The organism is Pontibacter sp. SGAir0037 (assembly GCF_005491705.1).
In the GTDB taxonomy this organism is placed as follows: domain Bacteria; phylum Bacteroidota; class Bacteroidia; order Cytophagales; family Hymenobacteraceae; genus Pontibacter.
In genome coordinates this window covers 2,594,971-2,652,641 of sequence record NZ_CP028092.1, presented here as the reverse complement: position 1 = coordinate 2,652,641, position 57,671 = coordinate 2,594,971, and the positions used below count along the sequence as shown (strand labels likewise).

Sequence of the window (57,671 nt, the reverse complement as noted above, 5' to 3'; positions counted from 1 at the left end):
ATTGCCCTTCGTGATGGCGTGCAAAGGCAATTACATTTTCCTTGTATTTACCTGTAAAGGTGAGCGGAATATAATCGCCATGATCAAACAGCGCTTTCAGCTGCAGGCGCAGGTTCAATACCTTGTAAATAAGGTATTGCTTTACCCGGGCATCCGAAGGGTCCTGTAACAACTGCTGCTGTAAGGCTTTTTCATCCTTCTCTTCCTGCGCTTTCATTTCCTGCAGGTACTGCTGGCGTAGCTCATAATCAACCGGACGTCTGTTATCCGGATCTACCAGGCTGAAGTCCCAGAGCTCACAACCCTGGTAAATATCCGGTACACCCGGACAGGCTACTTTCAGCATTGTCTGGCAGAGAGAGTAAATCCAGCCGAAATGAGCCGTTCTTTTAAAGAAAGGCATAAAGGTTTCTAAAAAGGCTTTGTCTTCCTGCAGCAGCTTTTGCACCAGGTTCGAAACAGCACTTTCGTAAGCTTCGTTAGGCTCTGTCCAGTTAGAATTTACTTTGGCTTCGCGGAAAGCTTTTGTTAGATACTCCTGCACACGTTCTACCAGGGTATCATCTACAGTGCCATCGATAGGCATAACGCCTACTAAAGTCTGGAAGATGAAATACAGATCATTGGGTGTAGGGCCTACTTCAGTTACATACTTCTGCGCGATTTCCTGCCATTGTTGTACAGCCTTCTCCCATTCTTCGGGTAGTTCGCTCAGTACTTCCAGGCGCATACGTGAGCCTTCGCCCCGTTTGGTATCGTGCGTGGCGGTGGCGTTAATGGAGTGCGGGTAAGTTTCCAGCTTATACTGCATCAGCTCATGAAAATCCCTGCGCTTGATGTGAAATACATCCGGACTGTTGCCCACCTCGTTCAGAGAAATGAGCCTGTTGTAGTTATAGAAGGTGGTGTCTTCCACACCCTTTGCTGCTAAAGGACCTGTAAACTGCTGGCTGCGCATCACAAAGTACAGCTTTGCCTGTTCCCGCTCTTCAGAGTCCTGCGCATCGTGGTCGAACAGCGTGCGCAGGTGGTTTAGTTGCGCTTTGGCTTCGGGTGTTCGTTTGGCTGCTTCGTCAAAAGCTTTGTCTATAATCTCTATTGCTTCTTCTGATAAAGGAAATTTGTTGCCATAGATTCGGTATACCGGGAAAGACGAAAGCAGGGTAGCCAGCGCTGTGCTCCACTCTTCATCGGTATAAGCATCTGTTAGTAGGTCGCTGTTTTTTAAGATGCGCAGCAGGTTCTGAAGCTCGCCTTGCATGTGGTGCTCCAGCATGTATATCTTCTTCTCGAAAACAAGCTTTTCATAATCGGTACGGGCTCCGGGCACCAGACGGCGGTATAGCTGTGTAAGCTTGCGTTCTCCGGTAGCATCGGTATACAGGTTGCTTACCCAGGCCAGAAAATCATAGCCGCTGTTGCCCTGAATGTCCCAGTACTCGGGCAGGTTTTCCTCGCCTTCCAGAATTTTTTCCACGACAAGGTATTTATCCTCACCTGCCATAGCCCGAAGCTTTTCCAGGTAACCATCAGGATCAAACAGTCCATCCACATGGTCTACACGTAGCCCCTGGAAAATCCCCTGGTCAGTGAGTTGTTTTATAAAATCATGGTACCTGTCGAAAACATCCTGGTTTTCCATGCGCAGGCAGATGAGGTCGTTTACAGTAAAGAAACGGCGGAAATTGATCTTCTCTTCTGTGATCTGCCAGTTGCATAACAGGTAGAACTGCTGGTCCAGTATATTTTGCAGTGCCGTTTCATCGTTGTTCAGCTGCTCCAGCACCTGGTCAACAGCTTGCTGAATTGCCGCATTTTTCTGGGCATCGCCATACAGTGCCATTTTCTGCTGCGACCATTCCGCTACATTAATTTTATCGCTTTGTATCATTCTGAAAATAGAACCGATATGCCCCTGAAAAGAAGCTTGCGCTTTATCATCAGAAATATGCTCTGCAATCTGCTTCAGCAAGGTATCATAAGCAGAAATACTAAGCGGGTACATGTTGTCGAAGTAGGCTACCTGAAACCCGTTCTCGCCAAACATTATTTTAATTTGCTTTTGCTTCAGAATGTCTTCCAAAGGTTCACCCAGGAAAGGCACCATCAGTTTTCCTTCGAAGTCAGGATGTGTGAAGTCTATATCGAAGAAGTTGTAAAGCTCTGATTTCTGACCTTTTTCCAGCACATCCATCAGCCACCTGTTTTTAGGATGGTAGGCCATGTGATTAGGTACGATATCCTGTAGCCAGCCCATGCCGTGCTTCTTCAGTTCCTGGGAGATCTCCTGCAGTTCTGCCAGGGTGCCCACTTCAGGATTTATTTCATGCGGATCTGCCACGTCGTAACCATGCTCGCTCCCTGGTTTTGTAGTAAAAAAAGGAGCAGCATAAATGGTGCTGATTCCCAGGTCGTGCAGGTATGGAATCAGCTTACGTACCTCCTCCAGTTTAAATTTCGGAGATAGTTGTAGCCTGTAAGTGGCTGACGGAATATATACCATATAGCGTTCTAAGCTTTAAAATTAAGTTTATCAAATAATTCATCGAATTTCTCACACCAGTATACCGCTACTTCATCGTTCTTTTTGCTCAGGTTTCTGAAGTGCTGATAAACGGTGTTTTTCAGGCGGAACACAGTATTCTGTGCGTGCCAGTAATCTGGCTTTAACGGAGAATCTTTTAGTGTGTTAAGCAGGTTCACGAGCAGGTGCATTTTATAGATGTTATCTATTTTCTCTTCCAGTTGTGTGGCAAGCCGTGCAACCAGCTGCGCTGCCTCGTATTCCATCACTTCCAAGTTCAGCACAATGTTCATCCTGGCAGCTTCACGAAACAGTTTCTTTATTTCGTTTATATCCACTTCCTGTGCTGTCAGCTCCCGCTTAAGTTTAGTGTTTACGACATATTCCAGCGTGAGGTACAAGGGCCGTGGTAGTGGCAGGTTAAGCGACGACATGGCCAGCATGAGCGGGTAGTTGTTGTCGTACACATGCTGCAAGTCGTTTTCGATGCCGTTTAAGGTATGTCTTAAAACCTTGCTTAGAATCTTTTTCTGGTCGTCTTTAAACAAGTGCCAGAAAGAGTAATTGTGCGACTCGAAGTACTTATCAAGCAGCATGATAACTTCATTTATACTGCCCCTGTTAAAAGAGGTGGCCAGTTCCAGGTGCAGCTTCTCAAAAGCTTCCTTGCTGATGAATTCGCGTACGCCACCGAACAGCTGGTGGTCGCCGAGGTGCAGGATACCGAAAGTGATTTCTACCTGTTCCCAGGTAATGATGGAGCGAATCTTTGCGCGCCCGATTGCCAGTTTTTGCCGGCCTGCCTCCAGTAGCTCGTATTTATCTGAAGCTGCCTTAAAGCTGTAGAGGTTCAGGTGTTCCGGATCTTTGGCAAACAGCGAGGCAACGGCATAATGTGCGCCCACCCGTAGCATGTCTATGACAGTAGGCTTGATCACCTTTACATACGTATCAGCGGCAGTGCCTTGTTCCGGTCTGTTGCTCCTGGCTTTTTCCAGTAAGGCCAGGAATTTTGTCTCATAGTCTTTGCCACCACTGATATCATGTGCCAGTTGTAGCGCTCTGGCTGCATAAAAGATATCCTGTACCGTTTCTATGCCTGTCACTTCATCAAAAAACCAACCGCAGCTGGTATACATCAGCAGGGTATGGTACTGCATTTCCAGCAGTCTCAGAAAAGTAGATTTTTCTTCAGCCGTAAGTGCCCTGTTTGTCTGTGATTTTATAAAGGATTCTACATTTGCTTTCGAACGATCCATAATCACCTGGATGTACGTATTCCGGGCTTCCCAGGGCTTAGCACCCAGCTTCGTCATTTCTTCTTCATACAACCCTTCCAGTTCATCGCGTACCCAATCGAAGGATGCGCGCAAAGGACCACGCCAGGCCTGGTTCCATCCGCTGTTTCCGCCGGTATTACAGCCACAATCGCTGCGCCAGCGCTCCACGCCATGTGCACAGCTCCACGAGGTGTTTTCGGTAATGTACGCTTCGTACGTTGGCGGAAACTTCTCAATATACTCGCCATACACGGTAAGTTTTGCCTGCTCTTCTTTTTCGATGCGATCAAGCGCAAACGAGAGTGCCATTTCGCCAAAGCGGTGATGGTGCCCATAGGTTTCGCCATCGGTGGCAATGTGCATCAGCTGTGGCGCGTCGTTATTATCGAAGGTGCTGAGCAGGCGGCTCTTCAGGCGTTCGCCGTTATTCAGCAAGCCTTCAAAAGCGATTCCCTGCGACACCGGGCCATCATAAAAAAACAGCACTATTGTTTTGCCGGAAGGCAGGTTACACAGGTATGGCCTGCGGGGGTCAATATTTGCCCCAACAGCGTCGTGCCATTCCTTTTCACCAATTTTCCGGTAACGGTTAGCCTGATAAGGTGATAAAATTGTAAACTTGATCCCATGCTCAGCCAATACTTCCAGCGTTTCTGTGTCGGCGGCTGTTTCGCCCAGCCACATGCCTTCCGGATCGCGGCCAAACCTTTTTTTAAAGTCGTAAATTCCCCAGATCACCTGCGTATGCTTGTCGCGGAGGTTGGCCAGCGGCATAATCAGGTGGTTGTATACCTGTGCTATAGCTGAACCGTGACCTGAGAAAAGCTTCTGACTTTCCTTGTCCGCTTCAAGTATCGCCTGGTAAGTTTCAGGGGCTTTCTTCTCCATCCACTCCAGCAGGGTGGGGCCAAAGTTAAAGCTGATACGGGAGTAATTATTTACAATGTCCACAATGGCGTCTTCGGCATCCAGAATGCGGGATGCGGAGTTACGGGCATAGCACTCGTCTGTAATTCGTTCGTTCCAATCGTGAAAGGGTGCGGCAGATTCCTGAATTTCTACTTCGTTTAGCCAAGGGTTCTCTCTTGGTGGCTGGTAAAAGTGGCCGTGGACACAGATGTATTTGTTCATTAGTTACTTTGTAGTATAAGGAGTGATTCGGGTTGTAGTTTTATGGTTTTGCCCTGACTCAGATCGGTTTCAGCACCTGTACCGCCCCATTCCTGTGCGGCAGAGTGCAGCACAACCTCCCAGTTTTTTCCCTGCGACTGATCCAGGTCTATTTCCTGTACCTGATCGCTGAAGTTGAACAAGCTGTAGATGGCAGGTGAACCACCAAAATGAATTAGGTGTAATACAGTTTCGTCTTCGTTAAAATAGGCTTCCAGGTTTTGCTTGCTTAGCTTTTGCAGAGCTGGTGAGGTTTTTCTCAGTTGTATAAGCTTTTTATAGAACTCCCGTAACTGGTTCTGCTTTTCGTTATGCTTGTAGCTGTGCTGCAGCTTCGACTTCCGAAAAGTATCTTCCGATTGGGGATCTGGTACTTCGCCTTCCCAGGCAAATGCCGAGAACTCTTCTTTACGCCCTTTCTGTACTGCTTCTACCAGGTCTTTGTCTGTATGGCTTACAAAGAACAGGAACGGATTTTCCTCGCCATACTCTTCGCCCATAAACAACATGGGCGTAAACGGGGCAAGCAGGATTAAACCGGCAGCCAGTTTAAGTTTATCAAAAGAAACTAACTGAGTGATGCGTTCTCCCAGCATGCGGTTACCAACCTGGTCGTGGTTCTGTGCACAGATCACGAATTGTTTGGCAGGCAGGTCTGTTGCATCGTTTCCCAGGGTTCTTTTGCGGAACTCCGAGTAAGTGCCGTTATAAATAAAGGCATGTTTCAGCGACTTAACCAGCAGTTCCGGCTTTCCATAATCCATGTAGTAGCCTTCTACTTCGCCTGTCAGCAGCGTATGCACGGCATGGTGATAATCGTCCATCCATTGTGCGGCTAATCCGAAACCACCTTTTTCAGCCGGGGTCAGCAGGCGCACGTCATTCATGTCGCTTTCAGCAATCAGGGCGCGTGCTTTTCCTGTCTGTTCTTCTATGTCAGTCACATGCTCCTGTAGTTCTTTCAGAAAGTGTTTTGCCCCGGTATCCAGTATAGCATGCACCGCATCTAAACGCAAAGCATCAATGTGGTAGTCGCGCAGCCACATGATCGCGTTCTGTAAAAAGAAGTTTCGAACGTGGTCGGAATGTGCATCGTCAAAATTGAGAGCAGCTCCCCAGGGTGTATTATATTTTTCGGTAAAGTATGGCCCAAAATCGCGCAGGTAGTTGCCTTCCGGCCCCATATGGTTGTACACAACATCAAGTACAACCGCAATGCCTGCCTGGTGGCAGGCATCTACCAGGCGTTTTAAACCATCTGGTCCGCCATAAGAATTCTGCACGGCTGAAGGATACACGCCATCGTAGCCCCAGTTTCGGCTGCCCGGAAACTGGGCAATCGGCATAATTTCGATGGCTGTAATGCCGAGATCCTTCAGTTCAGGAAGTTTATTGATAATACCTTCAAAAGTTCCTTCTTCTGAAAAGGTGCCTACATGCAGCTCATAGATAATCATCTGCTCCAGCGGTAGTCCTTTCCAGTTCTGGTCGGTCCAGGAAAATGCTTCATGGTCTACCACTTCCGAAGCGGTATGTACGGTATCAGGCTGATAGCAGGAAGCAGGATCAGGCCGCTCTGTGTCTTCGTTAAGTTTATATAAATAACGAGTTCCTGGTCTGGCATCTTCTACAAGCCCTGTCCAGTAACCAAATGCTTCACGCTGTAACGGAATATCATTGCCTTTTCCTTCTATGACAATGCTTACTTTCTCTGCTTCCGGAGCCCAGACAGTAAAAGTAGTGCCTTTTTCTTTCGTATATTTTGCACCTATTTCTCTAGTTATTCCCATTTTTTCAACGTTTATAAACACAGCAGATTTAAACTGACTTCTAGAGGTTTAGGTTTTAAGATTTTAGTTAACACGCAAAGAACAAGTATTAACCTGTACTTTATTAATTTAATTAGAGTATTTTATACATAACTTATAGTAATATTGAAGACGCAATAATGAAGTTAATTTATTAAAAATTTAATATATAGTTCGAAACATATTTAAGCTTCATGCAGTAGGTAGTATATTTACGAGAGCAATTTCTTAATCATACATGGAAGCACTGGAAGGAACCAAACGAGTTATCATCGAAAATGTAAAGCCCGAGCTAAACTGTGGGCAGTATCCAGTAAAGCGCGTAGTAGGGGAGGAGTTAACAGTATCCGCCGATATTTTTACGGACGGGCACGATGAGGTAAAAGCTGTTTTACTGTACCGTCATTCTAAAAAGAAGAAATGGGAAGAGGTGCCGATGGAGTTCCTGGGGAACGACCGCTGGCAGGGAACCTTTATTCCGGATGCCATGGGCCTTTATGAGTATACCTTGCAAGGTTGGATCGATCATTTCTATACCTGGCAAAAAGGCTTGAAAAAGAAATTTGAGGCCAACCAGGATATCACTGTAGAGCTGCAGATCGGCGCGCAGTTTTTAGAAGCGGCCGCTGCTGAAGCAAAACCAGGCCAGCAGAAGCGACTGCGTAAGTGGGCCGAAGAACTCAAACATGCCACTTCTTTTGCCGATGCCGTAGAGCTGGCTACCGGCTCCGATGTAACCGACCAATACAATGCCAGTGCCGAACGTAAAAATGTAACAACCTATTCTAAAATACTTGGAGTAGATGTTGAGCGCCAGAAAGCCTTGTTTAGTGCCTGGTATGAATTTTTCCCACGTTCTGCCGCACAGGAAGCCGGCCGCCACGGCACGTTTCAGGACTGTGAACGATTGCTGCCGCGCATTGCCGAAATGGGCTTTGATACGATTTACCTGCCGCCTATTCACCCAATCGGGCGTGAATTCAGAAAAGGAAAAAATAATGCTGTTACGGCACAACCAGGCGAGCCAGGCTCTCCCTGGGCCATTGGAGCTGCCGAAGGCGGACATAAAAGTATTTTGCCGGAGCTGGGCACTGTGGAAGACTTCCGCAATTTTGTTCAGTCTGCCCGCGATCACGGCATTGAAATCGCCCTTGATTTTGCTATTCAGTGCGCACCGGACCATCCGTATGTAAAAGAGCATCCGCAGTGGTTTAAATGGAGGCCGGATGGCACTGTGCAATATGCCGAGAACCCTCCGAAAAAATACCAGGATGTATTGCCTGTTAATTTTGAAACAGAAGACTGGCAGAATCTCTGGAAAGAATTAAGAAGCATTCTGCTCTACTGGATAGACCAGGGCGTGCATATTTTCCGGGTAGATAACCCGCACACCAAATCCTTTCATTTCTGGGAATGGGTAATTAAAGATGTGCGCCGCCAGCACCCACAGATCATTTTTCTGGCCGAAGCCTTTACCCGCCCACGTGTGATGGAGCGCTTAGGTAAAATTGGTTTCACGCAATCTTATACCTACTTTACATGGCGCACCACACCTGAAGAAATGCGGGAATATGTGACAGAGCTTACCAAAACCGATATGCGGGAATATTACCGCCCGAACTTCTGGCCTAATACTCCTGATATTCTGCCGCCGCACCTTACGCATGGCGGTGAACCAGCGCACATTGCCCGTGTGGTGATGGCTGCTACTTTATCTTCTAACTATGGCCTGTACGGCCCCGTGTATGAGTTTGGCTTAACAGAACCCATGCCTGGTAAAGAAGAGTACATTAATTCTGAGAAGTATGAAATCCATCATTGGGATTGGGGCAGGCTGACGAAGATACGGGAAGTAATTACCAAGATAAACAGAATACGTAAAGTAAACCCAGCCTTGCAAACAACCTGGAATGTGGCGTTCGGTGATGCCGATAACCCAAACATTCTCTGCTACGGCAAGTGGGACAGCAATTTTGAAAACCGGATGCTGGTGGTTATCAACATGGATCCGCATAATACGCAGTCGGGCTGGGTACGTGTGCCATTAGATGAACTGAAGCTGAACAAAGGCCAGCAGTATCTGATGCACGACCTGTTATCCGAACATAAGTATACCTGGACCGATGAATGGAATTACGTGGAACTGCGCCCTTGGGAGATGCCGGTGCATGTATTCAGAATTGAAACAGTTACAGCAGGACTGGGATAATTTAGTTGAAAATTTAGAGAGTTAGAGTGTTAGAAAGTTAGAGAGGTAAAAATTAAAAAGGTAGAAAGGTTGGGGAGGGATGGCTGCTAATCATTTTTAACTCTCAACTCAGAACTCCAAAAAGCACCCTTAGGATTAAAGAATAAACTTCAAAAACAATATGGCAGAGGACAACATCCTGTTAGACGACAACATTCATTGGTACAAAGATGCCATTATCTATGAGTTGCACATAAAGGCTTTTATGGATGGCAACGGCGATGGTATTGGTGATTTTAAAGGCTTAATGCAAAAGCTCGATTACCTCGAAGACCTGGGGGTAACAGCTATCTGGCTTCTGCCTTTTTACCCGTCTCCGTTAAAAGACGATGGTTATGATATTGCTGATTATTACAGCATTAACCCGTCTTACGGGAACATGCAGGATTTTAAGCTCTTTATTAAAGAAGCGCATAAGCGCGGACTTAAAGTAATTACAGAGCTTGTTATTAACCACACCTCTGACCAGCACCCTTGGTTCCAGCGTGCGCGTAAAGCAAAAAAAGGCTCTCGTTACAGAGACTTTTATGTGTGGTCTGATGATCCTAACAAGTACAAGGATGTCCGCATTATTTTCACCGACTCTGAACCTTCGAACTGGACGTGGGACCCTGTAGCAGGGCAGTACTATTGGCATCGCTTCTTTTACCACCAGCCAGACCTGAACTACGACAATCCGGAAGTTCAGAAAGAGGTGTTTAAAATACTGGATTATTGGTTTGAAATGGGTGTAGACGGTTTCCGCCTGGATGCTGTTCCTTACCTGTTTGAACGTGATGGCACCAACGGCGAGAACCTGCCAGAGACGCACGAATTCCTTAAAAAACTGCGCAGCCACGTTGATAGCAAATTCCAGGGTAGGTTACTTTTGGCGGAAGCTAACATGTGGCCTGAAGATTCGGCAGCTTATTTTGGTAATGGCGATGAGTGCCACATGAACTACCATTTTCCGATCATGCCACGCTTGTTTATGTCGGTGAAAATGGAAGACCGCTACCCAATCATCGATATTTTTGATCAGACTCCTGATATTCCTGAGAACTGCCAGTGGGCTATGTTCCTGCGCAACCACGACGAACTGACGCTGGAGATGGTAACCGACGAAGAACGCGACTACATGTACAAAGTGTATACCCGCGATCCGATGGCTAAAATCAACCTGGGTATCCGCCACCGCCTGGCTCCGCTGTTGGGCAACGACAGGGGTAAAATAGAACTCATGAACGTGCTGCTGTTCTCGATGCGTGGAACGCCGGTGGTGTACTATGGCGACGAAATAGGCATGGGTGATAACTACTATCTCGGCGACCGGGACGGGGTGCGTACGCCAATGCAATGGAACGATAACCGCAACGCAGGTTTCTCTACGGCCAATCCGCAGAAACTATATCTGCCGGCTATTATTGATCCGGAATACAGGTACGAATCTGTGAACGTTGAAACACAACAGCACAACAGTACTTCTTTGCTATGGTGGATGCGACGTGTGATTAACATGCGTAAACGCTATCAGGCGTTCGGGCGTGGCACCATTAAATTCCTGAACCCGGCTAACTCTAAAGTACTGGCCTTTATTCGCTCCTACAAGGAAGAAAATATACTGGTTATTGCTAACCTGTCCCGCTTCCCGGAAGCAGTTGAACTGGACATACCGGAATTCAAAGGTTATGTTCCTGTTGAAGTTTTCAGTAAGAACAAATTTCCGGTAGTTAAAGATGACAGCTACCTGTTCACTATTGGAGCACATGGCTACTACTGGTTTGAGATGCAGCCACAGGAAGCTTCGGCGAATGCTGGCATTGACCTGCAGAAATCCATTGCACAATTAACGTCTTTAAGCAACCCGCTTCCGGCTAAATCATTAAAGACATTAGAGAGCAAAGTGCTGCCTCCTTACATTGTGAACAGACGCTGGTTTGGAGGCAAAGCCCGCACTATTCAGCGCATGCAGATTATCAACAGTACTCCTTTGCAGGTGGGTGAAAAAGGTGCTGCACTTCTTTTTGTGGAGGTAAACTACAACGAAGGCTTGCCTGAACTGTACCAGCTAACAGTTGCTTTTGCAAAAGGTGAGCAGGAGCAGGAACTGATCAGTACTTATCCTGCCAGTGTAATTGCCCGCGTGACATTAGACGGCCAGGATGGTATTTTATATGACGCGCTTTATTCAGAAGACTATCGCCAGCTACTGTTGCAGATGATGGCCAAGCGCCGCAGCCTGAAATCAGACGATGCAGAGCTGGTAGGCATCAGCGATAAGTCTGTTAACGCTAAGCTGAAAGAAGTAGGGCAACTGAACTCGCGTATACTTGGTGCCGAACAGAGCAATACCTCTGTCATTTACGAAAATCAGTTCTTCCTGAAAGTATACCGTAAGCTGGACCGGGCCATGAACCCGGATGTGGAAATTGTGCGCATGCTTACCGAAGGTGTAGGCTTTAAGCATGTGCCACGTTACTTAGGTTCTATCGAGCACCAGGAGCAGGGCAAAGCACCCATGGTACTGGTTATGCTGCAAGAGCAGGTTCCGAACCAGGGCGATGCCTGGGTATATGTAGAAGATTCCCTGAAGCGCTTTTTCGAGCGCCTGCAAACACATACAGATCATGTAGAGGTGGCGGAGACGCTGGGAACCTTATCGAAGCCGGTTGCATTCAGCGAGGCACCTGAAACGGTACAGATGCAGTTAGGTGGAGCTTCTGTTGAGCGGATAGAGCTACTTGGCCTGCGCACAGCTGAGATGCACCTGGCCTTGGGATCTATACAGGATGAAAAAGATTTTGAGCCGGAAGATTTCTCGCTGCACTACCAGCGTTCGCTGTACTCTTCTCTTACCTCACTGGTTAGAAGCAACTTCGATAGCCTGAAAAAGCACCTGCCTAAGTTGCCGGAAAACGTGAAGGCCGAAGCAGAGGAAATCCTTAAAATGCGCCAGGAGATTCTGGAGCGCCTGAAAAGGGTATTCTCCAGAAAAATAGATACACAAAAGATCCGTACACATGGCGATTATCACCTGGGGCAGGTCTTATTCACAGGTAAGGACTTTGTTATTATCGACTTCGAAGGAGAACCGGCACGTGCTTTCAGTGAGCGTCGTCTAAAAAGGTCTCCGCTACGCGATGTGGCCGGTATGATCCGTTCTTTCCACTATGCAGCTTACAATGCGTTGTTCCAGCAGGATAATTTCCGTAAAGAAGATGGAAGCTACCTGGAGCAGTGGGCAGAGCAATGGTACCATTATGCCAGCGGGTTCTTTATGCATACTTATCTGAACAAGACAAGAGGAACAGGTGTGATACCAGCTTCGGAGGAAGATTTTGAAATACTGATAGATACTTTCCTGTTAGAGAAAGCGATCTATGAGTTAGGATATGAGTTAAACAACCGTCCAGATTGGGTACTTATCCCAATTAGAGGCATTAAATACATCATGAGGAAGTATCAGAATGGCTAAGAAAACGGAACAGAAGGAAAATCTGGGACAGGAAACAATTGATTTAACAGGCAAAACAAAAGCTTCTAAACCCAGGGCAAGCACTAAAGGCACTTCGCTGCCGGGCGAGCTCGGAACGGAGGTGCCTAAACGAAAAACCACTGCCAAAGCCGACAGTACAGCTGTTGCAACAGAAGCGGCTCCAAAAGCTGCTTCGCCGCGGGCGAAAGGTAAAAAAGGCGCAGCTACCCTGGCAGACGATCAGCAGGCGGCCTTACCTGTACCTGCCAAAAAAGGCAGAGGCAAAAAGGCTGCGGGCACTTCCGAAGTAACGGATTATCCTGTAAGCGATGCCGTTTCTGCGGAAAGCTTCGCCCCTGAAACAGCCCAGGCTCCTGAACGGGGCGGTGGTAAAAAAGGGCAGGAGGATATAAAGCCTTTAGGCGAAAGCGCGGTGGGTGCTCCTGAAGGACAGGCCGAACAAGCAAAGGGGGCTCCTTTGGCTGAGGAGGGAGCAGAAGCCACGGCCCCGCTCGCCCAGCAGCAGGAACAAGCCGTTTACTATAATATCAGCCGTTTTACCGACTTTGATATTTACCTGTACCGCGAAGGCCGCCACTTTACCTTGTATGAGAAATTCGGTTCTCACCTGATGGAGCATGAAGGCAGGAACGGGGTTTACTTTGCTGTATGGGCTCCAAATGCCGAGCATGTTTCTGTGATGGGTGACTTTAACGGATGGAACCGCGAAAGTCACATGCTGCGTGCCCGTTCCGATGATTCGGGTATCTGGGAAGGTTTTGTGCCGAATGTGATGGCAGGGGCTTTGTACAAGTACCACATTAAATCGCGTTACCATCTGTACCATGTGGAGAAGAGTGATCCTTTTGCTTTCCGACGTGAAGTGCCGCCTCAAACTGCTTCTATTGTAGCCGATACCAACTATCAGTGGAACGACCAGGAATGGTTGCAGGCAAGAGATCACAAAAAAGAGGAAGTGCAGCCATACTCGGTTTATGAGATGCATGCAGGCTCCTGGCGCAGGAAACCGGAGGATAATAACCGTCCGCTTACTTACCGCGAGTTAGCCGAAGAACTGCCTGCTTATGTTAAGGAGATGGGCTTTACGCATGTAGAGTTCATGCCGCTGATGTTCCATCCGTTTAACGGCTCCTGGGGATACCAGATAACGGGTTATTATGCTGCTGCCAGTTCCTATGGTTCACCGCAGGACCTGATGTGCCTCGTTGATGCGCTGCACCGTGAAGGCATTGGTGTTATACTCGACTGGGTACCTTCTCACTTTCCTTCCGATGAACATGGGCTGGCTTATTTCGATGGTACGCACTTATACGAGCATGCCGATCCACGCAAAGGATATCACCCAGACTGGAACAGCTACATCTTTAACTATGGCCGGAACGAAGTACGTTCTTTCCTGATCAGTAATGCGCTGTTCTGGCTGGACAAGTATCACATAGATGGACTTCGTGTAGATGCCGTAGCCTCTATGCTATACCTGGACTATAGCCGTAAACATGACGAGTGGATTCCGAACGAGTATGGTGGCCGCGAAAACCTGGAAGCCATTTCTTTCCTGAAAGACTTTAATAATGCTGTTCACGACCGCTTCCCGGATGTGCAGACCATTGCAGAAGAGTCTACTGCGTGGCCGGCTGTAACGGGTGAGGTAGAGCATGGCGGGTTGGGCTTTAACATGAAATGGATGATGGGCTGGATGCACGACTCCCTCACTTATTTTGCAAAAGACCCGATTTACCGCCGCTACCACCAGGGCGACATCACATTCAGTATCATCTATGCTTTTAGCGAGCGTTTCATGCTTCCGCTTTCACACGATGAGGTAGTGCATGGCAAAGGTTCTCTCATTAATAAGATGCCTGGAGATGAATGGCAGAAGTTTGCCAACCTGCGTGCTCTTTATGCCTACATGTATGCGCACCCTGGTGCAAAACTGTTGTTTATGGGTGGTGAGCTGGCGCAATACAGAGAGTGGAACCACGATAGCAGCCTCGATTGGCACTTGCTGGAGTACGGGTACCACATCGGTATACAGCAATTGATCGGTGAACTGAACAACGTATACAAGCAGGAGCGGAGCCTGTTCGAATATGCCTTCGATAACCGTGGTTTTGAGTGGGTAGATCTGAACGATGCGCACAACAGTGTGATGAGCTTCCTGCGCAAAGGTAGCAGGGAGGAGGATCAGGTATTGGTGGTGTGTAACTTTACACCTGCCGTGCACGAGAACTACCGCCTGGGAATTCCGTTGGCTGGTAACTGGCAGCAGATTTTCAACAGCGACGAAAGCAGGTTCGGAGGAAGTGACTTCAATAACCAGACAAGCATTCAGGCGGCAGCTGAGCCTTTCCATGGCCGCGAGTATTCAATTTTACTGAAACTGCCGCCTATGGCAGTGGTGTACTATAAATACCAGCCTGCCTAAAGAGTACCAGAAAAATGTTTAAAAAGCAGCGGCCTCGTTTAGTTGAACGAGGCCGCTGCTTTTTGCTATTGATCCCGGTTTCCTAGACCAGATTTCTGCAATGGGCTTTCCGGTGCAGGCGTTTGGTAGTTTAATCGTCTTATAGCTTTTTCAAACTTTTCATTTCTGCCGTGGTGCCTTCTTTTATACTAATGGCAACACCGCCGCTTGAAGCTAACTGCTGTTTCAGTTTACTTTTTGAATTTACAATTACTTTGCGAATTGTATAACTCTGCGGGTTCTTATCATAGCTGGCATCCTTACCATCAGCATAAATAGTTGCGATATAGCTTTTCCCTTTTGGCAGGTAATCAAAAGTTATTGATGCAGTACGAGGTTGTTCGTCGGTAATGCCTCCTACAAACCATTCGCTTTTTCCTTTTGCTTTTCTTGCGATTGTTACGTAATCGCCGGGCTCCGCTTCCTGAACGTAAGTATCGTCCCAATCAACGGCAACGTCTTTTATAAACTGAAAGGCATCCAGAAAGCGTGCATAATTTTCCGGCATGTCTGCTGCCATTTGCAATGGACTATACATGGTTACATAATAAGCCAGTTGTTTAACTAGGGTAGTGTTTACACGCTGGTTGCTGCCTGTTCCGTAATAAGACAGGTCGGTTTGAAAAATACCTGGCGTAAAATCCATCGGTCCACCCATTAACCTGGTGAAGGGAAGGATAGTACCATGTTCAGGAGCCAGGCCACCCATTGCTTCAAACTCAGTGCCACGCGCCGATTCCTGGGCAATCCAATTTGGGAAAGTACGGTGAAGTCCTGTAGGTCTAACGGCTTCATGGCTATTTACCATTATTTTATAATCAGCAGCCGTACGGGCTACATGTATATAATGGTTTACCATCCATTGGCCATCGTGGTGCTCGCCACGCGGGATAATCTGGCCGACATAACCTGTTTTAACAGCATTATAACCATTATCGGCCATAAACTGAAAGGCTTTGTCCAAGCGTCGCTCATAGTTGGTAGCAGAAGCAGAGGTTTCATGGTGCATCATAATTTTTACGCCCTTTTCAGCTGCATACTGCTGAAGCTCCTTTACATTAAAATCTGCATAAGGAGTTACAAAGTCAAATACTTCTTCTTTCCAGTTGCCTATCCAGTCTTCCCAGCCAATGTTCCAGCCCTCTACCAACACAGCATCAAAACCATGCTCAGCGGCAAAGTCTATATGCTTCTTTACATTTTCATTAGTGGCACCGTGGTGGTTATTGGGTGTTAGTTTACTAAAGTCCTGGTCTAGTTTTACATTTGTTTCCGTTCCGTAAGCCCAGGTGCTTTTACCTGCCACAAAGTATTCCCACCAAACGCCAATGTATTTGGTTGGTTTAATCCACGACACGTCTTCATACTTGGTAGGTTCGTTCAGGTTTAGAATAAGTTTCGATGCTAATATGTCTGTTGCCTTGTCGCTTACCACGACGGTTCGCCATGGCGACTGTGCATCTGTTTGAATATAGCCTTTGTTACCGACAGCATCAGGTGTAAGGTGGGAACTCATTTTAAAATTTTTGGCATCCACGTTCAGGTTCATTGCCGGGTAGTTGATTAAAGCTGCTTCGTGTATATTAATATACAAACCATCAGCAGATTTCATCATAGAGGGAGTTTGAACCGAAGGGTTGGGAATGGGTTGCTGTGCGGTAATAGCTACAGTAGCCTGTTTTTGCAGAGCAGGAATTTCTGAAATTTTAGAGGTAGTGTATGGGTACTCATTGGTATCATAATCGCCGGGGATCCAGAATATCTTATGGTCGCCTGCCAGGTTAAACTCAGTATGCTCTTCTTTTATAACAAAATAGTTTAGCTCCGGCTGTCTTGGAAACTCATAGCGGAAACCCAGGCCGTCGTTAAACAGGCGAAACCTGATTTGAATAGAACGATCCTTTTGTTCTTTTTGTGAGAGTGTTACTAAAAGTTCATTATAGTTGTTACGGATGGTTTTCTGCTCTCCCCATACCGGAGCCCAGGTGTCATTTACGGAGGCCTGTTCCGTGCGCTTTATGGTAAATCCTTCCATTAAAGACGCGCCTCCATGTAGCTCCAGGCCTAGTGTGCTCGGTTTGATTACTGGTTTGTTTTTAAAGCTTAGCTGGTAGGATGGAACACCGTTGCCGCTTAATTCAAATTTAAGCGTAAGGTTTTTATCAGGAGAAGTAATAACCTGTGCATGTAATAATGTATTGAAAGTACAGGCAAGTAAAATAAGTACTAATTTTTTCATGAAAGGTGTTGAGGATATTACACTTCTTATTTTTAGGTTCATTATGATTATGGTTATTGATTATATTAAAATGGTAGCCATGGGTGTTTCCGGGGCGTTTGGTGCGCGACCCTCAGAGTTGTTACATGCAAGCTGTTTGTACCCTGAGCTGCAAACAGCTTATTAATCATTTTATTTTTTTATTTGGCGAAGCACCAGGTATTCGAATGGTTTTAAGGAAACAGGTTTACGCACTGTTTCTTTTGCACCGCTAAAAGCGTTTCTCCAGGTTATTTTCGCTAAAGCAGGGGGAACTGTATATTGAACCGGCTCCTTTCTGAAGTTTGCCATGACGAGCACCTTTTCCCCGTCGAGTTCTTTAGTGAAAACGCAGACATCATTACTGCTTACATCCGTTAACTCACCTCTTCTGATGGTTTTATTGCTGTTATAAATGCGAATAATCTTTTTATATTCAGCTTCTGCTTTATAATCTGCTGATGACCACTCGATAGGGGTTCTGGAAAAGAACTGCAGCCGCTTGTTGTATCCAATTTCCTGGCCATTGTATAGCATAGGCACTCCTTTCATATAAGCTGCCACTACAAAGGCCGCTAATGCTCCCTGCTTTCCACCGAAAAGTTCTAAAGGTGTGCCGTCGGTTAAGTTCACGTCATGGTTGCTGGTATATCTGACTACTCTTGCCTCTGTACTGGTTGCTCCATCATATTCAGCAGCGTTAACCTCCTGTAGCAGCGTAACAGGTTTGTTTTCGCTATAAACCTTTTCAGATAAAGTTTGAAAGAATCTAAACCCAAACTTATAGTCGAATCCGGCCTTGAAGTGATCGTTGCGGCTACCTTCTGCTAACAATAACAGCTTACGGTTACTTATTGCTCTTAAAGTATCTACTGCCTGTTGCCAGAAGTCGAAAGGCGGGCCATCGGCATAGTCGCAGCGGAAGCCATCGATATTGGCTGCAGCTATCCAGTATTTCATAGAATTGATCATCTCTTGGCGCATTTCTTTGTTCTTAAAGTTTAACTGCGCTACATCATTCCAGCCGGTGCCTGGCGGACTGATTATCTGCCTCAGAGAGTCTTGTAAATACCATGACTTGTGCTGCACCCACGTATGATCATAAGAAGTATGGTTCGCTACCCAATCCAGGATCACCGCCATTTCCCTCTGATGGGCTTCCTCTACCAGCTTGCGCAGATCTTCCAATTCCCCAAACTCGCTATTGATAGCTCTGTAATCGCTGATACAGTAGGGGGAGTTGACAGATTTTAATTTGCCGATGGGATAAATGGGCATCAGGTAAATTACGTTCACGCCCAAAGCCTTTATAGAGTCCAGGCGGGGTATAACTCCTTTAAAATTTCCGTCTGTGCTAAACGCCCGGATATTGATTTGATAAATGACGGCATCACGGGGATCTGGTACTTTCTGGAAAGGTTTGCCAGCTTGTGTGATCTGCCCCTGTGCCTGTAGCTGGTGTTGCCAGAGCAGCGACAGGCTCAAGCATAAGCCTGTCAGTAAAAGTTTAATATTGTTCATGAAACCTTACTTATGTATTTTGAACTGACGGTGTGGCACACATCCTATTTTTTTAAGATTAGATAGCTGTATGGCGCAAGTGAAACTGAGCTGCTGAGCGCAACCGATTCGTTGGTTAAAGCATTTTGCCAGGAGGTGCTGGCCAGGGTAGAGGGAAGCTGAAAGTTAATTGTGTTATTACGAATATTAACAATTACTACAACTTCTTCATTTCCGTCTGTACGCTTAAAAGCTGCCACATCGTTTGAACTATATGTTTGTACAGAGCCGCGCTTCACAGCATTACTACTGTTCCGGAAAGCCATTAACTTTCTGTATTCAGTGAGTGTACCGGGGTTGGACGACCAGTTGATTTTAGTGGTGCTGTTGTTGAAAAAAGAGAGTTGGGTCGGATTCCCTACTTCCTGCCCATTATAGATCAGCGGAACTCCTCCCATATAACCGGCAAGCACAAAAGCAGCTAGAGCGCCCTGCTGGCCTTTAAAAAAGCTTATCGGGGTACCTTCCCAAGCATTATCGTCGTGGTTGTCTATCCATCTTAATATATGGGAACCACCAGGCACGTTGTTATAATCGTTTATATGAACAGTTGTTAAGCCCGAAGCAGCTGTGTTATTATTGTAGATTTCTTTCAACTTGTTGTAAAAGTCCCAACCAAAAATCAAATCGAATCCGGCGTTAAAGAGCTCTTTTTTACCGGCTTCGGCAAACATGATAATGTCCCGGTCAGGAATATTCCGTAAGGTATCAATGGCTTGTTTCCAGAAATCAGTAGGGACACCATCTGCGTGATCGCAGCGGTATCCATCCACGTTTGCTTCCAGTACCCAGTACTTCATAGCCTTGATCATTTCTTTTCGCAATGCCTGGCTGGAGAAGTTCAGATCGGCCACATCGGTCCAGCCCATTCCCTGCGGGCTGATAATATTACCGGAAGCGTCTCTGGTATACCAGGTTGGATTTTGTATCCACGGATGGTCCCAGGCGGTATGGTTAGCTACCCAGTCTAAAATAACAGCCATATTACGGCTATGTGCTTCTTTAACCAACAAGCGTAAATCTTCTAAATTGCCAAAGGCCGGATTTACCTGCATATAGTTTCTAACTGCATAGGGAGAACCAACACTTTTTAATTCTCCGGTTGTATAGATTGGCATTAGCCAGATGACATTTATACCTAGATTTTGAATCTCATCAAGCCTTGCCCGTACCCCATTTATGTTTCCTGCGGAGCTGAAAGCCCTCAGGTTTACTTCATACATGGCAATATCAGATGTAGCCGGAACATTTTTAAAAGGTACATCATACTGCTTAGCTGTTTCCTCCTTCACCGCAGGAGTCTCACCGGGAACAGCTTCTTCCTTGCTACATGCAAAACCGGCAAAAGCGACCACCAATAGTAGAAGCAGCCTTGTAGCTTTGGCTGGTATGCTATGACAGATATTTCCTGTGCTCTTTTCTTTCCTTAAGTAGGAAAACCTTGTTGTATTCATGGGCAGTTCTTTCTAAATAGTTCTGATACCCTGGCCTGGTTTTACACCCAGATGTTATACATCAACCAGGTGCAGTATTGAAGTGCTGATGCAGGGGGCGTCGCACCTGCATCAGCACAGTTGCTTAATTTTTTTTAATTGTATAAGTGTAATTACCCGGCACGTGTAAATCCAGGGTAATGGTATAGTTGCCATTCTGAGGAACAGTTAATTGCGGCTGATCTACATAGTCCAGCCACGGATGGTTTGCATAGGCCAGTTTTCCATCGCCGTTAATACCAAAATCGAGCAGCCATGCTTTGTTCGCCCTGAATTTAAAAGAACCATCTGCTGTCATGTTTGCTGTTACAGACCATGTTTGGTTATTGGGGTTATAGGTCATTTCTGTGTCTGAGTCCCAGCCGCCTGGGGTTGCGCCACCTATCATGCCCCAAGAAGTTTTCATCAGCATATACTTCATGGTGTTTAAGTTAACGGAGAAGAGATAGTAGCCCTCTGATGGTGCCTGAAAATTGGCGCCTGCAAAATTTGCCTCGATTAAGTTGCCGTCTCCACCGTCGCCGTACGAAACAGGTTCCCAGTTAGGCTGTGCATACACTTTGAATTCGTTTGTGCCGCCTGCTGGTATATAGATATAGCCTTCGTATATGCCATTATCATTAACCGAAACAATAGTAGGTGCTGATTCTATATTCCAGCCCTGGAAATCGCCTGCAACCCATAAAGCCGGATAGCTGGTAAACGTCTGGTAAGGAGTAACTTTAACAACTACCGCCTGCGAATAGGCTTCGCGATCGAGGTACGCTTTAACGCGAATCGCTATTGTTCCTTCAGCATCTGCCTGCAGCCCCAGGTTCTTTGCAATGTCGTTCAATTCTTTTACTGTAAATGAAGCTGTTGTAGCATCGTCGCCGATCTCTTTTTCAAAGGCATTTTTCCAGGCATTTGCTCCAATCGTATCAGCCGGCAAAGTAACCTGTATACTGTATGTTACTGGTGCCTGCACGGGGTATTTTACTTCCGGCCAGGTAACATTCAGGGCCTGCCCCTCTGCATTTTCTTCTGTAAGTACAAGGCTAGTGGCAGATACCTCAGGTGCCGAAGTAAACAGCACCTTTTGCAGGACGGTCAGCTCAGGGTCTTTTTCGCAAGCCACACATACTAATAGCGTAATGGCAAAAGCTAAGCATCTACTTATATGTCTGTTCATGTTATGTTGTAATTAATAACCTTGGTTTTGTTTAAGATTAGGATTGGCATCTAAAGCAGCCGTTGGGATAGGGAATAATTTCCTGTAGCTTGCAGAGGCACCTCTGAATTCATTGGCAGCTAAAAAAGTATTAAACCTGATCATATCCTGCCTGCGGTGGCCTTCCCAGTTTAGCTCGAGGCTTCTTTCCAGGTAGACATCCTGTAGCGTTGGGTTAGCCGCTAAAGGCTGAAGGCCGGCCCGCTGCCTTACGGCATCTATTAACGATTTAGCTGCTCCTGCATTACCAAGGCGTACCTGGCATTCGGCCTGCATTAACATGATGTCTGAAAAGCGGTAGATAGGGAAGTCGTTAGATGCGCCACCTCCATCCATGGGGGCAACCGGATAGAACTTTATATTACGCACTCCGGCATTTCTGTCAGCTCCGGGGTTATCTAATGATGAAACCTCCAGAGAGTAGTTTACGCCTCCCGGCTGTTGTCCTACCAGAAACTGCCTCCTGCGAATATCATTCTCGCTGAACAGGGCATAATAGCTACGGGGTACAATCGTGCCGTTCCAACCGTTAAAGCCGAATAGCTCCAGGGCATGCGGACCGTTTAAGCTGCGGATAGAAAAAATATTTCTGGACACGACATTGGCTCTTACAAAAATGGCCAGTATGGTCTCATCGTCAGGCAGTACATCTCCAAACAACTCATAATACTGGTAGCCCAGCGGACTGGAAGCGCTGGCATTACCCGGGTGTAGCGAAAAACCTCCTGCAGCAACCTCTTCGCAGGCAGCAAGGCATTCCTGCCATCGGGGAGTGCCCGTATAAACTTCTGCATTCAGGTATACTTTGGCCAGAAGCGCATAGCCAGCCCAGCGGTTAAACCTGCCATAGTATGCTCCACCTTTAGATGCGGACAGCTTATCTACGTTATCAGTTAGTTCTGCCACCACAAAATTATACAGCTCCTGCCGGCTTATCTGAGGAATTTGATCAACTGTTGTGTTGTTTTCAGTATAAAAGGGCACGTTTCCAAAATCATCCATTAGCAGATAGTAGAAAAAGGCCCTTAAAACTCTAGCTTCTGCAATTTTAGAGGCGTCTGCCTGTGCAGCCTCTAACTGCTCAACGGCCAGGTTTGCATTAAATACTGCTCGGTATAGCCAGTTCCAGGTATTGTTAATGATATAGTCGGAGGGTAACCACTGGTGCAGGTGCAGGCGAGCAAAGTCCAGTTGCCAGTCTCCTGTGTTACGGTGCGGGATTACCTGCTCGTCAGAAGACATGGTGTTCAGGTCGTACCATCCGTTATCGGCACCTGCATACCCCACACCATTCCAGTTGCCTCCGATTTGCGAATAAACGCCTGCCAGCGCTACATCAGATCCCTCGGGCGAGCCATAAAATTCTGTAGCAGGGTATTTGTCGTACACTTCCTCATCCACATCAGTACATCCTGCGAACAATAACAGGCTAAAGCAGGTGATTATAATTATATTCTTCATCATCTTATGTTAATGCTATTTAAATACTACATTTAAACCTAATGCAATGCTTCTGGTACGCGGATAAATGCCGTAGTCCCCGCCGAAGCCGTTTCCTCCGCTTACATTCAGCTCTGGGTCTATACCCGAATATTTAGTAAATAAGAGAATGTTGTTTCCTGTAAGAGATAACCTCAGAGCGTCTATATACTTAAGGTTTACAGGACGGAAGTTATAGCCAACCGTCAGGTTTTCGAACCTTAAAAAGGAACCGTTCTCCAGCCACAGGTCCGACCCGTATTGAGAAGTATATACTCCAAGCGGAATTGCACTCTCCAGCACGTTAGACCTTCCTATGTTTTCCAGCATACTGAGGCTTTGGCGCAGCCCGTTGTATATTTTATTGCCGCCAGAGCCTCTCCATACCATCGAAATATCTAAATTCTTGTGTCTGAAGGATGGGGTAAAGGCATAGGTATGAGTAGGTAGGGCTGAGCCTTCAAAAGCTCTGTCCGGGCTTCTGTTACCCTGGTCAATAGTGCCGTTCTCATCACGATCTTCTACAATTTCGGCGTTAGCTTCATTTTTGCCGGCATGCTGCAGAATAAAGAAAGTGCCGATTGGCCTTCCTTCTATCAGGTATGAGTTTGGTCCCCACGGAACGTAATTGGTGTTAAGGGGCACACCGTTTATGCTTCCGCTCAGGTTAAGTACTTTGTTATCCAGCAGCGATAAGTTTCCTGCCAGGGTCAGAGTTGTATGGTCACTGTTAATTAATTTATAGCCCAGTGCAAACTCTAAACCACGGTTACGGATACTTCCTACATTGGCCATAATGGTTCCAAAAGGAAAAGGAGGTTGTGGAACTGTATAATTAAAGAGCAGATTATCTGTAGTGGCCGTGAAAGCATCAACCGATCCTGTTAGCCTGTTATCGAGCAGGGCAAAGTCGACTCCTACGTTTGTTTGCTTTCTTGTTTCCCACCTTAAATCCTGGTTTACATTTTGAGTGATGTTGAAGTTGGTAATTTCGTTACCTCCAAAATATGTTACGCCTGCTGCCCCTACCAGTGAAAGGGAGTTTTGCGGGTATAGACCCTGCTGGTTACCTGTTATTCCATATCCTCCGCGCAGCTTTAATTCATCAAACAAGCGTTGCCCTGCCATAAAAGGCTCCTGGTCAATGCGCCAAGCCATCGAAGCCGACGGGAAATTACCCCATTTGTGATTAGCTCCAAAAACAGAAGCACCGTCTCTTCTTAGGCTGAGTGTAAGCAGGTAGCGGTCCAGGAAAGAGTAATTAACGCGTCCCAGGAAAGATACAAGCGTCCTGTCGTTCTTGTACGATGATATGTCTCCTGGCTGAACCCTGGACAAGTCCCCGAGCTGAAGTGCATTGTAAGTAGCCAGATCGTTTATAAATCCTCTCGCTTGTGTATAATTGCCCTGATAAGTTTGATTTTGCCATTCATATAACGCAAGTGCGTTCAGGGAATGGTCTCCGATCTCACGCTTATAGGTTAAGCTGATATTCATGAGCCGCTCATCCTGTCTGCTGTTATTAATGTTGGCAATGCCCCTGTTGTTGATGGCAGAAGCAACCGTAGAGGCAGCTGGCAGGTAATATCCCCAGTTGTTGTCAGTTTTGCGCCAACTGCCAAACCAGCCTGCTGTTAATCCTGTAAAGATCTCAAGATCCGTTCGCAGGCTGCCAAATAAGTTGTTGTTCCTGCCTTCGTTTACTACTTCCTGAGCAATGGCGTAGGGGTTAAAATATTCAAAAACATTAGGGTCTGTATAGTAGGTGCTGCCGTCGGTGTTAAAAATCGGATCATTAGGGCGCATCAGATAGGCATTGGTAATTAAGTTGGAAGTAAAAGATGCCCTGTATACACTTCCCGGGCTGCCTACTGTATTGTTAACCCCGCTGTTGAGGTTCATGGTAATTGTTAACCGGTCGTCGAGGGCATATTGTGTTGCCTGTATGCGGCCAATATACTTTTGGTTGTTAGAGTTAATAACGATACCATTTTGTAAAATGGCGCTTAGAGAGGCTCGGTAGTTGAAGTTTTCTGATCCGCCCCCAAAAGAAAGTGTATGGTTTTGTGTTGTACCTGTCCTGCTAAGAATGTTCAGCCAGTCGGTATCAGAGCCATGATTTGCAGAAGCCGGCACCCCGTTTAACTGCGCCTGGCGCCACCACTCCTCAGCACTTAATACATCAAGTTTATTTGCCAGGTAATCCATAGAGGCAGTTGCATTGTACTCGATGGTCGTTTTGCCGGCTTTATTTCTTTTGGTTGTAACAATAATAACTCCAGGAGCACCCCTGGAACCATAAATAGCTGTAGCAGAGGCGTCTTTTAGAATATCTACTGATTCAATCTCACTGGGCGGCACCTGGTTGAGCAGGTCCATATTGCCCTGAATACCGTCTACGACAACCAAAGGGTCGTTTCCGCCGATCAGAGAGGTGATGCCCCTTATCCTGACACTCGGGCCTGATCCGGGTTCGCTGCCCGTTTGCGAAACATTAACCCCTGCGGCCCGGCCTGCTATCTGCTGTAATGGGTTTGTAATGGCTCCCTGGTTTAAATTTTCAGCAGAAATAGAAGAAACAGCACCAGTAACATCTTTTCTGGAGGCAGTTCCATACCCAACTACCACTACTTCATCCAGGGCTTTTGCATCCGTAGTAAGAGTCACATTGATAGTTGTGCGGTTATTTACCGGAATTTCCTGGGGCTGGAAGCCAATAAATGAAAAGACCAGAGTTCCATTTCCATCCGGCACATTAATATTAAAGTTACCGTTAGCGCCTGTTGGAACTGCAGTACTTGTTCCCTTCACCAGCACGGTAACTCCAGGCAATGCCGTCCCGCTATCATCCGTAACTGTTCCTGATATGGTAACGCTGCCTTGAGCCATAGCCGAAAAAGACAGGAGCAGAAGAAGGAGAGGCAGCAGCAAAAGTCTGTAACTTTTGGCATGTGCCGCACTTGCAGGGTAGGGCGAATCGGGGTTAGCCCAATGAAAACATTGAGGTACATTTTTCTTCATATATGACATTTGTGTTTAAAATTTGACCTATAAACTTTCTAAGCATAACCAAGCTGCAGATGATAAATGAAGTAGTTGTAAACAGGCGCAGCCAGCAGGCACCTAAAGCTTGCATTTAAGTATAGCAAACATAAAGACATCTGTAAGTAAGGTCAATTTATTGATGTGAAAGGTAAAAAGTAATTACTCGCATTCTTGTAATTGTTTGAATTACTGATGATTGTGGAATTACTTAGGTAAATTAAAGTAACTCTTGAGTAACTGCTTTTTTGTAGAAATATGACACAAAGAGTGCTTGATCAGCAATCGTGATGGCTTTATCCTTATGCTGAAATATGGCTTATGCAAATGATGAAGAATGATGTCTGGAAAGATAAAGAAGGTAGGAGAAAGAAGATTAGAACTATAAAAGAAGAAGATGCTAAAAAGCCTTTATTTCCATTATCCTGTCCTCGAATTCCTCATTTGAAAGGATGGATCTGCTTTTTACCTTGGTTTTGTAGTTGTAAATTGTCCTGACAGAGTATTCTAGTATCTTGGCAATCTGCTCATGATCATTTATTCCGATACGGATAAGCGCAAAAATACGCAATTCAATGTTCAGAGACTGGTTGTCTTTCAGCACAACCTTATCTTCATCCCGGAAAAAAGAGTTGAATTCAGTTACGAAATTGGGAAACAGCTTGATAAACACTCTGTCGAAACTATGGTAAAGATCCTCGCGCTCTTTTTTCATATCCACCGACTCCAACACATGGCTGATTTCATCCAGCCTTCTGTTCATCACTTTTTTATCGATGGATTTTTTAAGTTTTTCAATCTTGTCGAGGTATTCTGTATACATATTAAAAGAATACCCAATGTACTCTTCTTTAATCTTATTTGCCTCTAGCAGTTCTTCATTTTTTTCCTGCAGCACATGGTTAATGTCCTTTAACTTATCGTTTGCAATCTGCAGGCTCGTATTGGCTTCCGTTACTGTTTGCTTCGCCAGCTTTAGTTGTTTAAGCTGTCTGAAAATTATATAAGAGAAAATAACAACCAGCAAAGACAATAGTGACACAGCTATGGCGTAAATCATTAAAATGCCGCGCTGGCTTTCTACTGTTGCCAGTCTTTCGCCTTCAATTATCGGCAGAATGGCTGCTACTTGTATTTTCCGCTGTCTGGCGCCGTAAAAGGTGGCATCCTCCAGAGCTTGTTTTATATAGACATAGGCTCTGGCTTCGTCTCCAGTCCTGTAGAGTAATTCGGCTACATTTAGTAAGGCAATGGCTTCCCGGGTTGCTGATTTAATATCAGCAATAGCGGCCTTAATCATCATATCTATTGCTTTGCCTGTATCTCCGCTTTCTTTATAAACACCTGCAAGCAACGAAGCTACCATGGCGTATTCGTGCTGCGTAGGGTTAAACTTTGCCAGGATCAGTTCTAAGTCTTTTTCAGCACTTCCATAATTCTTTTCTTTAAGGCTTTTCATTCCCCTTAAGTAAAAGAATTTTATCGTATTGTTGTCGATGAGGGCAAGGGCAGAGTCGATGTACCTTGTTCCTCTTGTTATATAACTGTCTGAGTATAGGTTACCTTCGTTATATGCCTCTAAATCGAAGTTAGCGCGAGACATAAGTTCATAATATTCTGCCTTGATGCTATCGGGCGTTTGGGCGAGAGAAACCTCATTTAAAGAGTCGAATGTTTCTTTAAACATACCTGATGATAGCAAAGTAAAACTCAGCTTTAATGTAGCGTAAGTTAACCTGGTAGAATCGCCGGTTTGGGATGCTGAGTCCTGGAGCTTTAGTGCGTAAGTGTAGGCAGAGTCATACTTAAAGGACCTGTATTCGAAGTACAGCTTATTATATAAGTCAAACTGCTGGATAGGCGTAAGGTTTGCCTTTTGAAGCGTTTGGTGCCACTTTTTTATTCGCTCCTGCTTAGCTTTTATATAGTGCTCTTTGTTCTTGATGGTGATGTTTAGCTCCTTAAGCAAACTGTCTGTTGCTGACGCAGAAGACGAATAACCATAGAGCAGGAACAAAAAAAACAGCAAAAGTCCTTTATAAAGCATAAGAATGGGGCAAGTAGCACTTAAAGTTACTCAAAATTAAGCCTACTTAAGTTATCCTCAAAGTTTTCCGGTAAATGTGCGTATATGTTCCTTTTGCATAAGTAACAGTAGTAAATACAGTTATACCAGTAACTCTACTTCCCTTTCCGGAGCGGGAAAAACTTTCTAAAGCTGGTTTTGCTGCTCTTTTCATCCTGTGGCACCTCTGCATCCGATACCGACCTGACATCCTCTACTGAGTAAAAGGCATTGGGATTGTAATTTCGGATGATATCGATTACCTCCTGTAGCCGTTTTCTCCTGACAATCATAAAGAGCAGGTCTACTTTCCCGCGGGTGCCCTGTGCATCGACAGAGGTGAGGCGGTAGCCGCGGCTGATCAGCATTTCTATAAGGGTGTCGGCTGGCTCGGCTGTAATAATACGCACCACTACCTGCCCCAGTGCAAGCTTCTGCTCTATCCGCAGCCCCAGAAAATTACCTGTGGCAAAACCAGCTGCCCAGGCAAGGTAAGAAATTGCATTATTTAAGTTCTGCATAACCTGGGTCATGGCGATGAGCCAGATCAGTACTTCCAGGAAACCCAGGAGCGGAGCTATTACTTTTTCGCCTTTCGAAATAAAAACAATGCGTAGTGTGCCCAGGGTTACATCCAGTATCCGGGCAAGGAAAATCAGAACCGGGATAATTACCCATTCTACGAGGCCAGGGTCAATGCCTTCAAAGTAATTCATTAGTAGCTGTTGTGTATTTAATATTAGTGCTTTTACAGGTAAAGCCTGTTCGGTAACGAATAATGCAGCAGAAAGTGATACCAGCACTTCCTGTTTTAACTCCTGAAGTCTCCTATCAACTCTGTTCTTACCTTAGGCAAGGAGTTCGGGTAGTTCTGCTGTATAAAAGTAACCAACTTTTCCCGTACCAGGCAACGCAGGTCCCAGGCAATACCAGAACTAACGGCACTTACCAGCACTCTTAGCTCCAGGGTTCTTTCCTTTGAGTCGGTTACCTGTAAGCCGGCTACTTTGCCATCCCATAGATCTGTGGCCGCCAGAATCCTGTTAAGTTCTTCGCGCAAGGCATCTACAGGTATGGTATAGTCTGTATAAAGGTAAACTGTTCCCAATATTTCGGAGCTTGACCGGGTCCAGTTCTGGAAAGGTTTTTCTATAAAATACTTCAGGGGCAAAACCATGCGGCGCTGGTCCCAGATCCGCAGCACAACATAGGTAAGGGTTATTTCTTCAACGCGTCCGAATTCTCCTTCCAGAACCAGGACATCATCTATCCGGATAGGCTGGGAGAAAGCCAGTTGTAAACCAGCCAGCAGGTTGGCAATAGACTGCTGTGCCGCCAAACCTACTACTATGCCAGCTATACCAGCCGAGGTAAGCAAGCCAGTCCCCAAGCGCCTTACCGGATCGAAGCTGAGCAGGATAAGCGAGATGGTCATAAACCCGATGAGTACAATTATCAGTTTCTTTAAGAAACCTAATTGTGTTAAAAGTTTTCGTTCCCGAATGTTATCTGCCTTGCTTAATTGATAATTAATTTGTATTATGTCCTCAACTACAGAAGTTAGCTTGATCATGAGCCATCCGAACACCCCAATATTCAAGAGCTCAAACACTCTTTTAAAGTTGGCTTGCACATGATCGGGCATAGAAGTGATGGTAACTGCAAATGAGGCAAAGAGAAGCGGTAGGAATACCGACATGGGGTTGCTCATATGCCTGTAGAACGCAGTAGTAAAATGGGGGCTCGAGCGTTTATTATAAACTGATAGTAGTTTAAAAAATATAAACTTGATAATGAGACCGATCAAAGCTCCAGCAGCTATGATAGCGAGCCCGGTTACTAAATTGTCCAGTTCTTTCAAATTTTCGAAAAGTGGTTTCATAGGGAGTTATGAATTCTTGATCTACCAGAGCGAGAAGAAAAATACAATTTAAGCATGCATAAACTAAATCATCAGTAACTCGGAATGTACTTATGAAGGTCCGATTAGGTTTTATTTTGAGGTGCAACAAAATGAAACAGGCTGCTGCTGATTTAATTATAGTAAAATTGCTATATATATAAAACGTGTGAAGCAAGTCTTACGTATTATAATTAAAATTTAAGAGTGCAATTTTTATTGTTAAAAATAAATATAACCCCAATAAGCATTGCTGAAGCACCCACAGTACTGCTTTAAGGTGCCTTTAGCAAAACATTAAAATAACAGATGGCGAAACTGATCATTGTATCAAACAGATTACCCGTAAAGCTCCAGGAAAAGGACAACGAACTTCAGTACAAAACAAGTGAGGGTGGTCTGGCAACGGGCTTAGGTTCTATCTACAAACAGGACGACAACCTTTGGATTGGTTGGCCGGGCATGGTTGTAGAAGATAAGGGGAAGCAGGCCAGGATCATAAAAGATCTTGAACAGGAGAATATGTACCCTGTTTTTTTAACTGAAACCGAAATAAAGGAGTTTTACGAGGGCTTCAGTAACGAAACTTTGTGGCCTACCTTCCACTACTTTAGTCAGTATGCCGTTTATGATCAGCAGCTTTGGGAAACATATGTTTCTGTAAATCAAAAATATTGCGAAGAAATTATACAACAGGCCGGGCCTGAAGATACCATCTGGGTGCACGATTATCAGCTGCTGTTATTGCCCTCTATGCTCCGGGAACGGTTGCCAAATTGTACCATAGGCTTCTTTCAGCATATTCCTTTCCCTTCTTACGAGGTGTTCCGCTTACTGCCATGGCGCAAAGAAATACTGGAAGGTATGCTTGGTGCCGACCTGGTAGGCTTCCATACCTACGATGATATGCGCCACTTCCTAAGCTCTGTTAACAGGCTGGTAGGCCATGGCGGTATGCATGGCTGGATAAACACAGGGGCACGTTCGCTTTTAGTAGATTCCTTCCCAATGGGAATTGACTACGATAAGTATTCTTCTATAGCGGATACAGAGGAGGTAAAGAGAAGAGAAACAATTTACCGCAGCAACCTTACCGCCGAGAAGATCGTGCTGTCTATCGACCGCCTGGATTACTCTAAAGGTATACCGCAGCGCCTCGAAGCCTTTGAACTGTTTTTAGAAAAGTACCCGGAGTTTCATCAGAAAGTAACCCTTGTGATGCTGGTGGTGCCTTCGCGTGATGAGGTGGAGAAATACAAAGAGCTGAAAGAGGAGGTGGATGAACTGGTAGGCCGTATCAACGGTAAATACAGCCATATCAACTGGAACCCGATTCAGTATTTCTATCGCTCTTATCCGCTGGAAACTTTGTCTGCCCTGTACCGCATGGCCGACATTGCTCTGGTAACGCCTATGCGCGATGGGATGAACCTCGTTTGCAAAGAGTATGTGGCGAGTAAGCTGGATCAGAAAGGGGTGCTTATTTTAAGTGAAATGGCCGGTGCTTCTAAAGAGCTGTCGGAAGCCATGCTGATAAACCCGAATGATATTAACCAGTTGGTGGAAGCCCTGCGTCAGGCGTTAACCATGCCGGAAGAACAGCAGAAGCTTTCTATGAGCCACATGCAGGACTCGCTTAAGCGTTACAACATCCATCATTGGGTAAGCATGTTCATGGACAGGCTCTCTTATGTAAAGATCAAGCAAATGTCTATGGCTACCAGCTATTTGGACGAAGCTACTTTCCACGAGCTGCGTGATTCTTACGATACTGCCAGCACCAGGCTCTTCTTCCTGGAATATGATGGTGCCCTGGTTGACTTTAAGTCGAAGCCGCTGATGGCCAGACCTGACGAAGAACTGATGGCCCTGCTGGAGAAGCTGAGCAGTAACCCACGAAACAAAGTAGTGGTGGTAAGCAGCCGCGACAAAGACAATATGCAGGATTGGCTGGGCCACCTGAAGATAGATATTATTGCCGAGCATGGTGTTTGGGTAAAACAAAGCGATACCGGCTGGCAAACCATGCTAAGCCTGATGGACGACTGGAAGCGGGATATCCGCCTGATTATGGACCTTTATGTGGATCGTACGCCTGGTTCGTTTATCGAGGAGAAAGACTATGCGCTGGTATGGCATTATCGCAGGGTAGAGACTGGTTTAGGTGAACTGCGGGCACGTGAGCTGGTGAGCCACTTAAACTTCCTGGCATCTAACAGTAACCTGCAGGTGCTGGACGGCCAGATGGCGGTGGAGATTAAGGCAAATGAAATTAACAAAGGAAGGGCTACTTCACGCTGGCTGAACATGTACCCGCACGATTTTGTGTTGGCTATCGGCGACGACTGGGGTGATGAAGAAATCTTTAAATCTATGCCGCGCGAAGCTTATACCGTAAAAATCGGGAATGCCTACTCTGTGGCAAAATACCACCTCGATACCTGCAGCGAAGCCCGCAAACTGCTCGGTCGCCTGGTGCAGAAGAAGAAAGAAGGAAAGCAGGAAGAAATGGAAAGTGAAAACCTGCACTAAGCTTTGCTAAACCAGAAATTAGAAATTATGGATTAGAATTTGAAAAATTCTTAATGTTCCTGTAAGGTAGTTGTCAGAATATATTACGTTGATGTAGCAAGGTAAAAATTTGACAGAGGAGTATTTTTAATTCATAATTTCTAATTTTAACTCTGTGAGTAATACTTTTCATATACTTGCTCCCGTATGAGAGAGGCTAGTTGTGGTAGTTCGGTTACTGCAGGCACAGCAGGTTTCGACATAAGCAGCATAAGTACTGCTTTTTCGCCTCTTCGATAAGGAGGTTGCGCATAATTAAACTCAGAGTGTAGGCGAAAGCCCAGGCGTTTGTAAAAGGCGATTCGCTTTTCAGATGCTTCATCCTCCGGTTTTTCTACTTCCAGTATACATACTTGCTGGTTATGTTTCAATAGCCATTCCATTGCCTGTTGCCCTATACCTCTGCCGCGCATACCAGAAACAATTGCCAGATGCTCCAGGTACAGTATATCTTCCCATTTCCAATGCACTATCAATCCTACTATGTTGCCCTTAAGTATGACTGCATGTAAGTACATAGCCGGCTCCTGCAGAAGCTCCAGCAGCACCCCAAAATCGCGTCGCTCCGAGGCAGGAAAAGCAGTCTCGTATAATTGTTTCAGGACAGCCGCTTTTTCAAAATCCTTCGAAACTATACGGCGAAATTGTATGGGTTCAGGTGCCATAGGTGGACTGGCAGTAATAAAGTAGCTTTAAAACAGTTTGCCTGTGGCAGCACCCTTCTCTTCCGGAGCCCTGGAGCCAGGTGCCTCGCAATTTTCTTCATTAAAAACCTGATTGATGGCATTCTCGGCATTGCGAAGCTTTTCTTTGCACAGCTTAATAAGCTGCGAAGAGCGCTGCACTTTCTGGGTAAGTTCATCCACATCTACCGAGTCGTTTTCTATGGCTCGTAGTATTTCCTCCAGCTCCTGCGTTGCCTCCCGGTAAGTCATGCTTTGTATATCTTTATTTGTCATCTTCGTCTTTGTTTACCACTATACTATGAACAGTTCCATTCTGCATACGTGTTTCCATTACGTCGCCCTCTTTCACCTGTCCTATACTTTTAATTATTTTACCATTGATCAGGGTTAATGTATAGCCTCTGAGCAGCAGCTTCTCCGGATCGTTTGCCTTTATGCTGATGTCCAGGAGGCGGATCTTATGATTCTCGTTCTGTAATTTTTCTTTTGCGCTATACTTCATTTTCTCGCTGATACGGGCATGCTGAAGCTGTGCCTGTTTCAGCTTATCCTTTGCTTCTGTTTCTACACAATGCACCAGGTGGTTCAGCTCATGTTCTTTCAGGTGCAGGAAGCGCTGGCTTTTCCCTTCCACGCATACGGCTAATTCACTTAAATGCTTTTCCCGTTCATACAGCAGGTCTTTGGTATCAGCCCGCAGTGTTTGTTCCCAGATCGTCACCTGGTTTCGCTGGCTGTCGAGGTAGGTCTTGGGCTTTACAAGCAGTGCCCGCGACAGTTGCTCTAGCTTCTCTTTACCAACCGATAAGAGGTTCTGCGTGAGGTTAGAAACCTGGAGGCTTTTACGTTCCAGCCGGTCGGAGTTTACCCGCACCAGCTGCGATGATAACATGTAAATACTATCCGCCATGTTTTCGACCTGTTCTTCAGCCTCCCGCAGTCTTTCTACCAGGAAATTGGCAACAGCAGTCGGGGTTTTTAGCCGTGTATGCGCCACCAGGTCTGCTATACTTTCGTCGCGTTCGTGGCCTATACCCGTTAATACCGGAATAGGAGAGTGGCTGATAGCAGCCGCAATGGTATAATCATCAAAGCAGCTGAGGTCAGTCTGAGATCCACCGCCACGGATCAGGATACAGGCGTCAAACCTGCCAGCATGGTGGGCAACCTGGGTAAAAGCCTTTTTCACAGATGCCGGGGCATCGTTGCCCTGTACGGTGGCCGGAAAAAGCGTGGTGCTATAGGTATAGCCGTAGGCATTGTGCTGTAGCTGGTGAATAAAGTCCTGGTACCCTGCTGCCGTAGCCGATGAAATGATTGCCAGCCTTTGCGGTACAGGTGTGAGCTCCAGCTCTTTATTGGCAGTGAGTAATCCTTCTGCCTCCAGCCTTTTCAGGGTTTCCTGCCGTTGCCTTGCCAGGTCTCCGATGGTATAGTTCGGGTCGATGTTCAAGATATCGAGGCTCATGCCATACAACTCATGAAACCTCACCTTGGCCTGGAACAGGATCTTAAGACCTGCCTTCAGTTGCTGTCCTGTTTTCTCTTCGAAATGGCGGCTTACCATTTGAAACCGGGCACTCCAGATGGTAGCCCGCGCCTGTGCCTGTAGCTGTCCGCGCGGATCATCGCCTTTATCTACGAGCGAAAGGTAGCAGTGCCCTTTGCGTTTATCAGGCGAAACCTGTGATATTTCTGCAATTACCCAGTAGCTTTCCGGAAACGACAACTCCAGTTCTTCCCTGATCTGCTGGTGCAGCTCAAAGAGCGAAAGCGGCGACTGAAAATCTGTGTCGGTGCTGGGTTGCCTGAACAAAAACTGAGACATGGGCCTGGAAAATGAATTGGACCCACAAGATAATGCTTTTTCAGCAGAAGGCTATAAGCCAAAGCCTTACTTTCTGTTGGAGCACCGGTACTTTTGCAGCTACAGGCAGGTAGTTAAGTTACTATCGTACAATCGTGGTGGCATTAATTATCCGACGCGTGCCATTCAGCAAAGGAGTTCTCCGTTTCCCAGAGGGTAAGGCTGTGCAGCACTATACCTGGTGGCAGTTGCTGTTTTAGCCTTTCCTTGAAATCGAGCAGCATGTTCTCGCATGTTGGCTGGTAGGGGAGCAGCAGCAGTTTCTGATGCAGCTTTTGCAGGGCAGTCAGTAAGCCAGCAGGTGTGTCGCGGCGCAGTAAAAGCGCATGGTCAACCTGCTCTATAAGTTCCCGCTGCACCAGTTTTTTCAGGCCGCCGAAATCCATGACCATGCCGTATTTCGGATCTGCTTCGTCTTGCAACGGAGTACCTAATACCGTTACACGTAGCTTATACGAATGCCCGTGAATATGGCGGCAGGCGCCGTCGTAGTGCAACAGGGCGTGTGCCGCCTCAAAAGTAAAGAGGCGGGTGAGCCTGATCTTTCCTATCATAAAACTGCAAGGCTGTTGTAGTTGGCTTCCAGAAGCTTGTCCTCTGCTTCTAAAAGCTCGTCCAGCATAATGACTTGTCGCTCCAGTTCGTTCGGGAAAAGGGAGGGGAGTAGGTTTTTATAGTAGGTAATACCTTCCTGCAGGTTCTGCCAGAAACTCTGCAGGTATTTTTGCTGCTTCTCACTGTACTCCCCGGCCAGTTCCTCCTTCTTTTTCACCCAGTAGTCGATGTACATATTCAGCTCATTCAGGAACATGTGCGGGCGGTACGTCTGGTTCAGGGCATTAAAGCGGCCATAGATATGATCTGCCATTTCCTGGAGTTTAAACACCCTGGAGAAGAAGGCAAGGTTAGGGCCCGGGCAAATGGCAACAGATTTAGCCATTGCTTTGCGGCCAATGTTATACAGCAGCAGCGCAGAGTTAGCCAGGCCTTCGCACAAGCATTCCTTCGCCAGTACCTTCGCCTTTTCGGCCTGCCATACGTGCTCAGGTAGTTGTTGTGCAAGCAATTGCTGCAGCTTTTTGCGCTGGTACTGGCGGGAAGCGGTGCAGATCGGTTCTTTGGTAAACTCTGTATTAGATACCAGGTGTTTCTTTACACAAGGGCTCCCTGGTTTGTCTTTTTCAATCCTGTAGTTTTTCATTTCCTCGCTGGAGCTTCCCCGTAAAGCGTTAAAGGGAACTCCCAGGGGAGATATGGGGCTCAGGTATAAATCGGTTGCCTGTGCGTGCACCAGCTTTTCCAAAGTAGGCGCATCGACGGTGGTCGCTTCCGGCACCAGCAAAAAAGGAGTACCCCAGCCTGTTGCATCAAGCTTGTAGTGTTCGAGCAGGAAGTTGTGTTCGTTCGCAGTGCCGATACCACCCTGTACAGTAATACGCAATCCCGGAACCTGCAACGGCACATGCAGTCCTTTGGCCGCCAGCGCCGACGCGTAAAGCGAGTAAAGCTCCGATTCCAGGGCTTCACGATTTTGTTTAAATTCTTCGAGGATAGGGCCCAGCAGGTAGCCATCGGTCGCAAAAGCATGTCCGCCACAGTTCAAACCTGATTCAATCCTGAATTCTGATACCCACAGGCCTTTCTTCGCCAGAATTTTACCCTGCACCAGGGCAGAGCGGTAATCGCTTACCTTAATCGTTATCTTTTTGTCAAAACAGCCTTTCTCATTTAAAGAGAAGCAGGCAAACTGGTCGAGGTAGCTATAGAGGCGCATATTCATGCCAGCTGAGAAAACAACAGAAGATTTTACGGTACTGTTGGCAAACCCCCGCAGTGCTGACTGGGCATCAGAAAATTCCTGGGGCAAAAGCTCTCCATCCGGACTATAGTTGGCCCTGTCGAGCTTGGTCATGATATTTACATCGATGCTACCCGGAACAATAGCTTGCCGTAACTCCTGCTGCTGCTGTTGTTTTTGCTGCGGATCTGTGGTCTGTAGCATCTGCAGGTAATGCGATCTGAGCCGGGAAGTATCCGGAAGCAGTTCGAAGAATTTTGTGATTTCCGATGCCGGTGTAAACTCTTCTTGGCGCAAGGTTTCCAGCTGCACTTCCACAATTTCATCAACCAGGTTCAGGTAAGCTGTAATTCTCCTGGCCCTGTAATCTTCTTCTTTTGCGGAGATGGGTGCATACGCCTTCTGGTATTGCAGGCTATAATGTGCCCGCATCTGTTCCAGTAAGGTATCATCGCTGAGCGATAGGACAGATGAAATGCCAAACCGTGCTACTTTAAGAGGCGAGTCAATAGAGAATGAAAGACCCATAACGGGAATATGAAAGGTATGAAGTGATGGCTGTTGCATGCGCATGAAAAATAGTGTCAACTAAAATAAAACTCAGAACAGGTGGGGCAGGCCGTGAAAGAGGAGCAGATGAGAATTCTTCCTCCCTAAGTAGCTGTTACACCTGGGTATCTAATTTTTGACAAGGTAGGGGAGATGCACCTGGGGCAAAATGAGCAGCGTCAGGAAACAGAATGACATAGATCATTGCCTATATATGGATTTCTTGTACAGCGTAGGGCTCACTTTAATAATAAGAAAAGCGTTTCGTAAAGGGAACTGTAAAGTGGAGGAGGGGATGCCTGTACTTGGCAACAGAGCTTTTGCTATCTTTGCCTCAAAATTGAAAAGATAAATGCCTGACTATACTTTATATGATCCGTTTGAAAAGATGCAGTTTTCTGATGCACACTGCTTTTTGTGTGGTACCAGTATAACGGCTGCCGAACGGACACCGGTTTTTGGAGAATGGCTCCAGAATAAATTTACCTTACAGCAAAAAGAGCTGCTGTTGCTGGATAAGAGCGTTACAACATTTGGAGAGTTAACTATTCCGTGCTGCGACCATTGCCACTTAAACCATGTGGTGCCCCTTGAGCAGGAAGTGCAGGCAGCCGCTGAAAAGGGCGTGGAAGGCCTGAAGACGCTGGAAGGACAGAGGCTTTTCCAGTGGATTGGCAAGATGTACTACGGAAGTCTTGTAACGGAGCTGATTAAGGAAATGGACCCGTTGATAAAGCCGGAGTATGCGGTAAGTGAGAACCCGAAAATGCTCGGTAAGTTCCGGGAGTTTTTTAAAGTGCTGCAATCGTTGCGGGTGCCAATGCTGTTTTCAGATTTTCTGCCCTGCTCTCTTTTTGTGCTGGAGGTGAGCCCGGCGGAAGATGAGCTGCCTTTTGAGTACCAGGATGAGCTTTCGACGATGGCGTTTAGTATTAAGGTAGGCAATGTAGCAGTTGTATGTACTCTGCTGGATAACGGTATTATAGGCAAAGCGCTTCACCGCCTCTATAAGCTTACCGAAAATCAGCCACTGCATCCGGTGCAGCTGGCAGAGTTTAAAGCCCGGGCTTTTTACGCTGCTTATATTTTTAATGTGGTGCCCGAGTATTTTGTGCGTCCTGCTAAGCCGGAAGATGCACAGGTGATCCTTGATACCCTGATCGACGATGTGACCAACGAGATTTTCAATCCTTTTGAGCCTGTTGCCTATGCCCATATGCTGGAAGAAATGCTAAAACCATGGGATATCCGGGAAAAAGAAATTCTGGCAGAACCGGGCAAGCCGATCAGCTACCTGGTGGATGATGAGGGAAGATTTAAACCAATTGTTCATTTTAAATAACATCCGGAGTTTTGCCTGTTACAAGCACGATATAAGCAGGTAAATCATTATAGTATCATACCCTTGGCTTCTACTTTTTCATGCGCTACGCCGAAAGAATAGAAGCCAGTTTTTTGAATGATAGGATATAGACAGGTTTGTGCAGAGAAATATAGGGTGTGTTTGTTTCAGAATGTTTTCCTGATTTTTAGGTATTTATGTAGGTAAGATGCAGGTGGATAATTCGTTGTATATTTTTTTTAGTTTTGTTTTGCCATTTCATACTTAACTTGGTGCGTGTCTGATTTTGCATTTTCTGGTGATGTAGTTCATTGTTAAGGGGCTATCAGCAGGCTTGTTGGTGAATAAGAAGCAGAAAATCAGTACTACCGTTTGCCTTGCTGGAGAGGCATACATTTTACTTCCTGCCACAAAATATAGGTTTTTAATATCCCTTCGTTTTCTGAATTTTTTGCTTGTTGTACAATTTGTGACAACAAGGAATGAGAATTGTAAAATACAATCATTTGTATAAAAGTGATTGATTACTTTCGTTTCAATAAAAATTGAGTAATTTTACTCTTTTGTTAATTTTAATTGTTTATTTTTAATAATTTATTAATTTTAATTTGCTTTATTGAAATTAATGTTTTATTATTGATAAGGATTAAATGCAGATACAAAATTAATAGATAGTATTCTTTTAATTTCTCTGACATTCCTACACCTCCACTGACATACAATTATATAGTGTTGTACTTGCTTAATTTATAATAATTAAAGTTCGAGTAATATAGCTGAACCAGCGAAGGCCTGGGTAATAAGATGTTTAAACATCTGCTTATAAAATAGCAACAGTAGTACATTAATACGCACAGAAGTTCATCTGAAGAGGTAACGAGCTGACTTAGCACGACGTGTTACAGGCCTTGTTGCTTTATAGGTATGCTTCTTTGATATAAAATTGACAACTGATCTAACCTAAAGCTTTATTTGATGAAAAAACTTTTATTAGCGACAGCATTTTGTGGAGTATATATGCAGGCCAGCTACGCTCAGCAAAGTGGGAAAAAACCTCTTACACATGAGGTGTATGATAGTTGGAAGGAAGTGGAGGGCACCAGTATTTCAAATAATGGGGAATACATTCTTTACCACATAAATCCTCAGGAAGGAGATGGAGAACTTCTGATACGGAACAATGCAAGCCGGACTTCTGTGCAGTTTGCTCGTGCTACAAAAGCGGTATTTTCCAACGATAGCCGTTTCGTAGTATTTCAGATAAAGCCAGCATACAATAAAGTGCGGCAGCTGAAACTAAAGAAAGCCAAAGCAGAGGATCTTCCTAAAGACTCTTTGGCTATTGTTAATCTTCAAAGCAAGGCCATAACAAAGGTGCCGCGGGTAAAATCGTTTGTTTTGCCGAAAGCAGGCAATAACTTGTTAGCCTATCAACTGGAGAAACCGGTATCAACTGCGAAAGCAAGTTCTAAAAAGACAGAAAGTGAGCCTGTTTCTTCTCCAATGCCTGTTACACGTACTGCCGGGCGGGTAAATAATAGACCTGGTGGGGCATTCGTAGCTGGCAATAATAAAAAAGAAGCTTCAGAACTGGTGTTGTTAAACCTGCTGTCAGGGCAGGAGCAACGTTTTAAAAATGTATCAGCGTACAGCTTTTCTGAGAAAGGCAATATGCTCTATTATGTGCGTGAGAAGCAGGATTCCTTACATCAGGCCGGCGTTTTCGCCTTCAATACAGCCTCCCTCAAAGAAATTCCCATTGATACGGGGCGTGTTTCCTACCAGAGTTTGGGTATCGATAAAGCAGGGGAACAGCTAGCCTTTCTGGCCACACAGGATAGTTTAGGTACAGAGATCCGTTATTTTAGTTTACACCTGTGGAGCAGTGGTTCCAATAAAACCATAACAGTAGCTGATACGGCGTCGCAGGGGATGCCTGCCAACTGGATGGTGAGCGAAAACAGTAACCTGCACTTTTCTGAAAACGGAAAACGCCTTTTCTTTGGCACCGTGCCACGCCCGAAGCACTACGAGAAAGATACTACCCAACTGGAGGAAGATAAGGTTAGCTTGGATATCTGGACCTATAAAGACCCTTTAATTCAGCCGATGCAGCAAAAGCAGCAGAGCCGGGATATGAGAAGATCTTTTGTGGCTATGTATGATGTAAAGGGAAAACGTATACAGCAGCTGGCAACCCTTGAGGTACCCGATGTATATTTTGATGCTTACCACCAGGCAGACGTGGCATTGGGAGTAAGCGATGAAGAATATAAAGTTTCGATTGGTTATGATACACCAACCCGCAAAGATGCCTATTTAATTGACCTGAAAAGCGGCAAATACAAAGAGGTTCTGAAAGGTGTCCGGGGCATACCCCAGCTGTCTCCCTTGGGGCAGTACCTGTATTGGTATGAGCCATCGGATAGCAGCTGGCATGCCATGTCTACAAAAAGCGGGGCTGATGTAAACCTTACCAGGAGAATCGGCCTACCTTTTTACGATGAAGATAATGATGTGCCTTCGCTGCCAGGTAGTTATGGAGTAGCTGGCTGGGCCGAAAAAGATAGCTACCTGCTGGTTTATGATCGCTTTGATATCTGGCAGCTTGACCCTGCAGGGAAAAAAGCAGCAGTTAATCTTACGGATGGCTACGGGCGTAGCAACAGCCTTCGCCTGCGGTATGAGCAGCTCGATGAGGAGGAAAAGTTTATTGGCGCTCAGGCAGCCCTGTACTTGTCTGCATTTAATTTGAAGGACAAATCGGGTGGCTTTTACCGCGATTACCTGAATAAGACGGTGATGCCTGAGAAACTGCTGCTATCACCACACGGCTATACTAATCTTGCTAAAGCAAAAAACAGCGATCGTTTTACTTTCAGAAGAGGCTCTTTTCAGGAGTACAATGATCTTTATGCTGCCACAGGCCCCACTTTTGCCACTGCCGAAAAAATAAGTAACGCCAATCCTCAGATAGCCGATTACCTATGGGGAACGGTAGAACTGGTGAACTGGCGTTCTTCTGATGGAACTGACCTGGAAGGCTTGCTTTACAAGCCTGAAAACTTCGATCCCGGGAAAAAATACCCTATGCTGGTGTATTTCTATGAGCGATCTTCCCATGGCCTATATACGCACCGGGTGCCTTCCCCAAGCCGTTCTACCATTAACATACCTTATTTTGTCAGCAACGATTACCTCGTGTTTGTGCCGGATATTGTTTACAAAGACGGATATCCGGGAGAGAGTGCGATGGATTGTGTTGTGCCCGGTGTTATGAGCTTAGTGGATAAGGGGTTTGTGGATGAGAAGAATATGGCGCTTCAGGGCCAGAGTTGGGGCGGTTACCAGATTGCCTACATGATTACACGAACAAACTTGTTTAAAGCGGCTATGGCTGGTGCTCCTGTTTCTAACATGACAAGCGCTTACGGCGGCATACGGTGGAGTACAGGTATGAGCCGCCAGTTTCAGTATGAACGCACCCAGAGCCGTATAGGAGGCACGCTCTGGGAAAAGCCACTGCAGTTTATTGAGAATTCGCCCCTGTTTTTTGCAGACAGGGTAGAGACGCCACTGCTGATCATGCACAACGACCAGGATGGCGCGGTGCCCTGGTATCAGGGGATTGAGTACTTTATGGCGCTGCGCCGTCTAAAGAAACCAGTCTGGATGCTGGTTTATAATGGAGAAGATCATAACCTCGTGCAGCGCAAAAACAGAAAAGATCTTTCGGTGCGTATTACCCAATACTTCGATTATTACCTTAAAGGCAAACCTGCTCCCAAATGGATGCAGGGAGTTCCTTCCATTTTAAAAGGAAAAGAATATGGGTTTGAACTAATAGAAACTGCTGCCGAAGAGCAGGATTAATACCCTGTCTGGTGGTCGCCTTTTACCTGGAATCCTTTTGATATAAATCTAAAACAACTTAAAAGATGGGACTACATTACTGCATTTATAATATGAAAACGTACTGCCTCGGGCTGCTTTTGTTTGGAGGACTTCAAGCTTCAGTGTCGGCGCAAAGCAGTACGACTTACCAGTTGCCACCAAAAAGCATTGTTGACCTGGTAGATGCCCCAAGCAGCCCAACGGTTCGGTTTAATAAGGATGGAAGCCTGATGCTGCTGTTGCAGGCCCCGGGTTATGCCTCTATAGAGCAGGTGGCGCAACCTGTTATCGGGCTTGCTGGCATCAAGCTTAATCCAGCTAATAATTCTACCGAAGCCGAGGTATCAGGCGTTTACAATACAATTCTTATAAAGGAGACCAGAACCGGAAAAGAACTTTCGCTTAGCGGTCTTCCGCAAGCTCCCATGATTACCAACGTTACCTGGAGCCCGGATGGCAGCTATTTTGCTTTCAGTAACAAGACAAATAAAGGTGTTGAACTGTGGCTGGCGGATACAAAGGCCTTAAAAGCAGTACAGTTAACCGACCGCTACTTAAATGATGCGTTTGGTAAAACCATTCAATGGCATCCGGACGGCAAACGTATTCTGGCACAGTTTGTAAAAGCAGGCAGAGGAGATAAGCCTGTAGAAAACATCGTTCCGACAGGTCCGGTTATACAGGAAAACCTAGGCGTTATAACACCTTCCAGAACCTATCAGAACCTGTTGCAAAATGCCTATGATGAACAACTGATGGAGTATTACCTGACTTCAGAATTACAGTTGGTTTCAGTGGACGGGCAAATGACAAAGGTAGGTGCTCCGGCCATTTATCGAAGCGCTGCTTACTCTCCGGATGGAAAGTACCTGATGGTGCAGACAGTACAGAAGCCTTACTCTTACCTGGTGCCCATTTATTACTTCCCCTATACCACTTCTATTCTAGATGCAAAAGGAAGTATGCTAAAAGAGCTGCATACGGCACCGCTGGCAGATAATCTTCCCACTGCGTTTGATGCTGTAATAGCCGGACCTCGTAACCATGAATGGCGTGGCGATGCACCATCGACAGTTGTATGGGCGGAGGCACAGGATAATGGCAATCCAGCCATGGAAGTAGCCGTACGTGATGCCATATTTACACTTGGCGCACCATTCAGCGGTACTCCGAAAAAACTGTTCGCCATGCCACTGCGCTACAGAAGGGTAGAGTGGGGAAATAAAGACTATGCCATTGTAGAAGAAGGGTGGAGAAAGAACCGTAAAGTGGTTATGACATTGATAAATCCGGAAAACGGTAAGGTTGTTAAACAGATAGCAAACAGGTCGTCAGAAGATACGTATACCGATCCCGGAAATTTTATTCATGCAAAAGACGAAACACTTTTATTTGATAAAGCCTCCCAGCCAACTGTATTTACAGAGGGCACTGGTGCCTCTCCTCAGGGAGATCGTCCTTTTGTTTTAAAGTGGAACCTGGTATCTGGCAAACAGGATACATTATTTAAGTCAAAAGCTCCCTTTTATGAAGAGCCGATTTTCTTTAACAACACGGGCCTTGTATACATTTCAAGAGAATCAACCGAAGATACCCCGAATATTTTTGCTGTAAATATCAAAAGCAGGAAAGCTCAGGCGCTGACAAACTTTCCGGATCCTTACCCGGAGCTGAAGGGGGTGCAGAAATCGTTGCTGGCCTATCCCAGAAAGGACGGTGTACAATTAACTGCAACACTTTATTTGCCTAAAGATTTCAAGAAAGGTGATGCACCATTGCCAGTACTGATATGGGCGTATCCGAGGGAGTATAAAACACTTGCAGCTGCCGGACAAGTAAAAGGATCTCCGCATCGCTTTACCAGGTTGGCTTTCCGGTCTCCGGTGTTCTGGGTAACCCGTGGATATGCGGTACTGGATCAGGCAGATATGCCGATTGTAGGCGAAGGAAAAGAGGAACCTAATGATACCTTCTTAAAACAAATCGAAGATAATGCAACCGCGCTAATAGACTATATAGTAGATATGGGCGTGGCAGATAGAGAGCGCATTGCAGTAGGAGGGCATTCTTATGGCGCTTTTATGACGGCCAACTTACTTGCCCATACCAATCTGTTTGCTGCGGGTATAGCCAGAAGCGGTGCGTATAACAGAACCCTGACTCCCTTCGGGTTTCAGGCTGAACCGCGTACTTACTGGCAGGCAATGGATGTTTACAACAAGATGTCTCCCTTTAACTATGCCGACAAAATAAAGACACCTTTGCTGATGACACACGGCATCGATGATGATAATTCAGGCACTTTTCCGATACAAAGTGAGCGCTTGTACAGTGCCATTAAAGGGCATGGTGGTACAGTGCGATTGGTGATGCTGCCAAAAGAATTTCATGGTTACAGAAGCCGGGAATCTGTGCTGCATACCTTCTGGGAACAGGACAGGTGGCTGGAGACTTATGTGAAAAACAGGAAATCCCTTACATCCAGCAAAAGCGAATAGGTAGATAACCTCATAATGCCTGCATGATAGGTGTTATGAGGTTTTGCAAAAATTATGTTTATAGGTAATTATACTATTAGGGTCTTCAGTCTTAATTTCTGCCTCTTTACACTTCAAATTGTAATTATGCTTATGTATGGAGTTTGTTCTTTGAAAAATACATATTTCAGGTGGATAGTTATCCTTAGGTATATATTTTAATGAGTGGAATAATGTAAAATATAAGTGTGTGCTTACTTTAAGTAGTTTGAAGGTTTGTTTTTAAATGTTTAATAATTTATCTTTTTTTAAATAATTTGTTAAATAAATTCTCGTTTGTTTGCCTTTATTTTAAATTATTCCTATTATTGTAAAGCACTGAATAAAATATTTAAGTGTGATGCAGATCTGATAAACTCAATATTGCGCAATTTTGTTTCAGGCCCCTATCGCTATACCCAGCCTTTATACCTTTTTAAAATTAAATTTTTAAAGCGGTTTATCTGAGGTTGCCAGGTATAGTAACCATGCTTTAAAGCTATCCTCTACGTGCTGGTTCAAAACCAGAAATGCATCATTCGTTGGTGTAGTGACTTGCTATTGCCTTTTGCCGGCTTAATGAAGCTGCAAGGCATGTTACATAAGTTCTTTTTCACTATAAACAAAACCACATGAGAAGACTATTACTAAGTTTTACGCTATTGCTTGTACTTGTACACCAGGTAACAGCACAGCGTACAAGCATATCGGGTAAGGTAACAGATAAGGAGACAGGACAGGGCTTGCCAGGAGTGTCTGTTATTGTAAAAGGAACAGCAGTGGGCGCTGCCACTGGTTTGGATGGCAGCTATACTATAAATGTGCCAACTAGTGGTTCGATACTTGAATTCCGCTTTATTGGTTACCAAGCTGTAGAACGCACCATTGGTAACGAGAGCATTATTAATGTGACGCTCGGCAGTGATCAGCAGATGCTGGAAGAGGTAGTGGTGGTGGCCTATGGTACAGCCAATAAAAGTTCTTTTACGGGTTCAGCTGTGCAGCTCGGGAGCCAGGAATTTGAAAAAAGGCCGGTTACTAATATAACTAATGCCTTATCGGGTAAGGCAGCGGGGGTACAGACCACCTCCGGAAGCGGACAGCCTGGTGAAGGACCTACAGTTCGGATCAGGGGAATTGGCTCCATCAACGGGAATAACGACCCGCTCTATGTAGTTGATGGTGTTCCGTATTCAGGCTCTATCGCCAATCTAAGTGTTGATGATATTGAAACCATATCAGTGCTGAAAGATGCGGCTTCGGCTTCAATTTACGGTGCAAGGGCTGCTAACGGTGTGGTGATTATTACCACTAAAACAGGTAGGAATGGCCGTAACCAGCTGAGCGTTAAACTCTCGCAGGGGGTGTCGAACAGAGCCATTCAGGAATACGATAGATTAGATGCTTTTCAGTACTATCCGCTTATGTGGGAAGCATATCGAAACAGCCTGGCTTACCGTTCATCGAATCCACAAACATTAGAGCAGGCAAATGTCAATGCCTCCAACGGAATCAAAGGTTTACTTGGCTATAATCCTTTTAACGTGCCCAACAACCAGATTGTGCTAACGGATGGTACTATCAATCCCAATGCGCAATTGCTTTACCCGGATGACTTGGACTGGGAAGCTCCCATTACACGCACAGGCTCCCGCGCCGACTATAACATTAACTACAGTGGAGGTAACGAGAAGTCAGATTATTTTGTATCGCTTGGTTACCTGAACGACAAAGGTTTTGCTATCAGAACAGATTATGAACGTGTTACAGGGCGTGTAAATGTTAATACCAGACCAGTAGACTGGTTCAAGGGAGGACTGAATATTGCAGGCACTGTTACAAACTCAAATCAGGTGGCTACGACTGGTAGTACCACATTTGTCAATCCCTTTTTCCTTAGCCGCACCATGGGGCCTATTTATCCAGTCTATGCACACGATCCTGTTACGGGAGCATATATTCTAGATGAAAAAGGTGAGCGAATATTTGATTTAGGAAGCATGAGCGATTTGGGGCTTCCCACACGCGCTAACAGTCCGGGAAGGCATATAGTGGCAGAAACCTTAATGAATGACTATGGCTTTAAGCGTAACGTATTAAGTGCGAGAACATCTGGTGAGATTTCTTTTTTAAAGAACTTCAAGTTTACCACAAATATCAGCGTTGATATAACTAATAATAACAACAAAACTTATCAGAATACCTTAGTAGGAGATGGTGCTCCGGCCGGAAGGGCAAGCCGTACCAGTGCCAACACAACCAGCTATAACTTTAACCAGCTGCTCAACTATTCTAAAACATTTGGTAATCATACCTTAGACCTCTTGATGGGGCACGAAAATTATGACTGGACCTACGATTACTTTACCGGTTCCCGCCAGGGCATTATTTCCGAAGGCAATACAGAGCTGATCAATTTTACAACGACCAACAACATAGAGTCGCGCCAGGACAAGTACAGAACAGAAGGATTCTTCTCCAGGGTGAACTACAGCTTTGAGGATAAGTATTCCCTTTCAGCCTCTTACCGCCGCGATGGCACTTCCCGCTTCTACAGAGATGTACGTTGGGGCGACTTCTGGTCGGTGGGTGCTGCCTGGCGCCTTGATCAGGAAACGGCCATTCATCTGCCAGACTGGGTGGGAATGTTAAAATTAAGAGGTTCGTACGGAGAGGTTGGAAACGATGATGTAGGCGATTATTATGCTTGGCAGGCATTATACGAGCTAGGGTATAATAATGCCAGTGAGCCGGGCTATCTGCAGAGCACGCTGGGTAATCAGGAACTGGTGTGGGAGTCGAATAACAGTTTTGACGTAGGTGTGGATTTTAACTTGTTTAACAGGCTGAGCGGTAGCGTAGAGTATTTTAACAGGCAATCTGAAAACCTTCTTTTTGAAGTGCCGCTTCCAATTTCGAGCGGCATTATGACCAGGTTCGAAAATGTAGGAGCTATGTATAACAGAGGCGTTGAGGTGCAGTTAACTGCTGATCTTGTCAGAGGGGCAGGATTTGGCTGGAATGTAGATTTTAACTGGACATCCTACAAGAACAGGATTACAAAGTTGCCTCAGGATGAAATTATAAATGATACCAAGAAGCTAATGGTTGGGCAGTCTATCTATGATTTCTGGCTACGCGATTGGTATGGCGTTGACCCGGCAACAGGTGCTGCACTTTATCGGGCAGATTCCTACAACGAGAGCAACAGCATGATCATCGGCAATGATACGGTTACAACAAACATCAACAATGCCAGGTACCAATACAGCGGCAGTGCTATACCTAAGTTCTCGGGAGGTATCACCAACACGTTTTCGTATAAGAACCTATCACTTTCTGCCCTGATAACCTACCAGGTGGGTGGTAAAGTATACGATGCCGCCTATGCAGCCCTTATGAGTTCAGGGACCTACGGCACGGCTTTACATGTGGATGCCCTGAACCGCTGGCAAAAGCCTGGTGATATAACCAATGTGCCGCGTATGGATAATTCTCAAACAAGCAATTTTAATGGCTCAAATTCAGATCGATGGCTGATTGATGGCTCGCACCTGAACATCAGATCTGTAAATTTATCCTACAGCCTTCCTTCCAGCCTGGCATCCCGGCTGCAGCTTCAGAATGCGGTTATATACCTTACCGGAGAGAATCTGGCGCTTATCAGCAGGCGCAAGGGGCTGAATGTTACGCAGGCCTACACGGGAGTTACTTCCAATTACTACTCAGCTGCACGTGTCCTTACACTCGGATTGAATTTAACCCTTTAAGCTTAAGAACATGAGAAAGATATTATATACACCACTGGTTGCTTTTCTGCTTATCGTTACTGCCTGCGACAAAGATTACCTGGAGGTAGAACCTACCGATAATGTATCTTCACAATCTGTTTTTACCACAACGACCAATGCCTGGGCTGCCTTAAACGGCATACATAGGAATATGCTTGTACGGCAGGACGACCAGAGTGAATTTGGAGAGGGTGGGGTGAAGGTGAATTTTGATATCCTGGGGGAAGACCTGGCCTTTGCATCGGCATCTAACAGCTGGCACCTGGGCACTTATAGGTGGAACGATCATCGTAACATGAATAGCAGCGTGTCGCAGTACGTTTGGGAATTCTATTACAGGATGATTGGTAATGCCAACATGATTATTAATAACATAGACGGAGCCGATGGACCCGATGCCGATAAGAATGCTATAAAAGGACAGGCGCTGGTTTACAGGGCATGGTCGCATTATCAGCTGGTGCAGGTGTATGGTAAAAGGTATAATGCCGGTGCTGCAAATAACCAGTTAGGTGTACCTATTATGCTAGTGAATACAATAGAGGGGCAACCACGCGCAACAGTTGAGGAGGTGTATACGCAGGTGAATGCCGATCTGGATGAGGCAATGGCGCTGTTGTCGGAGTATGAAAGAACATACAAATCGCATTTTAATGTAAGTGTGGTAAAGGGCCTGAAAGCACGTGTTGCCCTTACGATGCAACGCTGGGCTGAGGCTGCAGAGTATGCCTCTGAGGTGATAGAGGAATCTGGAGCTACGTTAATGAGCCGGACACAATATACTGAAGGGTTTAATAATATAGATAACCCGGAGTGGTTGTGGGGAAGTAAGCAGATCGGAGATCAGCAAACCTACTTTGCTTCGTTTTTTGCCTATATGTCGGCTAATTTCAACTCCACAAACATTCGGGTTAACCCAAAGCTCATAAATTCTGCTTTGTATAACCAGATTCCAGAAACAGATATACGCTCTGAAATGTGGGATGCCACAGGTGCATCAATACCTGCACCGCCAAATGGTACCAAAGCGCCCTATGCAACTAAAAAGTTCCTGGCTGAGAGTGCTGCCATTAGCGTTGGAGATGTGCCGCACATGCGCCTGGCTGAGATGTACCTGGTTAAAGCAGAGGCACAGGCCCGCCTGGGACAGGACGATGCTGCCGCCGAAACACTCTTTACCCTGGTTTCTAACAGAGACCCGGAATATGTTAAGTCGGGTAATACCGGGCAAGATCTTTTGAATGAGATTCTGTTTCAGCGCCGGATTGAATTGTGGGGGGAAGGGTTCCGGTTCCTGGACCTGAAGCGCACCAACAGCCCGCTTAACCGAACCGGAGCTAACCACAATACGGCCTATGCTGTTGTAATGACGGTTGAGCCCGGCCAAGTGGACTGGGAGTTTCTGATTCCGCAGGGAGAGATGAACGCAAATTCTAAAATGGAGCAAAATCCACTTTAAGTGCCGCTCTTATCGAGTTGCCTGAATAACTGTGGCTTTGAGTTTGAAAGGTGCATGCCTGCAAAAAGTACTGATAATGTTATCAGGTTTTTATCTATAATAAATTAGGAAATTAAACAGTACCAACCGACTATGAAGCTACACTTAAAGTCGGTTGGTATTACCTTTTACAAGAATTATATTTAGCTTACAGACATCTGAATTATTTTTTCTCAGAGCATATTTACAGCTGATTCACTTATAATTAAAACTACCTACTCAAACTAATTTATGTCTAATTCTACCAGATTAATATTACTTGGCTTGCTGCCAGTTACAGTAGCCTTTGGTAATGTTTCGCAAAGTTTTGCCCAATCTGCAACGGCACCCAAAGCGGTTGCAGTGGATAAGAAGTATGAGAATGAAATAAAAACGCTGGCAAAAAACACGGCTGTAAAAAGTGCTTTTGCTGCTATTCTGGACCTGGAGCCACAGACCCTGCAAGACCATATCCTGTTGACCGAAATTCCGGCACCACCTTTTAAGGAAGAAGTACGGGGGAAAAAATATGCAGAAATGTTAAAGGCTGCCGGTGCCGATTCGGTGTGGGTGGATGCAGCAGGTAATGTGATTGGGAAACGGGAGGGAAAATCAGGAAAGAAAACAGTAGTGCTGGAGGCGCATCTGGATACAGTTTTTCCGGAAGGTACCGATGTGCAGGTAAAGCAGAAAGGCGACACGCTGTATGCGCCAGGCATCGGAGATGATACCAGGGGGCTGGCTATGGTGCTGTCGGTGTTAAAAGCAATGGAAAAAACAGGCATGGAAACAGAAGCCGATGTGCTCTTTATTGGTACTGTTGGCGAAGAGGGGCAGGGCGACCTGCGGGGGGTGAAACAACTCTTTTCTGAAACAGGACCGAAGATAGATGCTTATATTGCGGTAGATGGCTTGGGAATGAGCGGCATCTCTAACAGAGGCTTGGGTTCGCACCGTTACCGTATCACGTTTAAAGGACCTGGCGGTCATTCTTCTGGTGCTTTCGGGCTTGCCAATCCTCACAATGCTTTGGGGCGTGCCATTCATTATTTTTCCGTTGATGCTGATAAATTTACTAAAGAGGGCATCCGGGCTACTTACAATGTGGGCGTGATCGGAGGCGGTACCTCTGTCAATTCTATTCCGTTTGAATCGTGGATGGAAGTTGATATGCGCTCAGAAAGTCCTGAAAGAGTGGAAGGCCTTGACAAGCTGTTACAGGCTGCCGTACAACGTGCCCTGAAAGAAGAGAACCAGATGAAGCGGCGCGGAACAGACCTGGAAGTAGATGTAAAACTGATAGGAGACCGTCCGGCAGGAGGTATTGACCCTGGCCATACTTTAGTGCAGCATGCTATGGCTGCCACGCAGTTTATGGGAGCAGAACCTATGTTAAGAGTCGGTTCTACCAATTCTAATATTCCTTTTTCAAAGGGTGTTCCGGCTGTAACCATAGGTAGCGGCGGAACGGGTGGTGGTGCTCATGCCCTGGATGAGTGGTGGATAAACGATAAAGGTTATCTGGCTGCACAAAGGGCGTTACTTCTGCTGTTGTCTGAAGCAGGTATTGCCAAAGGAAGCAAAGTAGCAGCAAAATAGTAGTGTAACATAATTCAATAGCCATTCCTATGATAAAAGATTACAAATTCTACCTGGCCTTAGCCTTTGTTTTGTTGTGGCGGGTTTCCTTGTCTTTGGCACAGGGGCTTCCATCTCCGAAAGAGCATTTTGGTTTTACGATAGGAGACGATTATCAGTTGGCAACCTATACCCAAACGGAAGCATACTTTAAAAAGCTGGCTGCAGCTTCCGATCGGGTTAACTTGGTAGACATGGGACTTACGGAAGAAGGCCGCCATCAATATATGGTGATTATCTCCTCTCCCGAAAACATAAAGAACCTGGGCCGCTACAAAGAAATCTCTCAGAAGCTTGCCCGTGCCGAAAACCTGACCGAAGAACAGGCGCGGGCGATGGCTGCCGAGGGGAAGAGTATTATCTGGATTGACGGTGGTTTGCATGCCACCGAAACAGTGGGCGCACATCAATTGATAGAAACAATCTGGCAACTAGCCAGCCGTACCGACAAGGAAACACTGCGCATTCTCGACCAGGATATTATACTGCTGGCCCATGCCAATCCGGATGGGCAGGAACTGGTAAGTAACTGGTATATGCGGGAGCGGAAACCTGAAAAACGTTCGTTAAGTCACCTGCCCAGGCTTTACCAGAAGTACGTTGGGCATGACAATAACCGAGATTTCTACATGATGAACATGAAAGAGTCGCAGAACATCAGCCGGCAGCTTTTTGTGGAGTGGATTCCACAGATTATGTACAACCACCACCAGCGAGGCCCTGCGGGATCTGTGCTGGCCGGCCCACCTTACCGCGATCCGTTCAACTATGTATACGACCCCCTGCTGGTAACGAGCCTGGATGCCGTTGGGGCCGCCATGAACAATCGTCTGAATGCAGAGGATAAGCCTGGTTACACGCAACGTGCTGGTTCACAATTTTCTACCTGGTGGAACGGCGGGCTGCGTACCACGCCTTATTTCCATAACATGATCGGCCTTCTGACAGAGATTATTGGTGGGCCTACGCCTGAGGATGTGCCGCTGGTGCCACAACGGCTTATCCCAAATGGTGCCACGCCTAACCCGGTAACGCCGCAGAAATGGCATTTCAGAAAGTCAATCGATTATTCTGTGTCGCTGAATTATGCTGTACTGAATTATGCGGCACGCCATAGCGATGAGCTGTTGTATAACATTTACCTGATGGGGAAGAATTCTATAGAGCGGGGCAGCAAAGACTACTGGGCCCTTTCTCCGAAACACGTAGACGCCATCAATGCCGCTCATTCCAAAGATCAGGCTAAAGAAGCCAAGGCTAAAGAATCGGAGAGCAATGAAGGTGATTTTGCTTTCGGACAGGGAGGTGGTATTCCGCCCAAGTATTTCGACGCCATACTGAAAGATCCTGCTCTCCGTGATCCGAGAGGGTATATTATTCCGGCTGATCAGGTTGATTTTCCAACAGCTGTTACGTTTGTGAATGCCCTGATTAAGTCTGGCATATTGGTGCACAAGGCAACAGCTGAGTTTACTGTCGCAAACAAGAAGTATCCGGCTGGTTCTTATGTTGTGCGAACAAATCAAGCTTTCCGCCCACATGTAATGGATATGTTTGAGCCGCAGGAGCACCCAAATGATTTTCAATATGAGGGAGGCCCGCCTATTAGACCTTACGATGCAGCCGGCTGGACACTGGCTTACCAGATGGGCGTACAGTTCGACCGCATACTGGATAGTTTCGACGGCCCTTTTCAGCGTGTGCCTTATGGCGAACTGCAGTCTCCGAAAGGAAACCTGGATGCGGCAGCGGCCACACGCGGCTATGTGTTAAAAGCGGGCGCAAATAACTCTTTTATTGCCGTGAATGATTTGCTGCAGGCAGGGGCAGAGGTGTACCGTATACAGCATACAGGGTCCGATCAAGGTTCTTTTTTTGTGCCGGCAACCGATAAAGCAAAACCAGTTTTGGAAAAAGCTGCTGCAGACTACAGCCTTGCCATAAAAGGTGTGGACCAGCAGCCTTCCGGTGCAGCCACAAAAGTAACTCCTGTACGCATTGCACTATGGGATACCTATGGTGGTTCTATGCCTTCTGGCTGGGTACGCTGGCTAATGGAACAGTATCATTTTCCGGTAAAGCTTGTATATGCACAGGATATTGATGCAGGTAAACTGCGGGAACAATACGATGTAATTGTATTTGTGACCAGGGCCATTCCTGCTCTACAGGATTTGAACAACAACAGGAGCAGAGCCAATGCCTCCAGGGAGCCGAACCCAAAAGATGTTCCTGCAGAATACCGGGCACACTTAGGTAAAATAACCCTTGATAAGTCTGTGCCGCAGTTAAAAGCCTTTATGGAAGCAGGAGGTACTGTTGTTACGATAGGCAGCAGCACCAATTTAGCCTATCATCTTGGGTTGCCAGTGCGTAATGCCTTAGTAGAGATGACGGCTTCAGGCCAGGAAAAATCTCTTCCGTCAACAAAGTATTATATACCGGGTAGCATCCTGCGTGTGAAGTATGATACTATGCAGCCAGCTGCATGGGGAATGCCATCTGAGGGAGATGTGTACTTTGACAACAGCCCGGTATTTAAAGTTACGCCCGATGCCATTTTAAAAGGAGATATAAAACCACTGGCCTGGTTTTCATCTAATAAGCCACTTCGGAGTGGCTGGGCCTGGGGGCAGGAGTATCTGCAGGATGGTATAGCCGCCTTTGTCGCACCTGTAGGAGCAGGTAAGTTATATGCTTTCGGGCCCGAAATTACTTTCCGCGGACAAGCTCATGGCACTTTCAAGCTCCTCTTCAATCAGTTGTACTTAAACAATGAAACCTCTCAAACGATGAGGTAATTACAAGGTAACCAGCATAGACTAGTGGTAAAGGTTCTATACCCTTTGGCTCTGATAAGCCTACCAATGTCTGGCTATGATAATACGATCAGCAACAAAAAAGCCTCTGAGTCTCAGAGGCTTTTTTGTTTATATCTGAAGCTGGTGCTACTCCAGCAGGAAAGTAACCTGCACAGAAGAAGTAACCAGTACTTCACCGCCAGCAATGGAAGGGCCATCGCCAGCCATGTCGGCTTCCATTCGGAGTGATTTGGCATAAACCGGACTCGGATTGTTGCTGCCGGAGGTCTCGTTGATGGCATAAACACGGCCTGTTTTGCTGCCCAGTTCATTTGCCAGTGCCTGGGCTTTTTGTCTGGCATTATTCACGGCACGTTTCTGTGCTTCTGCCTTGTGTTTCTCCAGCTCAGATACCCGGAAAGATACTCCGTCTACACGATTCACACCTGCTTTATACAAACCGGCTACCAGTTCGTCATACTTATTTAGCTGCTTTACTACTACCGTCATAGTTTTCTGGGCCATGTAAAACTCCGGAGCAGCATTGGCAAATTCTCCTCCCTGATACATGGGGTAAACGCTTACATAAGAAGTTTGAATAAGCCGCTCATCAATACCTTGTTTCTTGAGGTAAGAAATAACGGAGGAAGATTGAGAGTCTACCTGCTTACGGGCTTTTTCCAGGCTTTTGTCTCTTACTTCGAAACCAAAACTCAAAACCACCTCGTCGGGTTTTAACTTAACTTCGCCTGTGCCGCTCACATTAATGTGCGGTGGCATAATTTGCTGTGCCTGTAGTTGCATCATACCACAAAATAAAAGCAGGAGGGTGATCAAATAGGTTTTTTTCATCTTTTTAAATTGATTCGTGTTTATTAGCGGCGCCTATACATTTTTACCAACGCCTATATAACGCTTTGCTATATATATTGCTGTTATCAATTCTTGTACCAAGATGGCGGCGTGCAAAAAAAATCCCCCTCTGCTGGTGCCAGCAGAGGGGGATCCGGTATAATAACAAAAGCTTAAGCCGCCTCTTCAAAATCGAAATCGTGGTTGGCTGCATAGCGAGAAAGCAGTATTGCTGCAATAGTCGCCGCGCCTGCCGCTAAGATCAATTGGGGAGTACTTAACTTTCTGGCTCCTTTTATAACCAGTGTGCCCACATCATGCAGTAATTCTGGTAGCTTTTCGTGCCTGCCCTGCACCACGTGCATGGCAGATTCTACGGTTTTTGACATATCATGAGGCTGCAGCAACTGCAAAACTCCTTCACCGGATTTGCCTCCCTGATTCTGTTTATTTTCGTTTTCCATAGTTTGTATATGCTTTACAATTAAATTCAAAAATTACATTAGCGTTATACGCAGTTTAACAGTTGATGGCTTTATAGGTTACATTTATTTGGCTCTACCGCCGTACTGTTCAATCATCTGTGTCATTTTCTGGACAAGGCTGTCAGAGTTCAGCATCATGCTGGCAGGAAATCCTACTGAGAGGTCGCTTATATCAAGCACCTGTTCTTCGGGGTTATAGTTATACTTTGCCGAAACACCTTTTTCTTTGATGTTGCCACTATTGCCTTCCAGGCTCAGACCTACCGATTTAAGCTTGTCTTTTAACTGACTATAAACTTCTGGTGTAACACCTACATATTGTGCACTTTTAGCCATATATGGGAAATATTAGATTATTATATTGAGTTATAAATATAACGAAAGACATAGTGTAATGTTTGCTTCTGCTAAAGGGAGCTGCAATATAGGCTGGTTCTGCTTTTGCTGTAGAAATTTTTTATTAAAATTTTTGGCAATTGTTTGTGTTGTAAAAAACGCCTGCTATATTTGCACCCGCAATGCAGTAACACGGTCCGTTCGTCTAGGGGTTAGGACTTCAGATTTTCATTCTGGCAACAGGGGTTCGATTCCCCTACGGACTACTGTTTATCATACCTAATTCAGCTAAAAGCCTGCAAATAGAGCATTTGCAGGCTTTTTCTTTTTCCGGCACCACCGATTTATTCGGCTTTTCCCAAAGAATAGGAGCGTAATTCGGTGCGTCATTTTTGCCACGCTCCCTGACTCACCGAATTACGCTTAATAAACTGACACACAAGCTGTACAGCCTTTGTACATCTTGATTCTGTTTTGCTGCAAGGCTAACTTGTTCAACCGTTAAGCAGCAAAGCCATGCGCCAGTGTATCAAAATTATCTTTTACCTCAAAAAGCCACGGCACTACCAGGCAGGCCCAGTGCCTATTTATCTTCGTATCACCATCGCCGGAAAAAGAGCAGAAATCTCCACCGGAAGAAACTGCGAGCCCGGCCGCTGGAACTCCTCTGCCGGAAGAGCCGCAGGTACCAGGGAAGCCGTAGTTTCCCTTAATGTTTACCTGGACACGCTCCAGGCCCGGGTACAGGAGGCACACCGCCAGTTACTGGAGGCAGGCCAGGAAGTTACGGCTGAAAATGTTAAAATCAGGTTCTCCGGCAAGCAGGAAAAGGTACGAACGCTCCTGGAAGAGCTCAGGGAGCATAACCACCGAATGGAGGCTTTAGTGGGAGCAGAATACTCCTCCGCCACGCTGAAAGGCTACAGAACTTCCCTTGGTCACACTGAAGGTTTCATCCAGTTCAAGTACGGCACCCAGGATATTCCCCTGCGCCAGGTGGACCACGCCTTCGTTACCGACTACGACTTCTACCTCAGGAGCGTATGCAGGTGCTCCGCCAGCTCTGCGGCCAAATACCTCAAGCACTTAAAGA

General features: G+C 45.9%; 32 protein-coding genes and 1 tRNA gene (2 of these 33 only partly in view). 13 read left to right on the top strand and 20 right to left on the bottom strand.

Annotated features, from left to right (window positions below):
* The 3 genes in view from treY to treZ are tightly spaced (at most 8 nt apart) and all read right to left on the bottom strand, a layout consistent with a single transcriptional unit that may run on beyond the window.
* Nucleotides 1-2,503, bottom strand: partial view of a malto-oligosyltrehalose synthase gene (treY, locus tag C1N53_RS10735; RefSeq protein WP_137759308.1) — the 5' portion only. The gene continues 227 nt to the left of window position 1, outside the view; the window shows 2,503 of its 2,730 coding nt (coding positions 1-2,503); its start codon is at nt 2,501-2,503; its stop codon lies off the left edge, out of view.
* 8 nt (nt 2,504-2,511) lie between these two features.
* A complete protein-coding gene (locus C1N53_RS10730) occupies nt 2,512-4,935 on the bottom strand; it encodes a DUF3536 domain-containing protein (RefSeq protein ID WP_137759307.1) in 2,424 nt (807 codons plus the stop codon).
* Entirely contained in the window at nt 4,935-6,764 is a 1,830-nt protein-coding gene (treZ, locus tag C1N53_RS10725) for a malto-oligosyltrehalose trehalohydrolase (RefSeq protein WP_137759306.1), read from the bottom strand. Before treZ ends, C1N53_RS10730 begins: the two co-directional genes overlap by 1 nt.
* 256 nt (nt 6,765-7,020) lie before the next feature.
* Between treZ and C1N53_RS10720 the strand changes: the two genes are divergently transcribed.
* The 3 genes from C1N53_RS10720 to glgB all read left to right on the top strand — a co-directional run bounded on the left by C1N53_RS10720 (nt 7,021) and on the right by glgB (nt 14,930).
* Nucleotides 7,021-8,991, top strand: coding sequence for an alpha-1,4-glucan--maltose-1-phosphate maltosyltransferase (locus tag C1N53_RS10720; protein ID WP_137759305.1), 1,971 nt, complete (start codon nt 7,021-7,023; stop codon nt 8,989-8,991).
* Nucleotides 8,992-9,151: 160 nt separating this feature from the next.
* A complete protein-coding gene (treS, locus tag C1N53_RS10715) occupies nt 9,152-12,484 on the top strand; it encodes a maltose alpha-D-glucosyltransferase (protein ID WP_137759304.1) in 3,333 nt (1,110 codons plus the stop codon).
* Nucleotides 12,477-14,930 (top strand): 1,4-alpha-glucan branching protein GlgB, encoded by a 2,454-nt coding sequence (gene glgB / locus C1N53_RS10710; protein WP_137759303.1) that lies wholly within the window; start codon nt 12,477-12,479, stop codon nt 14,928-14,930. Before treS ends, glgB begins: the two co-directional genes overlap by 8 nt.
* A 139-nt stretch (nt 14,931-15,069) precedes the next feature.
* On the opposite strand, the gene C1N53_RS10705 is transcribed toward glgB, so the two are convergent.
* From C1N53_RS10705 to C1N53_RS10665, 9 genes are all read right to left on the bottom strand, one after another.
* Nucleotides 15,070-17,208, bottom strand: coding sequence for a glycoside hydrolase family 97 protein (locus C1N53_RS10705; protein ID WP_168194012.1), 2,139 nt, complete (start codon nt 17,206-17,208; stop codon nt 15,070-15,072).
* Nucleotides 17,209-17,379: 171 nt separating this feature from the next.
* The gene (locus C1N53_RS10700) at nt 17,380-18,747 is read right to left on the bottom strand and encodes an alpha-amylase family glycosyl hydrolase (RefSeq protein WP_137759301.1); all 1,368 of its coding nucleotides are present in this window, start codon (nt 18,745-18,747) and stop codon (nt 17,380-17,382) included.
* Nucleotides 18,748-18,791: 44 nt separating this feature from the next.
* Nucleotides 18,792-20,240, bottom strand: a complete 1,449-nt coding sequence (locus C1N53_RS10695; RefSeq protein ID WP_137759300.1) for an alpha-amylase family glycosyl hydrolase — start codon at nt 20,238-20,240, stop codon at nt 18,792-18,794.
* 124 nt (nt 20,241-20,364) lie between these two features.
* Complete coding sequence (locus C1N53_RS10690; RefSeq protein ID WP_137759299.1) at nt 20,365-21,450, bottom strand: SusE domain-containing protein; 1,086 nt, start codon at nt 21,448-21,450, stop codon at nt 20,365-20,367.
* A gap of 12 nt (nt 21,451-21,462) precedes the next feature.
* Complete coding sequence (locus tag C1N53_RS10685; protein WP_137759298.1) at nt 21,463-22,953, bottom strand: RagB/SusD family nutrient uptake outer membrane protein; 1,491 nt, start codon at nt 22,951-22,953, stop codon at nt 21,463-21,465.
* 12 nt (nt 22,954-22,965) lie between these two features.
* On the bottom strand, nt 22,966-25,989 hold the full coding sequence (locus tag C1N53_RS10680) for a TonB-dependent receptor (protein ID WP_206077640.1): 3,024 nt from the start codon (nt 25,987-25,989) through the stop codon (nt 22,966-22,968).
* A gap of 421 nt (nt 25,990-26,410) precedes the next feature.
* Nucleotides 26,411-27,979 carry a DUF6377 domain-containing protein gene (locus tag C1N53_RS10675; RefSeq protein WP_137759296.1) on the bottom strand — a complete coding sequence of 523 codons (1,569 nt, stop codon included), beginning with the start codon at nt 27,977-27,979 and terminating at the stop codon, nt 26,411-26,413.
* A gap of 212 nt (nt 27,980-28,191) precedes the next feature.
* Nucleotides 28,192-28,791, bottom strand: coding sequence for a DUF2179 domain-containing protein (locus C1N53_RS10670; RefSeq protein WP_137759295.1), 600 nt, complete (start codon nt 28,789-28,791; stop codon nt 28,192-28,194).
* Between the two features lie 95 nt (nt 28,792-28,886).
* On the bottom strand, nt 28,887-29,774 hold the full coding sequence (locus tag C1N53_RS10665) for a mechanosensitive ion channel family protein (protein ID WP_240773458.1): 888 nt from the start codon (nt 29,772-29,774) through the stop codon (nt 28,887-28,889).
* A 510-nt stretch (nt 29,775-30,284) separates the two neighbouring features.
* Here C1N53_RS10665 and C1N53_RS10660 point away from each other — a divergent pair.
* Nucleotides 30,285-32,507 carry a bifunctional alpha,alpha-trehalose-phosphate synthase (UDP-forming)/trehalose-phosphatase gene (locus C1N53_RS10660; protein ID WP_137759293.1) on the top strand — a complete coding sequence of 741 codons (2,223 nt, stop codon included), beginning with the start codon at nt 30,285-30,287 and terminating at the stop codon, nt 32,505-32,507.
* Nucleotides 32,508-32,653: 146 nt separating this feature from the next.
* Here C1N53_RS10660 and C1N53_RS10655 read toward each other — a convergent pair whose 3' ends face one another.
* The 5 genes from C1N53_RS10655 to C1N53_RS10635 all read right to left on the bottom strand — a co-directional run bounded on the left by C1N53_RS10655 (nt 32,654) and on the right by C1N53_RS10635 (nt 37,464).
* The gene (locus tag C1N53_RS10655; protein WP_137759292.1) at nt 32,654-33,211 is read right to left on the bottom strand and encodes a GNAT family N-acetyltransferase; all 558 of its coding nucleotides are present in this window, start codon (nt 33,209-33,211) and stop codon (nt 32,654-32,656) included.
* 27 nt (nt 33,212-33,238) lie between these two features.
* On the bottom strand, nt 33,239-33,505 hold the full coding sequence (xseB, locus tag C1N53_RS10650; protein ID WP_137759291.1) for an exodeoxyribonuclease VII small subunit: 267 nt from the start codon (nt 33,503-33,505) through the stop codon (nt 33,239-33,241).
* On the bottom strand, nt 33,495-35,060 hold the full coding sequence (xseA, locus tag C1N53_RS10645; protein WP_137759290.1) for an exodeoxyribonuclease VII large subunit: 1,566 nt from the start codon (nt 35,058-35,060) through the stop codon (nt 33,495-33,497). Before xseA ends, xseB begins: the two co-directional genes overlap by 11 nt.
* 143 nt (nt 35,061-35,203) lie before the next feature.
* On the bottom strand, nt 35,204-35,653 hold the full coding sequence (locus C1N53_RS10640) for a 6-carboxytetrahydropterin synthase (protein ID WP_206077639.1): 450 nt from the start codon (nt 35,651-35,653) through the stop codon (nt 35,204-35,206).
* Nucleotides 35,650-37,464, bottom strand: a complete 1,815-nt coding sequence (locus C1N53_RS10635) for a hypothetical protein (protein WP_137759289.1) — start codon at nt 37,462-37,464, stop codon at nt 35,650-35,652. Before C1N53_RS10635 ends, C1N53_RS10640 begins: the two co-directional genes overlap by 4 nt.
* Before the next feature lie 334 nt (nt 37,465-37,798).
* On the opposite strand from C1N53_RS10635, the gene C1N53_RS10630 reads away from it, so the two are divergent.
* The 7 genes from C1N53_RS10630 to C1N53_RS10600 all read left to right on the top strand — a co-directional run bounded on the left by C1N53_RS10630 (nt 37,799) and on the right by C1N53_RS10600 (nt 54,905).
* Nucleotides 37,799-38,788, top strand: a complete 990-nt coding sequence (locus C1N53_RS10630; RefSeq protein WP_240773457.1) for a hypothetical protein — start codon at nt 37,799-37,801, stop codon at nt 38,786-38,788.
* Nucleotides 38,789-39,763: 975 nt separating this feature from the next.
* Nucleotides 39,764-42,661 carry a S9 family peptidase gene (locus C1N53_RS10625; RefSeq protein WP_137759288.1) on the top strand — a complete coding sequence of 966 codons (2,898 nt, stop codon included), beginning with the start codon at nt 39,764-39,766 and terminating at the stop codon, nt 42,659-42,661.
* 92 nt (nt 42,662-42,753) lie between these two features.
* The gene (locus C1N53_RS10620; RefSeq protein ID WP_137759287.1) at nt 42,754-45,180 is read left to right on the top strand and encodes a prolyl oligopeptidase family serine peptidase; all 2,427 of its coding nucleotides are present in this window, start codon (nt 42,754-42,756) and stop codon (nt 45,178-45,180) included.
* 650 nt (nt 45,181-45,830) lie between these two features.
* Entirely contained in the window at nt 45,831-48,968 is a 3,138-nt protein-coding gene (locus tag C1N53_RS10615; RefSeq protein WP_137759286.1) for a TonB-dependent receptor, read from the top strand.
* 10 nt (nt 48,969-48,978) lie between these two features.
* A complete protein-coding gene (locus C1N53_RS10610; protein ID WP_137759285.1) occupies nt 48,979-50,448 on the top strand; it encodes a RagB/SusD family nutrient uptake outer membrane protein in 1,470 nt (489 codons plus the stop codon).
* A gap of 270 nt (nt 50,449-50,718) precedes the next feature.
* On the top strand, nt 50,719-52,065 hold the full coding sequence (locus C1N53_RS10605; protein WP_137759284.1) for a M20/M25/M40 family metallo-hydrolase: 1,347 nt from the start codon (nt 50,719-50,721) through the stop codon (nt 52,063-52,065).
* A 29-nt stretch (nt 52,066-52,094) separates the two neighbouring features.
* Nucleotides 52,095-54,905 carry a M14 metallopeptidase family protein gene (locus C1N53_RS10600; protein WP_137759283.1) on the top strand — a complete coding sequence of 937 codons (2,811 nt, stop codon included), beginning with the start codon at nt 52,095-52,097 and terminating at the stop codon, nt 54,903-54,905.
* Nucleotides 54,906-55,052: 147 nt separating this feature from the next.
* On the opposite strand, the gene C1N53_RS10595 is transcribed toward C1N53_RS10600, so the two are convergent.
* The 3 genes from C1N53_RS10595 to C1N53_RS10585 form a co-directional block, all read right to left on the bottom strand.
* Nucleotides 55,053-55,757 (bottom strand): SIMPL domain-containing protein, encoded by a 705-nt coding sequence (locus tag C1N53_RS10595; RefSeq protein WP_137759282.1) that lies wholly within the window; start codon nt 55,755-55,757, stop codon nt 55,053-55,055.
* A 173-nt stretch (nt 55,758-55,930) separates the two neighbouring features.
* Complete coding sequence (locus C1N53_RS10590; RefSeq protein ID WP_137759281.1) at nt 55,931-56,221, bottom strand: hypothetical protein; 291 nt, start codon at nt 56,219-56,221, stop codon at nt 55,931-55,933.
* Between the two features lie 84 nt (nt 56,222-56,305).
* Nucleotides 56,306-56,578, bottom strand: a complete 273-nt coding sequence (locus C1N53_RS10585) for a hypothetical protein (RefSeq protein WP_137759280.1) — start codon at nt 56,576-56,578, stop codon at nt 56,306-56,308.
* A 194-nt stretch (nt 56,579-56,772) separates the two neighbouring features.
* Here C1N53_RS10585 and C1N53_RS10580 point away from each other — a divergent pair.
* Together C1N53_RS10580 and C1N53_RS10575 are read left to right on the top strand one after the other, a co-directional pair.
* Nucleotides 56,773-56,844: transfer RNA gene (locus C1N53_RS10580), tRNA-Glu, on the top strand.
* Between the two features lie 250 nt (nt 56,845-57,094).
* Nucleotides 57,095-57,671, top strand: the 5' portion of a protein-coding gene (locus C1N53_RS10575; protein ID WP_137759279.1) for a site-specific integrase. 725 nt of this gene lie beyond the right edge of the window; 577 of the gene's 1,302 nt are visible here — the first part of the coding sequence; it begins with the start codon at nt 57,095-57,097; the stop codon falls past the right edge of the window.

Excerpts from the sequence above, each read along its gene's own strand:
- C1N53_RS10700 (WP_137759301.1), bottom strand. The coding sequence starts at position 18,747 with ATGAACAATATTAAACTTTTACTGACAGGCTTATGCTTGAGCCTGTCG.
- C1N53_RS10630 (WP_240773457.1), top strand. The coding sequence starts at position 37,799 with ATGCCTGACTATACTTTATATGATCCGTTTGAAAAGATGCAGTTTTCT.
- C1N53_RS10625 (WP_137759288.1), top strand. The coding sequence starts at position 39,764 with ATGAAAAAACTTTTATTAGCGACAGCATTTTGTGGAGTATATATGCAG.
- C1N53_RS10690 (WP_137759299.1), bottom strand. The coding sequence starts at position 21,450 with ATGAACAGACATATAAGTAGATGCTTAGCTTTTGCCATTACGCTATTA.
- C1N53_RS10695 (WP_137759300.1), bottom strand. The coding sequence starts at position 20,240 with ATGAATACAACAAGGTTTTCCTACTTAAGGAAAGAAAAGAGCACAGGA.
- C1N53_RS10590 (WP_137759281.1), bottom strand. The coding sequence starts at position 56,221 with ATGGAAAACGAAAATAAACAGAATCAGGGAGGCAAATCCGGTGAAGGA.
- C1N53_RS10635 (WP_137759289.1), bottom strand. The coding sequence starts at position 37,464 with ATGCAACAGCCATCACTTCATACCTTTCATATTCCCGTTATGGGTCTT.
- C1N53_RS10660 (WP_137759293.1), top strand. The coding sequence starts at position 30,285 with ATGGCGAAACTGATCATTGTATCAAACAGATTACCCGTAAAGCTCCAG.
- C1N53_RS10605 (WP_137759284.1), top strand. The coding sequence starts at position 50,719 with ATGTCTAATTCTACCAGATTAATATTACTTGGCTTGCTGCCAGTTACA.
- xseA (WP_137759290.1), bottom strand. The coding sequence starts at position 35,060 with ATGTCTCAGTTTTTGTTCAGGCAACCCAGCACCGACACAGATTTTCAG.
- xseB (WP_137759291.1), bottom strand. The coding sequence starts at position 33,505 with ATGACAAATAAAGATATACAAAGCATGACTTACCGGGAGGCAACGCAG.
- C1N53_RS10685 (WP_137759298.1), bottom strand. The coding sequence starts at position 22,953 with ATGATGAAGAATATAATTATAATCACCTGCTTTAGCCTGTTATTGTTC.
- C1N53_RS10620 (WP_137759287.1), top strand. The coding sequence starts at position 42,754 with ATGAAAACGTACTGCCTCGGGCTGCTTTTGTTTGGAGGACTTCAAGCT.
- C1N53_RS10655 (WP_137759292.1), bottom strand. The coding sequence starts at position 33,211 with ATGGCACCTGAACCCATACAATTTCGCCGTATAGTTTCGAAGGATTTT.
- C1N53_RS10670 (WP_137759295.1), bottom strand. The coding sequence starts at position 28,791 with ATGAATTACTTTGAAGGCATTGACCCTGGCCTCGTAGAATGGGTAATT.
- C1N53_RS10705 (WP_168194012.1), bottom strand. The coding sequence starts at position 17,208 with ATGAAAAAATTAGTACTTATTTTACTTGCCTGTACTTTCAATACATTA.
- C1N53_RS10615 (WP_137759286.1), top strand. The coding sequence starts at position 45,831 with ATGAGAAGACTATTACTAAGTTTTACGCTATTGCTTGTACTTGTACAC.
- C1N53_RS10600 (WP_137759283.1), top strand. The coding sequence starts at position 52,095 with ATGATAAAAGATTACAAATTCTACCTGGCCTTAGCCTTTGTTTTGTTG.
- treZ (WP_137759306.1), bottom strand. The coding sequence starts at position 6,764 with ATGGGAATAACTAGAGAAATAGGTGCAAAATATACGAAAGAAAAAGGC.
- C1N53_RS10585 (WP_137759280.1), bottom strand. The coding sequence starts at position 56,578 with ATGGCTAAAAGTGCACAATATGTAGGTGTTACACCAGAAGTTTATAGT.
- glgB (WP_137759303.1), top strand. The coding sequence starts at position 12,477 with ATGGCTAAGAAAACGGAACAGAAGGAAAATCTGGGACAGGAAACAATT.
- C1N53_RS10730 (WP_137759307.1), bottom strand. The coding sequence starts at position 4,935 with ATGAACAAATACATCTGTGTCCACGGCCACTTTTACCAGCCACCAAGA.
- C1N53_RS10720 (WP_137759305.1), top strand. The coding sequence starts at position 7,021 with ATGGAAGCACTGGAAGGAACCAAACGAGTTATCATCGAAAATGTAAAG.
- C1N53_RS10680 (WP_206077640.1), bottom strand. The coding sequence starts at position 25,989 with ATGAAGAAAAATGTACCTCAATGTTTTCATTGGGCTAACCCCGATTCG.
- C1N53_RS10665 (WP_240773458.1), bottom strand. The coding sequence starts at position 29,774 with ATGTCGGTATTCCTACCGCTTCTCTTTGCCTCATTTGCAGTTACCATC.
- C1N53_RS10640 (WP_206077639.1), bottom strand. The coding sequence starts at position 35,653 with ATGATAGGAAAGATCAGGCTCACCCGCCTCTTTACTTTTGAGGCGGCA.
- C1N53_RS10610 (WP_137759285.1), top strand. The coding sequence starts at position 48,979 with ATGAGAAAGATATTATATACACCACTGGTTGCTTTTCTGCTTATCGTT.
- treS (WP_137759304.1), top strand. The coding sequence starts at position 9,152 with ATGGCAGAGGACAACATCCTGTTAGACGACAACATTCATTGGTACAAA.
- C1N53_RS10595 (WP_137759282.1), bottom strand. The coding sequence starts at position 55,757 with ATGAAAAAAACCTATTTGATCACCCTCCTGCTTTTATTTTGTGGTATG.